54 protein-coding genes, 1 tRNA gene and 1 pseudogene (1 of these 56 running past the window's edge) are annotated in these 56360 nt (G+C 60.2%); 30 read left to right on the top strand and 26 right to left on the bottom strand.

Going from position 1 to position 56360, the window contains the following annotated elements; all coding sequences use genetic code 11:
- Positions 1-1470 carry the 5' portion of a nitrate reductase subunit alpha gene (locus tag OOZ52_RS07230; protein ID WP_274697841.1) on the bottom strand. Its footprint begins 2268 nt before the window's first position, so the window shows 1470 of its 3738 coding nt (coding positions 1-1470); it begins with the start codon at positions 1468-1470; its stop codon lies off the left edge, out of view.
- Positions 1467-4214 (bottom strand): nitrate/nitrite transporter, encoded by a 2748-nt coding sequence (locus OOZ52_RS07225; RefSeq protein ID WP_274697840.1) that lies wholly within the window; start codon positions 4212-4214, stop codon positions 1467-1469. Before OOZ52_RS07225 ends, OOZ52_RS07230 begins: the two co-directional genes overlap by 4 nt.
- 218 nt (positions 4215-4432) lie before the next feature.
- Between OOZ52_RS07225 and OOZ52_RS07220 the strand changes: the two genes are divergently transcribed.
- On the top strand, positions 4433-5128 hold the full coding sequence (locus OOZ52_RS07220; RefSeq protein WP_274697839.1) for a helix-turn-helix domain-containing protein: 696 nt from the start codon (positions 4433-4435) through the stop codon (positions 5126-5128).
- 39 nt (positions 5129-5167) lie between these two features.
- Here OOZ52_RS07220 and OOZ52_RS07215 read toward each other — a convergent pair whose 3' ends face one another.
- On the bottom strand, positions 5168-6382 hold the full coding sequence (locus tag OOZ52_RS07215; protein ID WP_274697838.1) for an alginate export family protein: 1215 nt from the start codon (positions 6380-6382) through the stop codon (positions 5168-5170).
- A 179-nt stretch (positions 6383-6561) separates the two neighbouring features.
- Between OOZ52_RS07215 and OOZ52_RS07210 the strand changes: the two genes are divergently transcribed.
- A complete protein-coding gene (locus OOZ52_RS07210) occupies positions 6562-7809 on the top strand; it encodes an NnrS family protein (RefSeq protein ID WP_342454945.1) in 1248 nt (415 codons plus the stop codon).
- An 86-nt stretch (positions 7810-7895) separates the two neighbouring features.
- Here the strand turns inward: OOZ52_RS07210 and OOZ52_RS07205 are convergent.
- The 4 genes from OOZ52_RS07205 to OOZ52_RS07190 all read right to left on the bottom strand — a co-directional run bounded on the left by OOZ52_RS07205 (position 7896) and on the right by OOZ52_RS07190 (position 10154).
- Positions 7896-7971: transfer RNA gene (locus tag OOZ52_RS07205), tRNA-Lys, on the bottom strand.
- Positions 7972-7984: 13 nt separating this feature from the next.
- On the bottom strand, positions 7985-8485 hold the full coding sequence (gene folK, locus OOZ52_RS07200; RefSeq protein WP_274697836.1) for a 2-amino-4-hydroxy-6-hydroxymethyldihydropteridine diphosphokinase: 501 nt from the start codon (positions 8483-8485) through the stop codon (positions 7985-7987).
- The gene (gene aguB, locus OOZ52_RS07195; RefSeq protein ID WP_274697835.1) at positions 8482-9345 is read right to left on the bottom strand and encodes an N-carbamoylputrescine amidase; all 864 of its coding nucleotides are present in this window, start codon (positions 9343-9345) and stop codon (positions 8482-8484) included. Before aguB ends, folK begins: the two co-directional genes overlap by 4 nt.
- Before the next feature lie 5 nt (positions 9346-9350).
- A complete protein-coding gene (locus OOZ52_RS07190; protein ID WP_274697834.1) occupies positions 9351-10154 on the bottom strand; it encodes a class I SAM-dependent methyltransferase in 804 nt (267 codons plus the stop codon).
- A 92-nt stretch (positions 10155-10246) separates the two neighbouring features.
- Here OOZ52_RS07190 and msrA point away from each other — a divergent pair, with 92 nt between their 5' ends.
- On the top strand, positions 10247-10780 hold the full coding sequence (gene msrA / locus OOZ52_RS07185) for a peptide-methionine (S)-S-oxide reductase MsrA (RefSeq protein ID WP_274697833.1): 534 nt from the start codon (positions 10247-10249) through the stop codon (positions 10778-10780).
- A 173-nt stretch (positions 10781-10953) separates the two neighbouring features.
- Here the strand turns inward: msrA and OOZ52_RS07180 are convergent, their stop codons facing one another.
- Complete coding sequence (locus tag OOZ52_RS07180; RefSeq protein ID WP_274697832.1) at positions 10954-12192, bottom strand: RsmB/NOP family class I SAM-dependent RNA methyltransferase; 1239 nt, start codon at positions 12190-12192, stop codon at positions 10954-10956.
- Positions 12193-12251: 59 nt separating this feature from the next.
- Here OOZ52_RS07180 and OOZ52_RS07175 point away from each other — a divergent pair, with 59 nt between their 5' ends.
- Positions 12252-12407, top strand: a complete 156-nt coding sequence (locus OOZ52_RS07175; RefSeq protein WP_274697831.1) for a DUF1674 domain-containing protein — start codon at positions 12252-12254, stop codon at positions 12405-12407.
- Between the two features lie 3 nt (positions 12408-12410).
- On the opposite strand, the gene hemH is transcribed toward OOZ52_RS07175, so the two are convergent.
- The 3 genes from hemH to OOZ52_RS07160 are packed head-to-tail and all read right to left on the bottom strand — an operon-like array spanning position 12411 to position 16677.
- A complete protein-coding gene (gene hemH / locus OOZ52_RS07170) occupies positions 12411-13445 on the bottom strand; it encodes a ferrochelatase (protein WP_274697830.1) in 1035 nt (344 codons plus the stop codon).
- Complete coding sequence (locus OOZ52_RS07165) at positions 13442-15712, bottom strand: molybdopterin cofactor-binding domain-containing protein (RefSeq protein WP_274697829.1); 2271 nt, start codon at positions 15710-15712, stop codon at positions 13442-13444. The genes hemH and OOZ52_RS07165 overlap by 4 nt, the downstream gene beginning before the upstream one ends.
- Positions 15709-16677 carry an Mrp/NBP35 family ATP-binding protein gene (locus tag OOZ52_RS07160; RefSeq protein WP_274697828.1) on the bottom strand — a complete coding sequence of 323 codons (969 nt, stop codon included), beginning with the start codon at positions 16675-16677 and terminating at the stop codon, positions 15709-15711. Before OOZ52_RS07160 ends, OOZ52_RS07165 begins: the two co-directional genes overlap by 4 nt.
- 95 nt (positions 16678-16772) lie before the next feature.
- Here OOZ52_RS07160 and hflK point away from each other — a divergent pair, with 95 nt between their 5' ends.
- From hflK to OOZ52_RS07145, 3 genes are all read left to right on the top strand, one after another.
- The gene (gene hflK, locus OOZ52_RS07155) at positions 16773-17969 is read left to right on the top strand and encodes a protease modulator HflK (RefSeq protein WP_274697827.1); all 1197 of its coding nucleotides are present in this window, start codon (positions 16773-16775) and stop codon (positions 17967-17969) included.
- A gap of 1 nt (position 17970) precedes the next feature.
- Positions 17971-18840, top strand: coding sequence for a protease modulator HflC (hflC, locus tag OOZ52_RS07150; protein WP_274697826.1), 870 nt, complete (start codon positions 17971-17973; stop codon positions 18838-18840).
- Between the two features lie 162 nt (positions 18841-19002).
- On the top strand, positions 19003-20502 hold the full coding sequence (locus OOZ52_RS07145) for a Do family serine endopeptidase (protein ID WP_274698333.1): 1500 nt from the start codon (positions 19003-19005) through the stop codon (positions 20500-20502).
- A gap of 79 nt (positions 20503-20581) precedes the next feature.
- Here the strand turns inward: OOZ52_RS07145 and OOZ52_RS07140 are convergent, their stop codons facing one another.
- The 5 genes from OOZ52_RS07140 to OOZ52_RS07120 form a co-directional block, all read right to left on the bottom strand.
- Positions 20582-22804 carry a transglycosylase domain-containing protein gene (locus tag OOZ52_RS07140; protein WP_274697825.1) on the bottom strand — a complete coding sequence of 741 codons (2223 nt, stop codon included), beginning with the start codon at positions 22802-22804 and terminating at the stop codon, positions 20582-20584.
- A 95-nt stretch (positions 22805-22899) separates the two neighbouring features.
- Positions 22900-23310 (bottom strand): peptide-methionine (R)-S-oxide reductase MsrB, encoded by a 411-nt coding sequence (gene msrB, locus OOZ52_RS07135; RefSeq protein WP_274697824.1) that lies wholly within the window; start codon positions 23308-23310, stop codon positions 22900-22902.
- 341 nt (positions 23311-23651) lie between these two features.
- Positions 23652-24323, bottom strand: coding sequence for a glutathione S-transferase family protein (locus OOZ52_RS07130; protein WP_274697823.1), 672 nt, complete (start codon positions 24321-24323; stop codon positions 23652-23654).
- A gap of 58 nt (positions 24324-24381) precedes the next feature.
- Positions 24382-24801 (bottom strand): hypothetical protein, encoded by a 420-nt coding sequence (locus OOZ52_RS07125; RefSeq protein ID WP_274697822.1) that lies wholly within the window; start codon positions 24799-24801, stop codon positions 24382-24384.
- A gap of 85 nt (positions 24802-24886) precedes the next feature.
- Positions 24887-25225 carry a hypothetical protein gene (locus tag OOZ52_RS07120; RefSeq protein WP_274697821.1) on the bottom strand — a complete coding sequence of 113 codons (339 nt, stop codon included), beginning with the start codon at positions 25223-25225 and terminating at the stop codon, positions 24887-24889.
- Between the two features lie 97 nt (positions 25226-25322).
- Between OOZ52_RS07120 and OOZ52_RS07115 the strand changes: the two genes are divergently transcribed.
- The 8 genes from OOZ52_RS07115 (at position 25323) to OOZ52_RS07080 (ending at position 31497) form a co-directional block, all read left to right on the top strand.
- Positions 25323-26753: an NAD-dependent succinate-semialdehyde dehydrogenase gene (locus tag OOZ52_RS07115; RefSeq protein WP_274697820.1), complete on the top strand. Its 1431-nt coding sequence runs from the start codon at positions 25323-25325 to the stop codon at positions 26751-26753.
- A gap of 82 nt (positions 26754-26835) precedes the next feature.
- The gene (locus OOZ52_RS07110; protein WP_274697819.1) at positions 26836-27903 is read left to right on the top strand and encodes an alpha/beta hydrolase; all 1068 of its coding nucleotides are present in this window, start codon (positions 26836-26838) and stop codon (positions 27901-27903) included.
- A 73-nt stretch (positions 27904-27976) separates the two neighbouring features.
- Positions 27977-29083 carry an S-(hydroxymethyl)glutathione dehydrogenase/class III alcohol dehydrogenase gene (locus tag OOZ52_RS07105; protein WP_274697818.1) on the top strand — a complete coding sequence of 369 codons (1107 nt, stop codon included), beginning with the start codon at positions 27977-27979 and terminating at the stop codon, positions 29081-29083.
- Positions 29083-29439, top strand: coding sequence for a cupin domain-containing protein (locus tag OOZ52_RS07100; RefSeq protein WP_274697817.1), 357 nt, complete (start codon positions 29083-29085; stop codon positions 29437-29439). Before OOZ52_RS07105 ends, OOZ52_RS07100 begins: the two co-directional genes overlap by 1 nt.
- Before the next feature lie 10 nt (positions 29440-29449).
- The gene (locus OOZ52_RS07095; RefSeq protein WP_274697816.1) at positions 29450-29845 is read left to right on the top strand and encodes a VOC family protein; all 396 of its coding nucleotides are present in this window, start codon (positions 29450-29452) and stop codon (positions 29843-29845) included.
- Positions 29845-30681: an S-formylglutathione hydrolase gene (gene fghA / locus OOZ52_RS07090; RefSeq protein WP_274697815.1), complete on the top strand. Its 837-nt coding sequence runs from the start codon at positions 29845-29847 to the stop codon at positions 30679-30681. Before OOZ52_RS07095 ends, fghA begins: the two co-directional genes overlap by 1 nt.
- Positions 30682-30829: 148 nt before the next feature.
- On the top strand, positions 30830-31273 hold the full coding sequence (locus OOZ52_RS07085; protein WP_274697814.1) for a hypothetical protein: 444 nt from the start codon (positions 30830-30832) through the stop codon (positions 31271-31273).
- Positions 31270-31497 carry a helix-turn-helix transcriptional regulator gene (locus OOZ52_RS07080; protein WP_274697813.1) on the top strand — a complete coding sequence of 76 codons (228 nt, stop codon included), beginning with the start codon at positions 31270-31272 and terminating at the stop codon, positions 31495-31497. Before OOZ52_RS07085 ends, OOZ52_RS07080 begins: the two co-directional genes overlap by 4 nt.
- On the opposite strand, the gene metW is transcribed toward OOZ52_RS07080, so the two are convergent.
- Genes metW through metX form a run of 3 tightly spaced genes read right to left on the bottom strand, consistent with a single transcriptional unit; the run spans position 31473 to position 33609 of the window.
- Positions 31473-32090 (bottom strand): methionine biosynthesis protein MetW, encoded by a 618-nt coding sequence (gene metW / locus OOZ52_RS07075; RefSeq protein ID WP_274697812.1) that lies wholly within the window; start codon positions 32088-32090, stop codon positions 31473-31475. The two genes, OOZ52_RS07080 and metW, sit on opposite strands and share 25 nt — an antisense overlap.
- Positions 32087-32509, bottom strand: coding sequence for a GNAT family N-acetyltransferase (locus OOZ52_RS07070; RefSeq protein WP_274697811.1), 423 nt, complete (start codon positions 32507-32509; stop codon positions 32087-32089). The genes metW and OOZ52_RS07070 overlap by 4 nt, the downstream gene beginning before the upstream one ends.
- On the bottom strand, positions 32509-33609 hold the full coding sequence (metX, locus tag OOZ52_RS07065) for a homoserine O-acetyltransferase MetX (protein WP_274697810.1): 1101 nt from the start codon (positions 33607-33609) through the stop codon (positions 32509-32511). The genes OOZ52_RS07070 and metX overlap by 1 nt, the downstream gene beginning before the upstream one ends.
- A gap of 75 nt (positions 33610-33684) precedes the next feature.
- Between metX and hisC the strand changes: the two genes are divergently transcribed.
- The 3 genes from hisC to OOZ52_RS07050 are packed head-to-tail and all read left to right on the top strand — an operon-like array spanning position 33685 to position 36467.
- Positions 33685-34797: a histidinol-phosphate transaminase gene (gene hisC, locus OOZ52_RS07060; protein WP_274697809.1), complete on the top strand. Its 1113-nt coding sequence runs from the start codon at positions 33685-33687 to the stop codon at positions 34795-34797.
- Positions 34784-35689, top strand: a complete 906-nt coding sequence (locus OOZ52_RS07055; RefSeq protein ID WP_274697808.1) for a prephenate/arogenate dehydrogenase family protein — start codon at positions 34784-34786, stop codon at positions 35687-35689. Before hisC ends, OOZ52_RS07055 begins: the two co-directional genes overlap by 14 nt.
- A 10-nt stretch (positions 35690-35699) precedes the next feature.
- Complete coding sequence (locus OOZ52_RS07050) at positions 35700-36467, top strand: enoyl-CoA hydratase (RefSeq protein ID WP_274697807.1); 768 nt, start codon at positions 35700-35702, stop codon at positions 36465-36467.
- A gap of 4 nt (positions 36468-36471) precedes the next feature.
- Here the strand turns inward: OOZ52_RS07050 and OOZ52_RS07045 are convergent, their stop codons facing one another.
- From OOZ52_RS07045 to OOZ52_RS07035, 3 genes are all read right to left on the bottom strand, one after another.
- On the bottom strand, positions 36472-36930 hold the full coding sequence (locus OOZ52_RS07045) for a MaoC family dehydratase (protein WP_274697806.1): 459 nt from the start codon (positions 36928-36930) through the stop codon (positions 36472-36474).
- A gap of 7 nt (positions 36931-36937) precedes the next feature.
- A complete protein-coding gene (gene trxB, locus OOZ52_RS07040) occupies positions 36938-37909 on the bottom strand; it encodes a thioredoxin-disulfide reductase (RefSeq protein WP_274697805.1) in 972 nt (323 codons plus the stop codon).
- 117 nt (positions 37910-38026) lie between these two features.
- On the bottom strand, positions 38027-38497 hold the full coding sequence (locus OOZ52_RS07035; protein WP_274697804.1) for an Lrp/AsnC family transcriptional regulator: 471 nt from the start codon (positions 38495-38497) through the stop codon (positions 38027-38029).
- Positions 38498-38647: 150 nt separating this feature from the next.
- Here OOZ52_RS07035 and OOZ52_RS07030 point away from each other — a divergent pair, with 150 nt between their 5' ends.
- Genes OOZ52_RS07030 through OOZ52_RS06995 form a run of 8 tightly spaced genes read left to right on the top strand, consistent with a single transcriptional unit; the run spans position 38648 to position 46080 of the window.
- Positions 38648-39490 (top strand): phenylalanine 4-monooxygenase, encoded by an 843-nt coding sequence (locus OOZ52_RS07030; RefSeq protein WP_274697803.1) that lies wholly within the window; start codon positions 38648-38650, stop codon positions 39488-39490.
- Positions 39491-39503: 13 nt separating this feature from the next.
- The gene (locus tag OOZ52_RS07025; RefSeq protein ID WP_274697802.1) at positions 39504-40424 is read left to right on the top strand and encodes a tryptophan 2,3-dioxygenase; all 921 of its coding nucleotides are present in this window, start codon (positions 39504-39506) and stop codon (positions 40422-40424) included.
- On the top strand, positions 40421-41053 hold the full coding sequence (gene kynB / locus OOZ52_RS07020) for an arylformamidase (protein WP_274697801.1): 633 nt from the start codon (positions 40421-40423) through the stop codon (positions 41051-41053). The genes OOZ52_RS07025 and kynB overlap by 4 nt, the downstream gene beginning before the upstream one ends.
- On the top strand, positions 41050-42285 hold the full coding sequence (gene kynU, locus OOZ52_RS07015) for a kynureninase (protein WP_274697800.1): 1236 nt from the start codon (positions 41050-41052) through the stop codon (positions 42283-42285). The genes kynB and kynU overlap by 4 nt, the downstream gene beginning before the upstream one ends.
- Before the next feature lie 10 nt (positions 42286-42295).
- Positions 42296-43288, top strand: coding sequence for a carbon-nitrogen hydrolase family protein (locus OOZ52_RS07010; RefSeq protein ID WP_274697799.1), 993 nt, complete (start codon positions 42296-42298; stop codon positions 43286-43288).
- A complete protein-coding gene (locus tag OOZ52_RS07005) occupies positions 43288-44400 on the top strand; it encodes a cupin domain-containing protein (RefSeq protein ID WP_274697798.1) in 1113 nt (370 codons plus the stop codon). The genes OOZ52_RS07010 and OOZ52_RS07005 overlap by 1 nt, the downstream gene beginning before the upstream one ends.
- Positions 44401-44414: 14 nt before the next feature.
- The gene (locus tag OOZ52_RS07000) at positions 44415-45323 is read left to right on the top strand and encodes a fumarylacetoacetate hydrolase family protein (protein ID WP_274697797.1); all 909 of its coding nucleotides are present in this window, start codon (positions 44415-44417) and stop codon (positions 45321-45323) included.
- 4 nt (positions 45324-45327) lie between these two features.
- On the top strand, positions 45328-46080 hold the full coding sequence (locus OOZ52_RS06995) for a maleate cis-trans isomerase family protein (RefSeq protein ID WP_274697796.1): 753 nt from the start codon (positions 45328-45330) through the stop codon (positions 46078-46080).
- 18 nt (positions 46081-46098) lie between these two features.
- On the opposite strand, the gene OOZ52_RS06990 is transcribed toward OOZ52_RS06995, so the two are convergent.
- Positions 46099-46692: an FMN-dependent NADH-azoreductase gene (locus OOZ52_RS06990; protein ID WP_274697795.1), complete on the bottom strand. Its 594-nt coding sequence runs from the start codon at positions 46690-46692 to the stop codon at positions 46099-46101.
- 67 nt (positions 46693-46759) lie between these two features.
- Positions 46760-47461, bottom strand: coding sequence for a pirin family protein (locus tag OOZ52_RS06985; RefSeq protein WP_274697794.1), 702 nt, complete (start codon positions 47459-47461; stop codon positions 46760-46762).
- A gap of 107 nt (positions 47462-47568) precedes the next feature.
- Between OOZ52_RS06985 and OOZ52_RS06980 the strand changes: the two genes are divergently transcribed.
- Together OOZ52_RS06980 and OOZ52_RS06975 are read left to right on the top strand one after the other, a co-directional pair.
- Positions 47569-48543: a LysR family transcriptional regulator gene (locus tag OOZ52_RS06980; RefSeq protein ID WP_274697793.1), complete on the top strand. Its 975-nt coding sequence runs from the start codon at positions 47569-47571 to the stop codon at positions 48541-48543.
- Entirely contained in the window at positions 48506-48949 is a 444-nt protein-coding gene (locus OOZ52_RS06975) for a hypothetical protein (RefSeq protein ID WP_274697792.1), read from the top strand. Before OOZ52_RS06980 ends, OOZ52_RS06975 begins: the two co-directional genes overlap by 38 nt.
- A gap of 445 nt (positions 48950-49394) precedes the next feature.
- On the opposite strand, the gene OOZ52_RS06970 is transcribed toward OOZ52_RS06975, so the two are convergent.
- Together OOZ52_RS06970 and OOZ52_RS06965 are read right to left on the bottom strand one after the other, a co-directional pair.
- Positions 49395-50831 (bottom strand): amidohydrolase family protein, encoded by a 1437-nt coding sequence (locus tag OOZ52_RS06970; protein WP_274697791.1) that lies wholly within the window; start codon positions 50829-50831, stop codon positions 49395-49397.
- Positions 50832-50906: 75 nt separating this feature from the next.
- The gene (locus OOZ52_RS06965) at positions 50907-51698 is read right to left on the bottom strand and encodes a helix-turn-helix domain-containing protein (RefSeq protein WP_274698332.1); all 792 of its coding nucleotides are present in this window, start codon (positions 51696-51698) and stop codon (positions 50907-50909) included.
- 433 nt (positions 51699-52131) lie between these two features.
- Between OOZ52_RS06965 and OOZ52_RS06960 the strand changes: the two genes are divergently transcribed.
- Complete coding sequence (locus OOZ52_RS06960) at positions 52132-52740, top strand: Ig-like domain-containing protein (RefSeq protein WP_274697790.1); 609 nt, start codon at positions 52132-52134, stop codon at positions 52738-52740.
- Positions 52741-53278: 538 nt separating this feature from the next.
- A pseudogene (locus OOZ52_RS06955) lies at positions 53279-56360 on the top strand (hypothetical protein); the annotation flags it as partial.

Raw genomic sequence — 56360 nt, 5'->3', positions numbered from 1 at the left:
GCCACCGAGACCGCGATCCAGGCCATAGTTGGCACAGAAGAGATCGAAAACGGTGGCGACGAAGGTCTTGCCTTCCTTCAGCTGTAGCTGGCGGACAGGGACCCGCCGATTGAGCACGTCGGGATGATCGGTGCCTTCGAAATGGTCATGTTCCCGATTGCCAAAATAGGGAAAGGATACATCGACGACATCATCGTGGTGCTCCGAGAGAATGGAGGTCAACCGCAGGGTAGTATCTTTGCCGCGCCCGTCCTTTTCCTCCAGATTCCATTTGCCCTTTTCGCCCCACCGGAACCCGGCCGAGCCATTGGGTACCACAACCTCTTCGGTCGCATCGTCGATGGCGACGGTTTTCCATTCGGGATTGTTTGCCTCTTCGAGATCCTCGAGGAAATCCGAAGCCCGGAGCAAGCGCTCCGGAACAAATGCGCCGTCCTTCTCGACCAACCGGACGAGCATCGGCATATCCGAATACTTGCGGCAATAGTCTTCGAAATACTCGGCCTGCCGATCAAGGTGGTATTCGCGCAGGATGACATGACCCATTGCCATCGCAAGCGCCGCGTCGGTGCCCTGCTTGGGATTGAGCCATAGATCGGCGAACTTGGTGGCCTCGGCATAGTCGGGCGAAACCACCGCTGTCTTCGTACCGCGATACCGCGCCTCGGTCATGAAATGAGCGTCCGGCGTGCGCGTTTGCGGAACGTTGGAGCCCCACATCATAAGGAAACCGGCATTGTACCAGTCGGCGCTTTCGGGGACGTCTGTCTGCTCACCCCAGGTCATCGGGCTGGCAGGCGGCAAGTCGCAATACCAGTCATAGAAACTCATGCACGTACCGCCGAGCAATGACAGGTAACGCGAGCCTGCTGCGTAGCTGACCATCGACATGGCCGGGATCGGGCTGAATCCGATCACCCGATCAGGGCCGTAAGTTTTCGCGGTGTAGGCATTGGCCGAGGCGATGATCTCATTGACCTCATCCCAGGTCGAACGGACGAAGCCACCATGGCCGCGGATAGCAGTATAGCTTTTGCGTTTATCCTGATCCTCGACGATTGAGGCCCATGCCGCAACAGGCGTGCGCACCGCCCGCGCTTCGCGCCAGAGCTTGAGCAGTCGCGAGCGCACCATCGGATACTTCAGCCGTTGCGCCGAATAGATATACCAGCTGTAACTCGCTCCGCGCGGACAGCCGCGCGGCTCGTGATTGGGCAGGTCGGGCCGTGTGCGCGGATAGTCGGTCTGCTGCGTTTCCCACGTGATGATCCCGCCCTTCACGTAGATCTTCCACGAGCAAGAGCCGGTGCAGTTCACCCCGTGGGTGGAGCGCACAATCTTGTCGTGCTGCCAGCGCTTGCGATAGCTGTCTTCCCAGTCACGGTTCTGGTTGGTTGTGACCCCGTGGCCGTTTGAAAAAGACTGCTTGGCCTGCTTGAAGAAAGTGAGGCGGTCGAGAAGGTGGCTCATGCGTTAGCTCCTTTGAGCTGAGCTGGTGTTTCTACCGGGCTCGGTGCCCGGCCGCGTTCGATATCGTGCAGCAAGCCGCCACGGCGGGTGTAGGCCCACCATGTCAGCGCAGCGCAGCTTCCGTAGAAGATGAAGAAGCCCCACAGCGCCCACAGCGGCGACCCGGTAGCCTCGATCGAGGTGCCGAAGCTCTTCGGAATGAAGAAGGCCCCGTAAGCGGCAATCGCCGAGGTGAAACCAACGATGGCCGCCGATTCCTTTTCGGCCTGGCGTGTGCGCTGGGCAGCATCGAGGTGCGGCATCAGTCGGGGTACTTCCTGCCGCATGATGATCGGGATCATCTGGAACGTGGAGGCATTGCCCACACCGGTCAGGAAGAACATGGCGATGAACATCCCGAGGAAGCCCCACCAGCTGCCCGCCTCAAGGAAGTAGACGATGCCCACAACGGCCAGCATCATGCCAATGAACACCCAGAAGGTGACACGTCCACCGCCCCAGCGATCAGACAGCCAGCCGGTCGCGGCGCGGCTGAGCGCACCAACCAGTGGGCCGAGGAAGACGTACTTCAGAACTTCGATATCGGGGAACTGGAACTTGGCGAGCAGCGGAAGGCCGGCCGAGAAACCGATGAACGAACCGAAGGTGCCGGTGTAGAGCCAGCACATCAGCCAGTTGTGCTTGCGCTGGAAGATGACCGACTGTTCACGGAAGCTGGCCTTGGCATCCGCAATGTCGTTCATGCCGAGCCACGCCAGCAGCGCCGAGACCATGATGAATGGCACCCAGATGAAGCCGGCATTCTGCAACCAGAGTTGTTCGCCATCAGCAGTCAGTTGGGCTTCGCCGCCCAGTGCGCCAAACACACCGGCTACGATCACCAGCGGGACAACAAACTGCATCACGGAAACGCCCAGGTTGCCCAAGCCGGCATTCAGCGCCAGCGCGTTGCCCTTCTGCGCCTTAGGGAAGAAGAAGCTGATGTTGGACATCGAGGAAGCAAAGTTGCCTCCGCCAAAACCGCACAGAAGCGCCAGAACCAGGAAGATCAGGTAAGGCGTATCCGGGTTCTGGACCGCGTAGCCGATGCCGAAGGCCGGGATCAGTAGCGATGCGGTGGTCAATGTCGTCCAGAGCCGGCCGCCGAAGATCGGCACCATGAAGCTATAGAAAATGCGCAGCGTAGCGCCCGACAGGCCCGGTAGCGCCGCCAGCCAGAAGAGCTGGTTGGTGCTGTAGTCGAAGCCGATGGATGGCAGCTTGGCGACGACCACTGACCACACCATCCACACGCAGAACGCGAGCAGCAGCGCCGGGATCGATATATAGAGATTGCGCCGGGCAATTTTTTCGCCCGTGCTTTCCCAGAAGTCCGGGTCCTCAGGCGCCCATTCGGTCAGCACCTTTGATGGCGTTGCAGCAAGGTTCCTGGTCTCGTCGTGCAAATCAGCCATTTCGGGGAATTCGGGAAGCGAGCGGGTGTCAATACCCGCAGCCTTCTGTTCCATTTGGCGGATTGCGAGGTGCATCCAGCCTAGCGCAATGGCGACAAGCGCGAACAGGACCATAAAGCAGCTGGTCCAGATGCCGGTCAGATCGCTGACAGCACCGAACACAATCGGCAGGATAAAGCCGCCGAGGCCGCCAACCAAGCCAACCAGACCGCCAACCGAACCAACATGGCCAGGGTAATAGACCGGAATGTGCTTGTAGACCGCAGCCTTGCCCAGAGACATAAAGAAGCCGAGCGCGAATATTGTGATCACGAACGGTATGAGGCTCATCGAGGTCGAGAAGACGATATCGCCGTCGATTCCGTGAATGACATAGTCGGTTGCCGGATAGGACAGCATGAACAGCAGGACGAGTGACATGCCGAATGTGGCATACATAACCTTGCGCGCGCCGTAGCGATCCGACAGCACGCCGCCATAGGCACGAAACACGCTGGCGGCGAGCGAGAAGGCAGCCGCGAGCATGCCTGCAATTTTTACATCAAGCCCATAGAGCCCAACCATATATTGCGGCAGCCACAGCGCGAGCGCGACAAAGGCGCCAAACACGAAGAAGTAGTAGAGCGAGAAGCGCCAGACCTGCTCGTTCTTGAGAGGCTCGAGCTGCTGCTTGAGCGTCGCCGGTTTCTCTCCACTGATCTTGCGCGCGGCAAGCTGGGGATCATCCTTGGCAAACAGGTAGAACAGCACCGCGACCACTGCGGCCACGCCGGCCCAGATCTGTGCAACCGCCTGCCATCCAAGCGCGACCATGACCCAGGGGGCCACAAATTTGGTAAGGGCCGCGCCAACGTTACCCATGCCGAAAAAGCCGAGCGCCGAGCCTTGCTTCTCCTGCGGATACCATTTGGACACATAGGCGACGCCAACTGCAAAGGTGCCGCCGGCAACACCCAAGCCAAGCGCAACAAGCAGTAGCATGTAATAGCTGTCGACATACGACAGCAGGAACGTCGACACCGCCGAGGCCAGCATAGTCAGGGGAAAGACGATCCGACCACCGTACTGGTCGGTCCACACACCAAGGAACAGGCGTGTCAGCGAACCAGTCAATATCGGCGTGCCAACCAACAGGCCGAATTGCGTATCACTCAGGCCGAGCTCTGCCTTGATCTCGATCCCGATGATCGCAAAAATCGTCCACACTGCGAAGCAGATTGTGAATGCGAAAGTGCTAAGCCCAAGTGCCCGGTTTTGCTCGGCTGAGCTGGCGATTTCCCCTGTCGGCATGACGTTTTCCTTACGCTAAATGGATTGGCGTATCGGCGGGGTGTCTCATGCTGTGAGATGGCACTTTGATCTCAGTCAAATCGACGCCTTCGCCAGAAGGAAACGCGCGTTCGCCTGACTTTGTCGGTTTGAGCACCCGAGAAAGATCAACTGGGTATTTGATAATTATCAACCGGCGATCTAAACGCTCGGAGTCCTTTCTGTAGGGGAGCTCTCGGATGCGAGCAGGCGAGAAGCCGGAAATTGCCCGGTTACCTTTGTTCAAGGAGATGGCTGAGGAGCAGCGCGAAGAAGTATTCTCTAAATCGTACCTGCAGGTCTTCCCTCCGCAACTCACCTTGTTCGAGGCGGGTCAGGATGCTGATTTCCTTCACGTTCTGGTCGACGGTTTGGTGGAACTTTACGTGAGCGAGCCTGGTCGAGATATCACGATGCGAATCGTGGAACCTGTCTCCAGTTTCATACTTGCCGCTGTCGTCACCGACAGGCCGTTCCTCATGTCGGCCCGAACCATTGCACCTTCGAGAATACTGCTGGTTCCGGCAGGGCTGCTGCGCCAGCAGATCAAGCGCGATGAGGGCTTGATGGACTCGACCATGCACGAGCTCGCGCTTGGTTTTCGCGATCTCGTCCGTGCTCTCACAGACCTGAAGGCTCGCCAATCTACCGAGCGGCTCGGGAACTATATTCTTAATTACAGCGCACGCATGGGAGGTGAGCGGGAATTCGAGCTGAAGGGAGAAAAGCGGGTCCTTGCGTCTCTCCTGGGTATGACGCCGGAAAACCTTTCGCGCGCCTTCGGCAGCCTCAAGCAGCACGGGGTGAGCATCAAAGGGCCAGTGGTCAAAATAGAAGATGTCGACGCTTTGCGCGCTTTTGCCCGCCCTGATCCACCGTCTCTCGGACAGTTCTAGGTGCGCAACAAGCAGGGCACGCCCGCTCGCTCTAATGTCCTAGAATCTGGCTTGTACGGATAGCCAGCCTTTTGTCGTATCGGTTGCGAAACCGTCGGCATCATAGTGGGCAAATTTGACCAGGACTGTGATATTCGATCGGATCGGATAGGATGCCAACAGGTCATACTCGCGGCCATAGGAACCGTCGTTTGCGGTTGCACCGAAATCGTGGAACACGCCCCGCAGGCGCAAGCCATCAAGCGGCGAGTCATCAGCAAAATTGTAGCCCACATCGAGATACAGGTCGCGCAGACCGTCCGCCGGCGTGACCAGAAACTTGTCAGCCCAGCCGTTAAAGGCGTGCAATGTCGCAAGCGGTGTCTGCAGCGCAACTGCTCCGTTGCCTTCCAAGCGATCAATGCCTGCCCGTGCGGTAAAGCCGCTGACCGAAACACCGGATTCCAGGTGCAGGTAATCGAGATCGAAATCGGCTAAATTGGAGCCATAGTCACTCTGCCGAGCGTATTCCGCGTTGTAGAGCAGGTCGACACCGGAAGTTATCTGGGTGCGTCCGGAAAAGCGCAAGCCGAATGTCTGCGAACTTGCGGCAGGCGCATCCGGTATGTCGAGAAGATAGCCGTATGCCGCAACCGTACCGACAGAGGAAATGTCGTAGGCACCTCTGACAGCATGAATATCATTGTCACGCCAAACGCCCTGCGGCGAATCCGAGCCGAATATCCGGTTCACGCGCCAAGCGTGGAGATAGTCGATAGATGCACCATCTACCGGGGTTGCTGTGGCGCGCACCGCGTCCAGAGTCTGGTCGTTCTGGCGCCAGCCTACCGACCCGATCCAGCGTTGATTATCGAAGTTGACCACTTGCCGGCCAGCCGTGACGGAGAACTCATCGACGGGACGCCACCTTACGTAGGCTTGATTGAGCAGAACGTCTGAGGGATCGGCAACGACCGGAAAGTTTGTCCGACCATTGGTCGTGTCATTAAAGTCTTCCGGTCCCACCCGAATGATCGCTTCGCCTTCAACCACTGCGCTGAAGCCATTCCATTCATCGGTTTCCAGCCCCGCCTTAATGCGGACGGTGGAGGCTGTCGCATCTTCAGGGAGGCCATCCTGATCTACAACCTCCAGCCTGTAGCGAATGTCCAGGTAGGGATCGACTGGAAGTGAATCACTAGTCTGCGCCTGCGCAATGGCAGGGATAGTCAGGGCAAGCGCGGACGCGGCGAGCGATAGAGCTGATTTGGTCATAATCATCCCCGATAACGCTCTTCCGAATAGTGTATTTGATTTCGGTCAAAGTAGCCTTGCAAATGTTTGTGCAAATCAGCCCGCATGCCGGAAGATGATTGCAGCCTTGCAAGAATGGTGCACTTCAAAGCCTTCACGGACAGCGCCACGCCTCACCGATCTCGACGTTCTTCGTCTCAATGCGCGCGATGCTTCGCGCTCCAGGCCTAAGGCAGGAAACCGCAGCCATGCAGATAATACGCCTATTTCTTGCAGCTCCACATCGACTGCCATTTCTAACCGGAACGACAGGAATCGCCGGGCTGGCACTATGGTGGACGGCGTATTTGTCGGCTCTATTCTTCGATTCTCCCTTGCCGGCGCAAACCGAATTGCCGGGCACGCTACTTCATGGCCCTGTGATGATCTATGCAGCATTCGCGCCCTTCATCTTTGGCTTCCTGCTAACTGTCTTTCCGCGCTGGATGAGTCAGGCGGATTTGACCGCAATGCAGTTCGGCCCGGTTGCGGGGCCGCTCTTCTTCGGGGTCCTCCTCATCATCGCCGGAATCTGGTCAGGGACCGACAGCGCTATCCTGATGGGCTTTGTCCTGCTTGCGGGAAGCTGGGCGCTGGCGATTGTCGTCCTCGTCGCTGTCTTGCGGCGCCATGGGCGTAGTGAAGCTCCGCCATGCTGGCACGCCTGGTCAGCGTTGCTCGGGGTTGTTGCCGGACTGGTAGGTGCAATTCTGGCTGCCGGTTTCGTTGCCAGCGGAGACGCGCTGCTGATGGTCTACGCCAACCGGCTGGGCATTTCCGGATTTCTCCTGCCCGTGTTCCTTACAGTGGCGCACCGGATGATCCCGTTTTTTGCAGGCAATGTTGTCGAACACTATGTCCGTTGGCGTCCTGACGGGCTGCTGGCGATAATCTGGGTGCTTTTTGTAATACGCATTGCAAGCGAGCTGCTCGGCAACTCTACGGGCACATTCCTCGCCAATGGTGGTTTAGCCTGCGTGACGGCCTTCATGTGCTGGAAGTGGAGGCCGCGTTCACCAGCCCCCGGTTTACTCAAGGTTCTCATCTGGGGCTTTGCCTGGGCTCCGATTGGGTTCACGCTTGCCGCCTTTGACAATGCAACCGGTGTCCTTGGGCGGGGGCCAGACCATGCTTTGCTGGTCGGATTCGCAGGCAGTCTGCTGGTAGCGATGGTAACACGGGTCACACAGGGCCATTCCGGTCGGCAGCTAACTATGCCGTTCGCGGCTTGGCTTGCATTCTGGGCGATACAACTCGCAGCGATCTGCCGAATACTCGCTGCGATCAGATTCGAAGAAGGCACTGCTCTTCTCATCGCAGCTGCGGTCTTCGCGTTCGGATTGCTGCCCTGGTTGCTGCGCAATTTCGCCATCTACCTGCTACCCCGTCGAGACGGAAAACCAGGCTAGCGGACGTGCAAGACAGTCTGCCGCCAAGTCCGGAAGACGCGCTCGAACTCTTGTTCGAGGGGAACCGCTTGTTTGTTTGGAAAAGGTGGTGAGCCGTGCTGGGTTCGAACCAGCGACCTACTGATTAAAAGTCAGTTGCTCTACCGACTGAGCTAACGGCCCGACCACGGAGGCGTCACCTAGGGGCAGGGCGATGTCGGGTCAAGCGTGCATATAGATGCTTGAGCTTCAGACCGCTGACCGGGTCCCTCCATTCGGGTGCAATTGCTGCTGCAGGGCCCAGAACGAAGTCGCGTTCGCGAAAGCGCGGGTGCGGGATAAGGAGTTCGGGTGAGGCAAAAATTCCTCCGCTCCACAGTACGATGTCAAGATCGAGCGCACGTGACCGCCATCTCTGCCCACGGCGGACGCGGCCGAAAGCAGCCTCCGTTTCGTGCAGAACGGTTAGCAGGCTTGGCGGCAGCAACCGTGTCTCGAGCAGCAATGCTGCATTCGCGTAGCGACGCTGCGACGGGCCAACCGGCGCGCTGTCGATAATGCGGGAGTGCGCGGTGACCGCTCCCGCGGTGCCATCGAGCAGTTCCATCGCACTCGCTACAACCTGACGCGGGTTGCCGAATGCCGGGTGGCGCTGGTTACTGCCCAGCGCGATCAGGTAGGTGTGCGCGCCGCTCAAATGTCCTCGGCAATCCGGCCATAAAGCTGCGGGCGCCGATCGCGGAAGAAGCCCCAGCTGGCGCGGTGTTCGCGCGCCGCATCAAGATCGAGCGTTGCGGTGAGTACGCCCGTTTCCTCGCGGCCGTATTCGGCGATCATGTCGCCCCATTCGTCGCAGATGAAGGAGTGGCCGTAGAAGGTCGTGCCGTCTGCTTCACCGCCTTCATGCCCGATGCGGTTGGCGGCGACCACGGGCATGCAATTGCTCACCGCATGGCCAATCATCGCGCGACGCCACATGCGGCTGGTGTCCATATCGGCATCCTTGGGTTCGGACCCGATGGCAGTGGGGTAGAACAACACCTGAGCGCCTTTCAGTGCCAGCACACGCGCACATTCGGGATACCACTGATCCCAGCAGATGCCGATGCCGATGCGCGCGCCAAACACGTCCCAGACCTTGAACCCGTCATTGCCGGGGCGGAAGTAGAACTTCTCTTCATAGCCCGGGCCATCGGGAATGTGGCTCTTGCGATAGGTGCCCATGATCTCGCCATCGGCACCGATCATGGCGAGTGTGTTGTAGTAGTGATGCCCATCCCGCTCGAAGAAGCTTGTCGGGATCGCCACGCCCAGCCCTTTCGCAAGCGCCTGCATGGCCACGACCGAGGGGTGCTCCGCTGTCGGCCGTGCGAGGGCGAAAAAGGCATCCTTCTCCTCGCGGCAGAAGTACGGGCCGGAGAACAACTCTGGCGGGAGCACAACTTGCGCACCTGCATTTGCCGCCGCTTCCACCTGCGCGGAAACGGCGGCGATGTTGTCGGCCTCGTCCTCGCTACCGAGAGCGAGTTGCAGGGCAGAGACGGTAAGCGTGCTCAAGCGCGTCAGTCCCGCTTGCGGAACAGCAGCGTCATGCGGTCGCTTTCGCCGATGGCAGCATAGGTGTCGCGGTTCTCGTCACCCAGAGCGAAGGTCGGCGGGAGCGTCCACACGCCGCGTTCCCAGTTCGAGGGATCGTTCGGGTTGGCGTTGATTTCGGAGGAATCGACCAGCTCGAAGCCGTTGAGTTCGAAGAGGCGCACAACATCAGACTGGCGCAGATAGCCGCGCGAGCCGTTGACGTACTCGAACGGAGCGCCTTCCGAAGCGCGGTGCTGTACAACGCCCACCATGCCATCATCGGCGAGCAGCGTGCGGATGGCGCGCAGCTCTGCATCGGCGCGGTTGCCGCCGATCATGCCGTGCAGCGAGCGGAAGATCAGCACGCGGTCTGCGGTGCCGACGGCGCTTTCGGGGATCTCGTCCAGCTCGAAGGCCGCCACGTTGCCATTGGGAGCAAGGCCGCTGGCAGTGACCGCAGCCGAGAACTGCTCGCCCCAACCCTGCGTGCCTTCTTCAACCGGCCCGCGATCACGGTCGACCGCGATGTAAGAGCCATGCGGCGCGATGTAAGGCACCAGCACACGCGTATACCAACCGCCGCCGGGACCATATTCGACCACGGTCATGCCCGATTCCACGCCGAAGAATGCGAGCGTTTCGGCCGGGTGGCGATACTGGTCTCGCGCCCGGTCATCATCACGGTGCGGCTGCGCCAGCACAGTTTCTACCGAGTGATCCTGTGCAGCGGAGGGGGCAGCAATCGTAATCGCGGCTGCGGCGGCAAACAGAGGGGTGTAACGCATCATATTCTCCCAACGAATGTGTGGGTGCGAGATGGCAGTGCAATGCACGGATGACAAGCACGCCTTTCATCCCCATCTTCCCAGCAAAGGAGTTCATGATGAGTGAGACTGTGATTGTTGCCGGTGGCTGCTTCTGGTGCACCGAAGCAGTGTTCAAGGATGTGATTGGCGTGGAAGCGGTTGAAAGCGGCTATATCGGCGGCGACGTGCCCAACCCCACATACAAGGCGGTCTGTACCGGTACGACTGGCCACGCAGAGGGCGTGAAGGTCACTTTTGATCCCGATCAGGTAACCCTGCCCGAAGTGTACGACATGTTCATGGGCACGCACGATCCCAGCCAATTGAACCGGCAGGGCAACGATGTTGGCACGCAATACCGCTCTGCGATCTTCCCGCTGTCCGACGAGCAGCGCGCAGAGGCAGAAGCGGCGATTGCGCGCTGGAACGATAGCCATGAAGGCCAAAAGGCGGTGACCACGATCGAAACCGGCGAATGGTATCCGGCAGAGGGCTACCACCAGGAATACTGGGAAGGTGAAGGCCAGCGGAACCCCTATTGCATGGCCGTGATCCCGCCCAAACTGATGAAACTGCGCAAGAGCTTTGCCGACAAGGTAAAGGGCTAACGCCGCAGCCGCTCAAGGTGCCGCGAACCGCGAAAGGTTAATTTGCTCAAGCGAGCTTTAGCTTTTTGCGGTTTTCGCGCGGGAATTTCCCTTGAGGCAGCCCGTCAAAGGCGCGGCGGGCGCGCAGGCCGTTAACCATAAGGGCAGCACCGGCGTTAACCTCTGCCGCGGCTTTATTTGGTCCAGCGCGCGATGAAGAAACCATCAAGGCCACCGTTTTCAGGTAGCATGCCCGGATGGGTACGGACCCAGCCTTCTGACGTCGGTTCGAGAGCTTCGGGAAGCTCTGTATTGCCGACAGGCAGTGGGGTCAGGCCGAATTCGCCGTCAATCCAGCGCGCCTGATCTTCACCTTCCCCGGTTTCGAGCGAGCACACCGCGTAGACAAGCGTTCCACCAGGCGCGAGCCACTTCACCGCGCGAGTGATGATGGTTCGCTGAATATCTGCCATCTCGGCAATCTGGCGCGGGCCGATGCGATGGACGACTTCAGGGTGGCGGCGTGCCGTACCCGTAGCGGTGCAGGGTGCGTCAAGCAGGATGACGTCGAACTTTTCATCCGGCTCCCACTCGAGCGCATCGGCGATGACAGTCTTCGCCTCCAGCCGCGTGCGGGCGAGGTTTTCGCGCAGCCGCAACATCCGGCGGGCATTGTTGTCGAGCGCGGTGACCTGCCAACCGGCAGACGCCAGCGCCATGGTCTTGCCACCGGGCGCGGCGCACAGGTCAAGCGCTTGACCCTTCCCCTCGCCGCACAGCCTTGGCGCGATCATCGCCGCGAGATCCTGCACCCACCACGCGCCTTGCTCGTAACCGGGGAGTTTTTCGACAGCCGTGCCTCGCTGCAGGCGCAGATGGCCGGGATAGAGACTCTCGCCTCCCAACTTCTCCGCCCACTCGTCAGTCTTCTCGTGGTCCTTCACCGTCAGGTCGAGCGGCGGCGGGACCGCGAGGCCAGAAGCGATCGCCTCGGCCCACTCGCCCCAGCGCATCATCACGGCATCGGGTAGCGCGGGATTGTCCGGCAGTTTCGCATCCTGCCGCGTCAGCGTCGCGAAGACGCCATGCGCCAGCCGTTTGGGTCCGCCATCGAGCAGCGGCAGCGCGGTCGCCACCACCGCGTGAGGCGGGGTTTCGAGGCGCAGCCATTGTGCCAGCATCATGCGCAGCACCATGCGCGCCTTAGCATCGTCGGGCAGAGTCTTGCTCGTCGCACTATCGATCAGCGCATCGAAATCGACCAGCCAGCGCAGCACTTCCCCTGCAATCGCTCGGGCCAGCGCGCGGTCGCTCGGGTTGCCCAGCCCATTCGCAGCGCCGCCCGCCTGTTCCAGCGTTTCGCCACGCCGCAGTACGGCATCGAGCATCTTCAGGGCCGCACGGCGCGGCTGCAATCCGGGTGTTTTCGCCATTGCCACCGCCCCTAGGCCCCATTGCGAAAAAGCGCCAGAGCGCCCATGTTGTGGAGGTTATGAAACGCGCAACCAAACGGCCTCAAGACTTCAAAAAACCCGCCCACTGGTCGAGCGAACCGCCGCCCAAGCCCGAAAAAGGTGAAGTGGACGAAGAACTCAGCCCCACCCGCTACGGCGACTGGGTAAGCAAGGGCATCGCGATCGATTTTTAGGGCTTAGGCCCACCCCGCCAATTCACGCCGAACGATCACTTCGATCATATCCATGCCCGTAGCGCGCGCGTTGAGGCATTCGATACGGGCAAACTCCTCGCCGCCCGCTTCGAGGAAGGTATCGCGGCCTTCCATGCCCAGTTCTTCGAGCGTTTCGAGGCAGTCTACCGAGAAACCCGGTGCTGCGATGGCCAGGCGCTTGGTGCCCTTGGCCGCTTCCGCCATAATCGTGTCATCAGTCGCGGGTTCGAGCCACTTGGCAGGGCCGAAGCGACTCTGGAAGGTTGTAACCACGCGAATGTCGGGGCGGTTCAGTTCGGCCTGCAACAGGCGCGAGGTCTTCTGGCAGTGGCAGTGGTAGGGATCGCCCAGTTCCAGCGTGCGGAGCGGCATGCCGTGGAAGCTTAGCAGCAGGACTTCGGGGGTGAAGCTGAGCGCGTCCAGCTGCTCGCCAATGTCCTTTGCCAGCGCAGCGATATAGACCGGATCGTCGTGATAGGGGGGCAGCGTGCGCATGGCGGGTTGCCAGCGTTGTTCGCGCAGCCAGTCGCTGACCTTGTCGACCACGGTGGCCGAAGTCGCACCCGAATACTGCGGATACATCGGCGCGAGCAGAATGCGCTCGCAGCCCATCGCTTGCAGCTTGTCGAGTTGGTCGGGAATAGACGGCTTACCGTAACGCATGGCCCAGTCGACCATCACCGCATCGCCCAGCCGCGCCTGCAAGGCTTGGGCCTGATCCTGCGTGATGACCGCGAGCGGTGATCCGCGATCCGACCACACCTTCTTGTATGCCGCCGCACTCTTCTTGGGCCGCGTGTTGAGGATCACGCCGCGCAGGATCGGCTGCCACGCAATCGCAGGGATTTCGATAACCCGCTTGTCGGACAGGAATTCAGCCAGATAGCGCCGCACAGGCCCCGTTTCAGGCGCATCGGGCGTGCCGAGATTGACGAGCAGCACGCCCACTTTGCCGCCTTTTACAGGGGGATGATCGGCAGGTAGATGCTGCGGCGTTCCGGCAAACGATTCGCTCATGCAAGCGCCGATAGCAGCGGCAAGCGGCGAAGGCGAAGGCCTGTTGCGCTGAAGAATGCGTTCGCCACTGCAGGGGCGACCGGCGGGACTCCGATTTCACCCGGATCGAAGGACGGCGCCTCGCTATCGACCAGCTCGACCACGATCTCCGGACAATCGGCAAGTGTAGGCAGACCAAGTGCCGCCAGCCGCTGATGCGTGGGCAGGCCTTCTTCATACTCGGTTGCTCCGCCTAGCGCCTGCGCGAGGCCGAAGACCAGCCCGCCCTCTATCTGCTGAAGCGCGATGTCGCGATTGACCACGCGACCGATGTTCACTGCCGCATAGAGGCTGCGGACGCGCATGCCGCCTTCGCCCGCGCTGGCCTGCGCAACAAGAGCAATCCGCCCCGTCGCCTCACCCAGATCCATGCGATGGCAGGCAAGCCCCTGCCCGCTGCCCTGCGTACCGCCATCCCATTCGGCAAGCCGTCCGGCGCGCTGGAGGAGATCCACCATCGGCGCATCCTGCCCCAGCATCGCCACGCGGTAGGACAGCGGCTCACGCTCGTTGCGCTGCGCCACTTCGTCGATAAAGCTCTCGCGGAAAAAGCAGGTGTAACCGTGCGCACCGCCACGCATCCGCGCAGTCGGCAGCCGCAGCGAGACAGGAACATGCCGGACCGCGACATCGGGAATGGCATAGCTCTGCATCATCCCCTCGACCGCGAAGGGATCGGGCTCATCCGCCGCCTCCTCGATGGCCGCCCAGCTGGTCTTGTTGTCGAACAACCGCTGGCCGAATTCGTGCATGGTCGGCGGCGAAGCAATGCGTGCGCGGAATTGGGCGATAGAGCCTTCCTCGCGCAGCTCCGCGCCCAGCAGCGCCGCCACCGGTGCCCGCGGATAGGAAGCCGCATGTTCCTGCCAGCGGGACCAGGTGAGCTGAACGGGGCGACCCGTCTCGCGCGCAATCAGGGCCACCTCGATTGCCGCCTGGTTGTCCAGCCGCCGATCAAAGCTGCCGCCCGCCGCCACCGGATAGAGCACGACATTGGCTGCCGAAATACCGATTGCTTTTGCCGCCGCTTCGCGCGCCGCCTCGGGCGTTTGGGTCGCCATCCATAGCTCGAGCGTGCCGTCCCTCAGGCGTGCGGTGGCGCTGGTTGTTTCGATTGTCGCGTGGACGCCTGGCGCGACATCATAGCGGAGCGCGAAATCGGGTTCGTAGCCCTCGTCCGCAACGCCGCGGCTCTCGATCAAATAGGACTCGCCACTGCGCACCGCCCTGTCGAGCTCATCCACTATCACCGCGCTTTCCACCGGACGTTCTATCACGAAACGCGGAGCAATGCGGCGCAGGGCTTCTTCTGCTGCCCACCAGTTCTCGGCCACCGCCGCGAGCCAGCGCTTGCCCTGCACCAGCTGGATCAGGCCCTGCTGGCCGGATGCCAACTCCGCTTCGAAAGCGCCCAACTCCGACTGGTCGAGCGGGCCATGTCGGATCGCAGCGTAAACCATGTCGGGTAGACGCACATCACCGGCGAACACGTGGCTGCCGTCGACTTTGCTTGGCAAGTCGAGCCGTGGCCAATTGAGAACGCGATCGCCTTCGCCTTCACCCGGCGGCGCGCGTTCGGCGGGGGCTGCGGATCGCAGCGGTGGCGGATCGGGGGCCGAGAAACGCGCAGCTTCGAGCGCCAGTTCGGCAAAGCTGGCGCGGTTTTCCTCGTGATAGACAAAACCGCCTTCTGCCGCGCATTGCTCCCATTCAACATCCCAGCGCTCGGCCGCAGCCTTGGCCAACATCGCCCGCGCTGAAGCTCCGGCGTGGCGGCAAGCGTCTTCGAATGCGGCTTGCGAAGTCCCCTCTGCGGTAACGGTGAAGCGGTTGTCCTGTGCCCAGCGGCGCAACAGCGCGTCTTCGGGATCGTCCGACCAGCTGCCGAGGAAGGGCTTCCAGATCGGGGACCAGCGTGCGGCGAGCGGAATGTTGGCATAGGCACCGCTGACAGGTGCAGGCTCTACCGCGACCTGACGCCAGTCCGCACCCAGCTCCATCGCCACAATCTGCGGCAACAGCGTCGTCACGCCCTGCCCCATTTCCAGCTGCGGCACCGCGACCGTTACCACGCCATCGTCGGCAACCTTGAGCCAGGCATCGAACGCAATCTCGCCCGGCGAAGGCGACAGCGGATTGTCGAAGTCTCGCGGCACAAAATTCCACGCGACCAGCAAGCCACCGCCCACGGCGGCCCCTGCCAGAACGCCGCGCCGGGTCAGCTTCATTTGGCGGCCTCCAGCCACTGGTGCAGCTGCGCGGCGATGCCGATGAAGGGTTTGCCCAGATCGCTTTCGCCTGATGACGCTGGCGGCTTGCCGGCATCACTTGCCTTGCGGATTTCCATTGCGAGCGGCACGCGACCAAGGAAGGGCAGGCCCAGATCCTTCGCGGCCTGTTCCGCACCGCCCTGCCCGAACGGATGGCTCACATCGCCGCAGCTGGGGCACAGGTATCCAGCCATGTTCTCGACAAGGCCCGCCACCGGAACTTTCGCCTGATGAAACAGGTCAATCGCGCGCGTCGCATCGATCAGTGCCAGATCTTGCGGCGTGGAAACGACTACCGCACCAATCGGCTTAAACTTCTGTAGCATCGTGAGTTGCACGTCGCCCGTGCCCGGCGGAAGATCAACGAGCAACAGGTCAGCCTCGCCCCAGTCGGCTTCCATTAGTTGGCCAAGCGCCTGCCCAACCATCGGCCCGCGCCACGCAATCGCCTTTCCAGCCTCCACCAGTTGCCCCATTGAAACGAATTTGACGCCATGGTCACTCTCGTGCGGGATCAGCACCTTGCCCTCGGCGCGCAATTTGCTCGGCGCATCGGCGAGCAGGGTTGCCTGCGACGGGCCGTAGATATCGGCGTCAACCACGCCGACCTTGTGCCCCATCCCGGCGAGCGCGACCGCGAGATTGGCGGTAAGCGTGCTCTTGCCGACGCCACCTTTGCCCGATCCAACCGCGATAATCCGGCGCTCCACCTTGTCCGCCATCAGCGCGACGCGAACTTCAGACACGCCCTCTACCGCGCCCACCGCCTCTTCCAGCTCGCGTTGCAATTGCGCGGACGCAGAGCGACCAAGGCCGCTCGCTTCGACCACCATCGTCGCCACACCATCGCGCAGTGATACGGAGCGGACCATGCCCGAAAGTTCGGCCGGAATGGCTTGTCGGATAATCGTTTCTGAACTCATCGGCAGCCTTGCTAGCGTGTCAAAACCATGCGGTCAGCAATTTTGCTGCGCGAAACCCCCTGTTTTTTGCCGAACGGCTTCCTATAGAGGGAGGTATGGAACGATTGGGCGGATTACTCGAACGCATCGGCCTCGCAATGGCCGGCAAACGCAACCCCTGGGGCAAGCCCCCCGGCGGAGGTGGAAACGGATCTGACGGAGGCGACGGGTCTGACCTTGGCGATGCGCCGTCGGCAGGCGATGACTCTGCAGGCGGCGGATCTGACGGACCGCGCAACCCGTGGCTGCCCGGCGCAGGCGGTGGAGACAGTGAAGGCCGTCGTTCCGCCAATATCGAAGACATTTTCAAGAACCGCAAAGGCGGCGGCGGCCGCAAGGGCGGTGGCGGCGGCGGGAACGGCTTCCGCCTGCCCGAGCGCCCCGGCGGCAAAAGCTGGTTCCCGGTGGCAATGGTTGCCATCGTCGGCGTCTGGTTCCTGGCGACGGCGGTGCACCAGGTGCAGCCTTCGGAAAAAGGCATCAAGACCTGGTTCGGCGGCCAATATGCGGGTGATCTGGTTGATGGCCTGAACTTCACTGCCCCCTACCCGATCCAGACTGTCGATATCGAAAACACCGACGAAATTCGTCGACTGACCATCGGTGACGGCGGTGGCGAAAACCTGATCCTGACAGGCGACCAGAACCTGGTCGATCTGTCCTATCTCGTCCGCTGGCGCGTGCGCGATCTTGTGCAATACCGTTTCGAACTCGAAGACCCGGAAGACACGCTGCGCGAGGCTGCCGAATCGGCCATGCGCGCGGCCGTGGCGGAAACCACGCTCGACAACATCCTTTCGGGTGAAGGCCGCGCACAGACCCAGCTTCGCGTGCGCCAGCGCATGCAGCAACTGCTCGATTCCTACGGAGCGGGCATCGAGGTCGATGGCGTCGATATCAACCGGACAGAAGCACCCGAGCAGGTGATTGAAGCCTTTAACGACGTGCTTGCTGCACGCCAGAACCGCGAACAGCTGCTCAACCAGGCTCGCCGGTACGAGCAACAATTGCTCGCCCAGGCGCAGGGTGATGCGGCGCAGTTCAACGAGATCTACGAGCAGTATCGCCTCGCTCCCGAGGTTACGCGTCGCCGCCTCTATTACGAAACAATGGAAACCGTGCTGCGCGGCACCGACAAGACGATTGTCGAAGCCGATGGCGTAACGCCGTATCTGCCGCTGCCCGAAATCAACAACCGCCGTCAGGGGGGCACCCCCCCTACGCTGACAGTCACACCGCAGGGAGGCCAGTAAGATGGAAAACATCTGGCAGAACCATAAGTCGTCGGTGATCGCGGTCGGCGTTCTTGTTGCAGCGATTCTCAGCTCGCTGGTCATCGTGCCCGAAACGCAGCAGGGCGTTGTGATCCGCGCCGGTGAACCCGTGCGCGTGATCAACCGTTTCGATCCGCGTCAGGAATTCGGTGAAACCGGCGCAGGCGTGTCGTGGCGCATCCCGCTCTACGAGCGTGTGCAGATGGTCGACCGCCGCATCCTGGACCTCGACATGGAAGGCGAAACCGTCCTGTCGAACGATCAGCAGCGTCTCGAAGTGAACGCCTACGCGCGGTACCGTATTTTCGATCCGGTGCTGTTCGTCGAGCGTGCGCGTTCGGAAGGCAACCTGACCGATCAGCTCGAACCGATCCTCAGCTCCGCATTGCGTCAGGAACTCGGTCGCCGCACCTTTGCCAGCCTGCTGACCGCAGAGCGCGGCAATGCGATGACCAATATCCGCGACACGCTGGATGCCGAGGCACGCGGTTATGGCGCGCAGATCATCGACGTGCGGATCAAACGAGCCGACCTGCCCGAAGGCCGTCCTTTGACTGCCGCGTTCGAGCGTATGCGTTCAGAGCGCGAAGAAGAGGCCGCAACGATCCGTGCCGGCGGTTCCCGCGACGCACAGATCATTCGCGCTGAAGCGGAAGCCAATGCGGCGGAAATCTACGCCAACGCCTATAACCAGGACCCGGGCTTCTACGATTTCTATCGCGCGATGGAGAGCTACCGCAGGACGTTCGGCCCCGCCCGTCAGGGAGAGGATCCGGAGAATGTCGGCGAGAGCTCTGTCATCCTGAGCCCGGACAACGAATACCTGCGCCAGTTCCGCGGCGGCAGGTAATCGTCGCAGCTCATCGGCTGGTAACGCCTCTTTGTCGACTACACTTGTCGTTAAAGGGGCATTCAGCCGTAGTCGGCTGGAAACCGGATACGGGACTCACGCGTTTGATGGCACACACGCCACAAACGGTTTGAACAAAGAGGAACAAAGGACGTGAAGCCAGTGCGCTATTCTTACGGCATCACATCGGCCCTGCTCGTTAGCGGGGCGGCCATTTCACTGATCACCGGCGTACCTGCCGGAGCGCAGGTTGCGCAAAATGATCGGCTACAGATCGAAAACGCGGTGCCCGTGCAGGGTGCGCCAAACAGCTTTGCCGATCTGACCGAAGCCTTGCAGCCCGCCGTGGTGAACATCTCGACTCGCCAGTCGATCACGGTCGAGGCACCGCGCAGCCCGTTCCGCCGCGCACCCGCAAACCCGCAAACCCGCCAGGCAACCTCGCTCGGCTCGGGTTTCCTGGTAAGTGCGGACGGCTACATCGTCACCAACAACCACGTTGTTGCGCCCGATGCGCGCGCTACGCTGGAGGAGGTCACCGTCACCTTCCCAGATGGCAGCGAGTATGAAGCCGAGTTGGTAGGAACCGACCCGCAAAGCGACCTCGCAGTGCTCAAGATCAATCGCGCAGACCCCTTCCCCTTCGTGCGCTTTGGCAATTCCAGCCAGGCTCGTGCGGGTGACTGGGTGATCGCGATCGGCAATCCCTTCGGACTTAGCTCGACGGTGACGAGCGGCATTATCTCCAGCGTGACGCGTAATGTCGGCACCGGCGCCTATGATCGGTTCATCCAGACCGATGCTGCGATCAATCGCGGCAACTCGGGCGGACCGCTGTTTGACATGCAGGGCAATGTCATCGGCATCAACAACCAGATCCTGTCCGCATCGGGAGGCAGCAACGGTATTGGCCTTGCCATTCCGGCCGAGGATGCTGCGCCCATCGTGCAAGCGCTTATCGCGGGCGAAGAAATAACGCGTGGATACTTAGGCGTCCAGCTGCAACCGGTGAATGACGATATCGCCGATGCACTGGGGATCGACGAAGATCGTGGGGAGCTGATCCAGATGATTGTGCCGGATGAAGCTGCCGAGCGCGCCGGGCTTGAAGTCGGTGACGTGGTTCTGAGCGTAAACGGTGAAACGATCACGCCAGAAAATTCGCTCTCGCGAATTGTCGCATTTATCGAGCCGGGCACTACCGTCCCGATCACATACATCCGCGATGGTGAGCGCCGCCGCACGAACGCGACCATCGGCCGCCGCCCGAGCGACGAGGAACTGCGCCAGCAGCAAATGTTCCAGAATGACGGCGAAGAAGACACTGACAGCGCTCCGCCCGAAGAGGCCAGCACAGCCGTTCGTGATGCACTTGGCATCGCCGCTATTGAAATCACCCCGACAATCGCACGTCAGCTCGGCGTATCCACCGACACGCAGGGTCTGGTGATCACCGGTGTAATGCAGGGCTCCGACGCTGCGCAGCGCGGCCTTGGGCGCGGTGTCATGATCCTTAGCGCCAACGGGCGTGCGCTTGAATCGCTGGCTGACCTTGAGGACGTTATCGCCAATGCGCGCTTGGAAGGTCGCGGAGCGATCCTCCTGCGAGTCCAGGCTCGTGGTGGTGCGGCGCGGTCGATCCCCGTTCGCCTGAACGACTAAGGCTGCCCGACCAGGCAAAGAAAAACCCGCCCCTGGCTTTGCTGGGGGCGGGTTTTTCTTTTTTGTCCGATGACCGAAGCTAAAACCGCTGTTCGTTCAGCAATTCGCCCTGTGGCTGGCGTTGGCGCGGTTCATCGCGAGGATCTTCCCGCGGTTCATCGCGCCCGGTCGCGCGGTCGAGGAAATCGTCGCTTGCAGCTTGCGGAGGCTTCTCGTCAGTGCCCGCACCGGCGCCTTCATCCATACCGCGCGGGTCTAACGGGTCGCGAGGTGGCTGGCGTTCACCTTCAGGGTCGAACTGGCCGTTGCCTATCGGCGCACTGCGGCCCGGCTCGACCAGGTTACCCTGCTCGTCGATGTAATAATAATAATCGCCCTCTTCGCCGAAATAATATTCGTCATCGGGCTCCAGCTGCCAGTCGGGCAGTTTCAGATCGGTGTCGAATTCCTCCACCGGCCGATCACGAACGGCATACTGCATGTAGGAGGCGAAGGCGCGCGCAGGTGCTGTGCCACCGCCAAGGCCCGAAACGCGGCCGTTATCATCGCGGCCCATCCATACACCGGTAGTGATCCCGCTCGAAAAGCCGACAAAATAGCCGTCCCGGTTCTCGCTCGTGGTGCCTGTCTTACCTGCCACCGGACGACCGATTTGCGCGGCCCGCCCCGTTCCGGTTGCCACTGCGGTTTGCAGCAGGTCGGTTATGCCGGCAGCCACATAGTCAGGCACCAGCTGATAACTTTGCGCTGACTCGTGCCGATAGAGCTCTTCCCCGTCAGGATTGGTGACGCGCAAAATGCCATAGGGCTCGACAGACCTGCCACCCGCAGACACCGCCGCGAAAGCACGCGTCATATCGAGCAGGCGTACTTCGTTGGAGCCCAGCGTCATCGATGGCACGGTACTGATCGGCGTGGTGATGCCAAAGCGGCGCGCCATACTGGCGACATTGGAAAAGCCCACCTCATTGCCCAGCTGCGCCGCGACCGTGTTGGTCGAATAGGCGAAGGCGCTGCGCACATCGAGCTCGCCCACATTGCGGCCGTTTGAATTGCGCGGGCTCCAGTTCTGGATACGCACCGGCACGTCATTCACGATGTCATCGGGCTGGTACCCGGCTTCCAGTGCGGCGAGATAGACGAACAGTTTGAACGATGATCCCGGCTGCCGCATCGCATCGGTCGCACGGTTAAAATTGCTGGTGACATAGTCCGTGCCCCCGACCAGCGCGAGCACCGCCCCGTCACGGTCCATGCTGACAAGCGCGCCCTGCGTTTCGTTCGGAACGTTGCTCTGGATGGCAGTAGTCGCTGCGCGCTGCATACCGACATCCAGCGTCGTCCAGACCTCAAGCGGCTCGAATGTGTCGCTGGGCAGAAGCAGATCAAGCTGCGGCAGCACCCAGTCGGTGAAGTAGCGGATCGAGTTCTGCCCCACGTCCTCACGCAGGTTGACCGCATCGACATTCACTTCGCGCGCCACCGCAGGGTCGAGCCCGCCGTAGGTGACCATCTGGCTGATCACCACATTCGCACGGCTTACCGCGGCATCGATATCGGCGGTGGGGGAATAACGGCTCGGCGCTTTTACCAGCCCGGCGATGATCGCGGCTTCTTCAAGGCTCAATTCGCGAGCCGAGTGGCTGAAGAACTTCCGGCTCGCGCTGTCGATGCCGTAGGCGCCGCCGCCGAAATAGACCTTGTTGAGATAGAGTTCGAGGATCTGGTCCTTGGTGAAGGTCCATTCGAGCGCCATTGCCAGCACCGCCTCGCGCATCTTGCGGTCGAGCGTGCGGTTGGAATTCAAAAAGACGTTGCGCGCCAGCTGCTGCGTAATGGTGGAGGTACCACCGATGCGGTCATCGCCGGTCATTCCTTCGATGATCGCACCCGTCAGGCGAACGGGATCAAAACCGAAATGCGAATAGAAACGGTGGTCTTCCACGCTCACCATCGCATCTTTCATCACCTGCGGAATCTCGTCCGCATCGAGCCACTGGCCATAGCTCGGCCCGAGCTCCACGATCTGCGAGCCATCGCGTGCACGAACGACAATGGTCTGCCCGTTCTGGCTTTGCTTGAGTTCGGAGAACGTGGGCATGGACTGCGCGGCAAAGTAGACTGCGGTAAACAGCGCAATCGTGCCCAGCACACCCACGACCACGCCGGTGATGGCCAGGCGCTTGGTCCATTTCCAGAGCGCAGGCTTCCAACCGCCCGACTTGCGTTCGCGCGCGGCCGATGCCGCTTTGCGGCTGCGATACCCTCTTTTGCTGGAGCTACTGCCCCGACGTCTGGCCATCAGACACTACATTCCTGTTGCGGGCGCCCGAGGGCTTCCGATGAAATCCGGCCATGCATAGGCGAAATGTAACCGAGCGTGAACGCCTGACGCGCTCAATCGCCCGCTTTATCCTCCGGTTCGAAGTCAAGCGAGGCGCTGTTGATGCAGTATCGAAGGCCTTCCGGGCCAGGACCGTCGGGAAAAACATGCCCCAAATGCCCTTCGCATTTGGCGCAAACGACTTCGGTGCGGACCATGCCGTGTGACATGTCGCGGTTCATCTCGACATTGCCCTGATCGGCGGGCGCGCTGAAGCTGGGCCAACCCGATCCGCTGTCATACTTGGTGTCAGACGGAAACAGCGGCAGTCCGCAACCTGCACATTTGTAGAGGCCCTGCGCCTTGTTCTTTTCGTACTTGCCGGTGAACGCACGCTCGGTCCCTCCTTCGCGCAGGATGGAATACTGCTCCGGCGTCAGCTTCTCGCGCCACTGGGCTTCTGTGAGGTCGAGTTTGTCGGTCATGGGGTGCGATCTCCTTTGGTGGAGAATATGGGATCGAACGCTGGTTGGCGCAATGCCACCTCATCGGACCAAGAACCACGCGGAATGTTTGTTTTTCGAAAGCGCCTACGCGCTTTCGTCCTCGGTGCTATTCGCTCCGCTTCGCTGCGCGGCACCTGCGGTCGCCCGTTCGGGCTCTGTCGTGCGCTAGTCGCGCCCGATTTCAGCACGAGGTAGCCACCTTCTCGCGGAGCTCGCTCGGCGAGAAGCCGAGGGCAAGCGCGAACGCACGCCCGCAGCGGGTGCAGCTTGCCTGCGCATCTAGCGAGGACGCAGTCGCAGAGGCGGCTGCGCAAAACAAATCACGCGTTCACATCCGCATAGTGCCTTGGCGCAGGCAGCCCTTCCATCTTCTGGCGCAGCAATGGCGCGAAGCTGGGGCGGCTCTTCATCACGCGGTACCAGCCGCGAGCGCTCGCATGATCCTTCCAGTCGATATCGCCTAGGTAATCAACCACAGAAATCTGTGCTGCAGCCGCGAAATCGGCAAGGCTCAGCTGCGAACCGGCAATCCAGCGGCGATTGTCGATCAACCAGTCGATGTAATCCAGATGTTCATGCAGCAGCCGCTGCGTTTCGCGCAGGATCCGGCTGTCCGGCGACTGGCGCAGGACAAGCCGCTTCTTCATCTTTTCGTGTAGCAAGGGGCCGGTGATATCACCGTAAAAACTCTCGTCAAACAGGGCGACAAGGCGGCGGATTTCCGCGCGCGCCCTGGCCGAGCCGAGGATCAGCGGGCGGTTGTCTTCGGTCTCTTCCAGATACTCGCAAATCGCCTGGCTATCGATCAACGCGAAGTTCTTCGTCGGATCGTGCAGCACTGGGACGCGACCCGCAGGATTCAGCCGGCGGAAGTTCGGATCGGCATCCCACGGGTAGAGCGTGACCAGCTCATAGCCGAGGCCCTTCTCGCCCAGCGCGAGCTGCACCTTGCGACTGAAGGGACAAAGCGGAAAATGATAGAGATGCCACATATATGACCAGCGCTATTGCCCCAAGCGTGGTTCCCGGTCCAGCATTTCAGGCCGGAAATTATTCGGAGCGCGACAGTTCGCTAGGCAGCCGCTCCGCCGCTTCACGAAGCACGGGCATTGCCTCTTCCAGAACGCCCGCCATCACACCCATCATTTCCATCATCTGCGGCAAGCGTTCTGCCATCTGCCGAGGCATGTCTTCGGCTTCCGGACCCATCATGTCGCGCACGCGGGCATCAGGATCGATATCGGGCGCTTCGCCGTCTATGGCCTCGGCCATACCTTCTGCCATACGACCAATCGGCATTTCCATCATGACGTCCGTCATCACGCCGAGCATGGTGGAGGCCCGCTCTATAGTAGCTGGATCAGCCAGCACTTCTCTCAGCTCGGACGTATCCGGTGCGGTGTCCTGCGCCATCGCCGGAAGGGGCGCAGCAATCGTTGCCAATGCGGCAGCAAGGATAGGTAAGCGCATGAGATGTCTCCATTATGTGTCCGAATTTAACAGCGCTATAGGAGATGCGGTCTGAGCCGGGGCTGAATGCCTTTGTTACAGTGCTTTACGATTGGTCCAGCAGTGAAAGGCACGCGGGCATGACTTCATCCAGTGTGTCATTGTCCCACAGGTCCTGCGCCTCGGCAGACAGCGTGGCGCTGAGCTGTTCGCGGCTCATGCCCGTTTCATCCATCAAGCGCGCGCCCGAGCGCACGAAGAATTCGCGCCCGCTTGTCCGAACATCAGGATAGCGCAGCGCTGCGGCGTTACCGTTCTCCTGCCCGGTGGCGACGAGGGAGAATGCAGCCGAACACCGTGCGAGCATGCGCTGCTCGAGCGAAAGCTGCGGTGGCTCCTGCGATTGTGACGCGGACAGGGCGAAAGCGGCAAGTATTTCGATCATGTTCCTGCCATAGGCGCAGCAGTCTGAACCGCAAGTTCACAAAATCGCTTGAAGCATCGCCTCCCGATGCGGATATGGGCTGCCAAGAGGAGCTTCCATGACCGATTACCCCACTCTCCACCTGCTGATCGATGGCGAACAGCTGTCCACTGATGGCCGCGTCACTGAAGAGGTGACCAACCCTGCCACTGGCGAAGTGCTGGGCACTCTGCCGCATGCCAGCGCCGCGGATCTCGATCACGCTCTTGAGGCGGCGCAACGCGGCTTCCACGAATGGCGCAAGACCGGCGCGGACCAGAGGGCGAGCATCCTGACAAAGGCGGCGGGCCTGTTGCGCGAACGCGCCAGCGATATTGGGACAGCGATCACCAAGGAACAGGGCAAGCCGCTGGCCGAAGGGCGCGGCGAAGTCATGTATTCGGCCAACCTGCTCGAATTCTACGCACAGGAATGCAAGCGCATCTATGGCCGCACGCTTGTCCGGCCCGAAGGCACCCGCGCCGAGGTGCAGTACCACCCCGTTGGCCCCGTGGCCGGTTTCGCGGCGTGGAATTTCCCCGCCATCAACGTGATGCGCAAGATCGGCGGCGCGCTGGCGGCGGGTTGCTCCACCATCGTGAAGCCGAGCGAGGAAACGCCCTATGGCGGTCTGGCGCTGGTGCAGGCACTGCTCGATGCAGGAGTGCCCGGCGGCGCAGTGCAATGCGTGTTCGGTGTACCGAGCGACGTCAGCGAGCACCTGCTGGCGAGCCCTGTGATCCGCAAGGTGACTTTCACCGGATCGACTGCCGTCGGGAAGCACCTCGCCAAGCTCGCCGCCAATGATCTCAAGATCACCACCATGGAACTGGGCGGCCACGCGCCGGTCATGATTTTCGACGACTGCGACATGGACAAGGCGCTCGATGTCATGGCGCCCGGCGCCTTCCGCAATGCCGGACAGGTCTGTGTCAGCCCCACGCGGTTCCTGATCGAAGAGAGCGTGTTCGAGCGGTTCCGTGACGGCTTTGTCGAACGTGCATCGGCGCTGAAAGTCGGCAACGGTCTGGAAAACGGTACGCAGATGGGTCCGATGGCGAATGCCCGCGGTCTCGACAATGTCCAGCGCCTGATCGGTCAGGCCAAAGACGCAGGCGGCAAATTGCTCGCCGGTGGCGAACGCATCGGCAACCAGGGTCTTTTCCACCAGCCGACCGTGCTTAGCGAAGTGCCCACCAGTGCAGACATCATGAACGATGAGCCTTTCGGACCGGTCGCAGTGCTCAACCCGATGGCGGGTGAAGAGGCAATGATCGCCGAAGCCAATCGCTTGCCATATGGCCTTGCTGCCTATGCCTGGACCAATGACAACGCACGCCGCCACCGCCTTGCCGCCGATGTTGAAACCGGGATGCTGGCGATCAACTCTGCCGCGGTCTCAACCGTCGACGCACCGTTTGGCGGAGTGAAATGGTCCGGCTACGGCAGCGAAGATGGCCCCGAAGGTGTGAAAGCCTGTATGGTGATCAAGACTATTCACGAAGGGTGAAATTTGGCGCGTGCGCGTGCAGTTGACCTCCGATTATATCGGTGTACTATTGTAGTATATCACTAATACAATCGGGTGGCCCTTGAAAAAATTTCTCAAATGGTCCGGTCTGGCTATTCTCGCTCTTATCGCTGTCTTGGCGGTAGTTATTGCAATCCCCGTCGCACCAACAATCGAACGCATTCAACCGCGGGAGACAACGCAATACTGGCAGATGGAAAGCGGCTATCGCCTCGCCTACACGCATGTACCAGCCGCAGGTGTCGAGAGATCGAACCCGCCCATCATTTTCCTGCATGGCGGACCGGGTGGCTACATTCATTCCAGCTATATCGAGAGGGCGCAAACTCTCGCCGCCGAAGGATATGACGTGTATCTATACGATCAGATCGGCTCTGGCCTTTCTGATCGCCTTCCCCGCCCGAAGGATTACTCCTTTCAGGGCCATGCCAGGGATCTGGATGAGATTATCTCGCGTCACCTTTCTGCCGACAATGCCATTTTGATCGGTCAGTCCTATGGCGGGATGCTTGTATCCTATTACACTGCCATGCATCCTGACCGAGTACACCGTGCAATCCTGACATCGCCCGGAGATATCGAACCTGGTCTCTTCGACGAGGCTGGAAACTGGATTAACGCCGAACTCTATCCAGTCCCGGACGGGATCGAGTTCCGCGCTCCGTTGGATCGATCGGACGAAATGGGAATCTCGTCCTGGCCCACCCGCGCTGTCGCCTCAATCGCGCTGGCAATGACCTTCGATACGAAGCTGATGGATGACGAGGAGGCCGATAGCGTGCTCAATACCGTTGCCACGCAGATTACCAGCGGCATGGTGTGTGATCCGGCAAATGTGCTGCCCGAAGAAGGTGGTGGTGGTTTCTACTCGCACGGGCACAGTAACTGGTTTGCCGGAGTAGATAACTGGCGGGAAGAGCTGCAACAGGCTGACGTACCGCTGCTCGTCCTGCAGGGGCAGTGTGATTACATCCCTTATGCCGCTTCCTATGAGCATGCTGCTATCGCACCGCAAGGTCGATACGAATTTATCGAAGGGGCCGGACACATAATCTGGTGGGACGAGCCCGATGCCTGGACGGAGGCAGTGCTCGGTTTCCTCGCCGAACCTCACCCTACCAGCGATTAGGCTCTGCCACATCACCGCTTGCCCCCATGCTGCTGGCGCATTAATCGCATGGGACCAGGCAGGAGTCTTACCCATGAAAACCAGAGCCGCCGTCGCTTTCGCCCCCAAGCAACCGCTCGAAATCGTCGAGCTCGACCTCGAGGGGCCTAAGGCGGGCGAGGTGCTCGTGGAGATCATGGCAACGGGTATCTGCCACACCGATGCCTACACTCTGGACGGTTTCGACAGCGAGGGCATCTTCCCGAGCATTCTGGGACATGAAGGGGCGGGCGTGGTGCGCGAAGTCGGCGCTGGCGTGACTTCGGTTGCGCCGGGTGATCACGTGATTCCGCTCTACACGCCCGAATGCCGCCAGTGTAAAATGTGCCTTTCGGGCAAGACCAACCTGTGCAGCGCCATTCGCGAAACGCAAGGCAAGGGGCTGATGCCCGATGGCACCTCGCGTTTCTCCTACAAGGGCGAAACGATCTACCACTACATGGGCTGCTCGACCTTCTCTAACTTCACCGTGCTGCCCGAAATCGCCGTCGCCAAGATTCGCACGGACGCTCCGTTCGAGACCTCGTGCTATATCGGCTGCGGTGTCACCACGGGCGTCGGCGCGGTGACTAATACGGCCAAGGTCCAGCCGGGTGACAATGTCGTCGTGTTCGGACTTGGCGGGATTGGGCTGAATGTGATCCAGGGTGCGAAGATGGCTGGGGCAGACCGCATCGTTGGCGTCGATATCAATCCGTCCAAGAAGGAATGGGGCGAGAAGTTCGGGATGACCGACTTCGTCAATCCCAAGGAAACCTCGGACGTTGTTGCGCACATTGTCGAGATGCTCGATGGCGGTGCAGACTACTCGTTCGATTGCACCGGCAATACCGACGTGATGCGCGATGCTCTGGAGTGCTGTCACAAGGGTTGGGGCACCAGCATTATCATCGGCGTGGCCGAGGCAGGCAAGGAAATCGCCACCCGCCCGTTCCAGCTGGTGACCGGTCGCAACTGGCGCGGCACGGCTTTTGGCGGCGCGAAGGGCCGCACCGATGTGCCCAAAATCGTGGACTGGTACATGAACGGAAAGATCGCCATCGATCCGATGATCACGCACCAGTTGACGCTGGAAGAGATCAACAAGGGTTTCGATCTGATGCACTCTGGCGAAAGCATCCGCAGCGTGGTGGTTTACTGATGCCCGAAAAGGTCAGCCTCGAAGAGAAATTCGGCCTCTTTACCGAACAGTGGTCGCCCAAGATCGTGGCCCGATTCAACGACAATGAAGTGCGGCTGTGCAAGCTTGAAGGCGAGTATCACTGGCATCACCACGCCGATACGGACGAGATGTTTCTTGTCATCGAAGGAGAGTTGGAAATCGACTTCGATGACCGCACCGAAACACTGGCCGCAGGCGAGATGATCATCGTACCACGCGGAACTGAACACCGGCCGCGCGCCGCGCGCGGGGAAGCCAAGGTGTTCGTAATGGACGCCGAAGGCACACCGAATTCCGGAGACGAAGCAACCGCGACCAAGGCGGTTGACCTGTAAGGAGAACGCCATGTTCAGCCATATGATGATCGGCACCAACGATCTCGATAAGTCCGCCGCCTTCTATGAAAAGGTGCTGGCAGTTGTGGGCGCGCCCGCGCCGCGTTTCAACGATGCTCCCACCGGCCATCGCCGCGCGATGTTCGTGCACAATGGCAGCGTCTTCATGCTTTCCGAGCCGATCAATGACGGGCCCGCGACCTGCGCCAACGGCATGACAATCGGCTTTGCATGCAACTCGCCCGAACAGGTCAAGGAACTGCACGATGTTGCAGTCGCCAATGGCGCAACCTCTGTTGAAGACCCGCCGGGCTTGCGCGAAGGCCGCGCCGTGGGCGACATGCACCTGTGCTATTTCCGCGATCTTGACGGACACAAGGTCTGCGGCCTGCACCGCGTGGGCTGATGGAGCAGGTCTCCACCACGAAAAGCTTTGGCGGGGAGCAGCAGGTCTGGACGCACGATAGCGCCAGCACCGGCACGCCGATGACCTTCGCGATCTACGTGCCCGAGCATGAGGAAGGCGCGAAGATGCCCGTCATCTGGTGGCTCTCCGGCCTTACCTGCACGCACGAAAACGCCATGACCAAGGCGCATTACCAGAAGGCCTGCGCAGAACATGGTGTGGTGTTCGTGTGCCCCGATACATCACCGCGCGGGGACGATGTCCCCGATGACGAACGCTATGACTTTGGCAAGGGCGCGGGATTCTATGTCGATGCGACGCAGGAACCGTGGTGTGAGCACTACCGCATGCGCAGCTATGTCGAGGACGAGCTTCCCTCACTCGTGATGCGGCATTTTCCGGTCGATATGGCACGACAGGGCATTTCCGGTCATTCGATGGGCGGCCACGGCGCGCTCACCATCGGTCTGCGCAATCCTGACCGCTTTACATCGATCTCCGCCTTCTCACCCATCGTCGCCCCGACCCAGGTCCCGTGGGGTGAAAAGGCGCTGGCCGGCTATCTGGGAGAGGATCGCGTAGCATGGCGCGAATACGATGCCTGCGCGCTGATCGCAGACGGCGCGCGGCATGGCCATGTGCTCATCGACCAAGGTACGGCGGACAATTTCCTCGAAGAACAGCTGCAGACGCATCGGCTAGCGGAGGAGTGCGAAGCCGCTGAAATGCCCGCCAACATCCGCATGCAAGAGGGGTACGATCACTCGTACTTCTTCATCAGCACATTTATCGAAGACCACGTCCGCTTTCACGCGGAGCAAATGTTCGACAAGTAATCAAGAAGCGACCTCCGCCACCGTTGACCCCGCCAACATTGGCTAACCCCCTGTTCGCGCTCAATCTACCGCAACAGCCGATGTAACCTTGACCTCCCTTTTGTAACGTGTAGGTTACTTGCACGATTACGGATCAAGGATTGTCAGAATGACAGAAGTAGAAAAACTAGCCAGCTATCGAACCCGGATTGTCAGCGCATTCGCTATAGCTTTCGCTGTCTGGCAAGGGGGTGATATCGTCTCGCAAATGGCTGCAGCTGACAGCCCGCTATTCTTCTATGCTGCACTGACGAAAATCATCGGCGCCGTCGGCTTCGCGGCTTCTGCCGGGTTTTTCTTCCTCTTCTACAAGCGCGTGAAAAAAGCCGGTGCCGCAATCGCCCTGAAGGACGAGTGGAATAGATTTACCAGCGGACTGGCGCTGCAATACGGGTTCTTTTTCCTGATCGGTGCAATCGCGCTGATGTACGGAGCTTCGACCTTCTGGACGCTGCCCGCCATGCCGGTCTTGCAAGGACTGCTGACGATAGGTGTAACAGGCACACTCATGGCCTTCGTGGTGCTGCAGAACGAAGGGGGAGTCGAGAATTGAGTCCTCCACGCACACCGTCGCTGAACAATCAGCTTAGACAGTTTCGCGTGGAAGCAGGGCTCACCCAGCAAGAGCTGGCGGAGAAAGTGGGAGTAACCCGGAAAACCATCAATACCGTTGAAAACGCGGTTTTCATTCCCTCAACCGTTCTTGCGCTGAAACTGGCAGCGGCGCTTGGGACCGACGTTCATTCGCTTTTTCAGCTTCCAGACGCTTCCAAATAGGAACCGTCACCAACTTCATACAAGGCATACTCCGCGCGCCAATTCGCCCCGCCGGAACCAATCTCGCGTTTGTCTGTAAAGAACCAGCGATTGACGATACGGATACTCAGAGTTGCGGCGAGTTCCTCGAAATCCTTCACCGTTACATGGTGGATATTCTCGGTCTCGTACCAGCTAACGGGCAAGTGTCGTGTCACCGGCATGCGGCCCCGGCTCAGCAATGCCCAGCGCATGCGCCAATAGGCAAAATTCGGGAAGCTTACGAAAGCCCGACGGCTCACACGCAGTAACTCGGCCAGAATGTGATCAGGCCTCTCCGCAGTCTGTAGTGTCTGGCTGAGGATGGCCACGTCAAAGGCACCGTCAGGGTAGTCCATGATGTCCTTGTTGGCATCGCCCTGGACCACGCTCAGTCCGCGCGCGACGGCCTTTTCGACTTGGCCTGCATCGATCTCGATGCCGCGTGCATCGACATGCTTGGTATCGCGCAGCTCCGCCATCAGCGCACCGTCACCACAGCCCACGTCGAGCACACGCACCCCATCGGGAACGTGCTTGGCGATCTTGGCGAGGTCGATACGCAGCGCGCTCATTCGTAAACATCCGGAAAATGACGCTGCATTATCATCGAAGGATCGGGCAGTCCTGTCCAACCAAGGCTGCGATACAGCGGGTGTGCGTCCAGCGTTGCAAGCATCCAGCGTCGCAGGCCTTGCAGTTCGGAATGGCGATGCAAGGCCTGAACCATAGCGCGTGCAAGCCCCTTACCGCGATGCTCTTCAAGCACGTAGACATCGGCGAGATAGGCAAATGTCGCCTGGTCGGTCACCGCCCGGGCGAACCCTACCTGGGCTCCGGCATACCATGCCGCGACACACATGCTGTTGGCCAATGCCCGTTGCACAGTCTCCAGCGGTATGCCGGCCGCCCAATAGCTTCGCGTAAGGTATTCGTGCGCAGCCGCCGCATCGATCCGGTCGAAGCTCACTTGGTAATCGCTCGAAACACTCATCACCCAAGAAACCCCTTCACCACGCGATCAAGCGCGGGAACATCAAGCAGGAAGCTGTCATGCCCGTATGGCGCGCTGAGTTCGACAAAGCTCACCGGCGCGGCGACCGCGTTCAGAGCATGGACGACTTCGCGCATGTCGGCGGTAGTGTAGAGCCAGTCGGTATCGAAGCTGACGAGGCAGAAGCGCGTGTCGCTCGCCCCGGCAAAGGCATCGGCCAGCTTGCCACCCGCCTCTTCCGCCAGATCGAAATAATCCATCGCACGGGTGATGTAGAGATAGCTGTTGGCATCGAAGCGATCGGTGAAGGTGATGCCTTGGTGGCGCAGGTAGCTTTCGACCTGAAAGTCCGCATCGAAGCCAAAGCTCTTGGCGTCCCGATCCTGCAAGCGCCGCCCGAATTTCTCGGTCAAACCGGCTTCGGAGAGATAGGTAATGTGCGCCGCCATCCGCGCGACGCTGAGGCCTTTGCCCGGCGTTTGGCCGCCGTAGTAGGCGCCGCCTTGCCAGTTCGGATCGGCCATGATCGCCTGCCGCCCGACTTCGTGGAAAGCGATGTTCTGTGCGCTGTGCCGCGCGGTGGTGGCAATGGCGAGGACGCGCTGCGTCCGTTCGGGGAAATTGGCCGCGCAGGAGAGTGCCTGCATTCCACCCATTGATCCGCCTACAATAGCATGCAGCTGCTCGATGCCCAGCACATCGAGCAGCGCCATCTGCGCGCGCACCATGTCGCGAATGGTGATGACCGGGAAGTCCATGCCGTATGGTTTGCCATCCGCATATGTCGCGGGGCCGGTCGATCCCATACAGCTGCCCAGCACATTGGCGCAGATGACGTGATAGCGCGCGGTGTCGATCGGCTTGCCCGGCCCCACCATGCGTTCCCACCAGCCTGGCTTGCCGGTAACGGGATGCTCGCTTGCTACGAACTGGTCGCCCGTCAGCGCGTGGAAGGTGAGGATCGCGTTCGACTTGTCGGCCGCTAGCTCGCCGTAGGTCTCATAGGCGATCTCCACGCCCGCAAGCTCGCGTCCGCTATCGAGCGCGAGCGCGCCGGGCAATGTCACCTTCTGGACGGAGAGATCGGTCTGGCTGGCCATGGTTTTCGAGAAAAGCGACTTGGGCGAGCCTTTCCGCACTGTCAATCAAAGAGGAAGGGCGTTATCGCCGCGCGCATGACTGACACACACCCGCAGATGAAGCCCTATGTGGCCCAGATCCATGCCTATGTTCCCGGCAAAGCCAAGGCCGCTGACGGCAAGCCGCTGATCAAGCTTTCGGCCAACGAGAACCCGCTCGGCACCTCTGCAGCGGCAATGGAAGCGCGTGCAGCGGCGCCTGGCCCCAACGCCTATCCCGATCCGGACTCCCGCGCACTTCGCGAAGCCATCGGCGAGTTGCACGGTATCGACCCGGCGCGGATCGTTTGCGGCACGGGTTCGGACGAACTTCTCAATCTCGCCGCGCAGGCTTACGCCGGCCCCGGCGACGAGGTGGTGTTCAGCCGCTTCAGCTTCGTGGTCTACGATATCGCTGCCAAGCGCTGCGGTGCGACGCCCGTCGAGGTCGAGGACACCGAGTACACCGCCAATGTCGACAAGCTGCTGGCCGCGGTGACAGGCAACACGCGCGTCGTTTTCATCGCCAATCCGAACAATCCGACAGGAACCTACCTGCCTCGCGCCGAGATCGAGCGGCTGCATGCTGGCCTTCCGGCTGACGTGCTGCTTGTAATCGACCAGGCCTACGCCGAATATCTCGAAGTCGGCGAGGATGATGGCGGGTTGGCGCTGGCAGAAGCACACGACAATGTGCTCGTCACGCGAACCTTCTCCAAGATCTATGGCCTTGCGGGCGAACGCGTGGGCTGGGGCACGGGTGCGCCGCATATCATCGATGCGCTCAACCGCATTCGCGGGCCGTTCAACGTAACGCTATCGGGCCAGAGCGCGGCAGTGGCAGCGCTGGCAGATCAGGACTTTGTCGTCCGCAGCCGCGAGCATAACGCGGCGGAACGCGCGCACTTTGCGGACCGGATTTCCCAGCTCGGCAATCACGGTCTCTCTGTCGTGCCGAGCGAAGGCAATTTCGTGCTGGTGCTGTTCGAAGGTGCGGTCACCGCGGAGACGGCGCTTGCCGCCATCGGTGACGCAGGTTTCGCGGTACGCCACCTGCCAGGCCAAGGGCTTGGTCACGCGCTGCGCATCACCATTGGCACGCGCGAGCATATGGATGCCATTGCCGATGTGATCACCGGATTGACGGGCGAGGCCAATGCCGTTTCGTAAAGTCGCCATTATCGGGCTGGGCCTGCTCGGCAGCTCGGTCGGGCTGGCCGTGCGTGAACATCTATCCGATATAAAGACCTGCGGCTACGATGCGGATGCGGATGTGCGGGCAAAGGCGCGCGAACTTGGCCTGTGCGATGACATTGCAGAGAGTGCCGAAACGGCGGCGCACGACGCCGATCTCGTCATTCTCTGCGTTCCAGTGGGTGCGATGCGCAAGGCGGCCGAGGCGATTGCTCCGGGCCTCTCAGAGAATGCGATCATCAGCGATGTCGGCTCTTCCAAGGAGCGGGTCAGCAGGGCGCTGGCTGAAACGCTGCCCGATCACACGATCATCCCTGCGCACCCCGTTGCGGGCACCGAGCAATCGGGGCCGGAAGCCGGGTTCGCCAGCCTCTTCCATGGCCGCTGGTGCATTATTACGCCGCCCGTTGGCGCAGACGAAGCGCGGGTCGAAAAGCTCGCAGACTTCTGGCGCGGCCTCGGCTCGACTGTCGAGATCATGGATGCCGGGCATCATGACATGGTGCTCGCCGTGACCAGCCATATCCCGCACCTGATCGCCTACACTATCGTGGGGACCGCGAGCGATCTTGAGGACGTGACGCGCAGCGAGGTGATCAAGTATTCCGCCGGTGGCTTTCGCGATTTCACCCGCATTGCCGCCAGCGACCCGACCATGTGGCGCGATGTCTTCCTGCACAACAAGGACGCAGTGCTGGAAATGATGGACCGTTTTCTCGGCGATCTGGGCGCCATGCGCGATGCCATCGAAAGCGAAGATGGTGAGGCTATGTTTGACCTGTTCAGCCGAACGCGTGCAATACGTCGCGGAATCCTTGAACAAGGTCAGGACGATGCCCGGCCGGACTTTGGCCGCGAGCATACTTAGGAGAGCTTGAATGACCGAACATGTCACCATTGCGCAAGACGGCGGTGTTCTCACGCTCACCATGAACCGGCCGGACAAAAAGAATGCGCTGACCAATGCCATGTACGGCGCAATGGCCGATGCTATTGAGAGCGCGCAGGATGACAAGGCGGTGCGCGTAATCGTGATCCGCGGCGCGGGCGAGATGTTCTGCGCGGGCAACGATATCGGCGATTTCATGGTCGCGGCGACCAAAGGCAATGTGCATGAGGCCAATGTCTTCCGTTTCATCCGCCTGCTCGGCACGGGTGCAAAACCGCTGATCGCTGGCGTGCAAGGCCGCGCGGTTGGCATCGGCACCACCATGCTGCTGCATTGCGACTATGTCGTGCTGGCAGACGACGCCAAGCTGACGGCGCCGTTCGCGACGCTCGGCCTTGTGCCCGAAGCGGCATCAAGCAGACTGTTGACCGCTCTCATCGGGCACCAGCGTGCCTTTGCGATGATGGCGATGGGAGATCCCATGAGCGCGCATGAGGCTGCTGCGGTGGGCCTCGGCAGCGAGGTTTGCCAGCCTGACGAGCTCGACGAAGCGGTCAATGCAGCCGCCAAACATATCGCGGGCCTGCCTCCGGGCGCAGTGCAAGCGACAAAGGCGCTGATGCGCGACCGTGAAATGATCGCCGCGACGATGGAGACCGAGATCAAGGTATTTGGCGAGAGACTGCAAAGCGCAGAGGCGCGCGAGGCATTTACAGCCTTCATGGAAAAGCGCGCGCCGGACTTCTCGCAGTTCTGAGGCGTCAGCCCTGTGGGTCTACGTCGCGCGACCACACCATCAGGTTAGGCCGGAAGTCCTGCTTGACCTCACCCGCCTGATCCACGGTCTGGCAGTGCACGACCACACGCGCACGACCGGGTTTGGAGCGTGAAGGTACAATTTCTTCAATCCGCGTAAGCACGCGCAAAGCATCGCCCGGATAGACCGGACTGGCCCAAGTCAGCGGCCCGCCCGAGCCGATCACGCCATGCTCGAACGGGAGAGATTCGGTAAGAAGTCGCATGGAAACGGCGCCGGTATGCCAACCGCTCGCCACCAAAGTGCCGAAGAAGCTGTCCTTCGCGGCTACGGGATCGGTGTGAAACGGCTGCGGATCGAATTCGCTTGCAAACGCAATGATGGCGTCTGCCTCCATCACGTGTTCGGCGCTTTCGAATGTGTCGCCGACCGAAAGGTCTTCGAGTGCGAGTTTGCGGGTCATGCGCAGACTATTCCGCCGGCACGGCTTCCTTGGCTGCATGCTCCAGCGTTGCAAGGAAACGTTCGGCATCAAGCGCGGCCATGCAGCCCGTTCCCGCAGCGGTCACTGCCTGGCGATAGGTATGGTCCATCACGTCGCCGCAGGCAAAGACACCGGGAATCTCGGTCTTTGGTGTGCCCGGTTCGACAATCAGATAGCCACCATCGTCCATCGACAGCTTGCCCTTGAACAGCTCGGTTGCAGGCGCGTGACCGATGGCGACGAACGCCCCGTCCACCTCCAGGGTTGAAAGTTCGCCCGTCACCGTATCGCGCAGCTCAAGGTGCCCGAGCTTGCCTTCGCCATTGTCGACGAAACGCTCGACGGTCTTGTTCCACATCGGCGTGATCTTCTCGTTTGCGAACAGCCGATCCTGCAGGATCTTCTCGCTACGCAGCTCGTCACGACGGTGGATCAGGGTGACGTCGTCCGAATGATTGGTGAGGTAGAGCGCCTCTTCAACAGCAGTGTTGCCGCCGCCGATCACCGCGACCTTCTTGCCGCGATAGAAAAAGCCGTCACATGTCGCGCAGGCAGACACGCCCTTGCCGCCAAGCTCCTGTTCGCCCGGAACGCCGAGCCACTTGGCCTGGGCGCCCGTCGCGATCACCAGCACATCGCCCACGTATTCGTCACCGCTGTCGCCAATGGCCTTGAACGGAGAGCCGCCTTCGAGATCAACTTCGACAATCGTGTCCCACATCATGCGCGTGCCGACATGTTCGGCCTGCTTTTGCATCTGCTCCATCAGCCACGGGCCCTGAATCACACCCGCAAAGCCCGGATAGTTCTCGACATCGGTGGTGATGGTCAGCTGGCCGCCGGGCTGCAGGCCCTGCACAACGATGGGCTCCATACCCGCGCGCGCGCCATAAATGGCGGCGGAGTAGCCGGCTGGGCCGGAGCCGATAATGAGCATGCGGGTTTTATGGGTTGCCATGATGTGTCTCGAATCAGTCTTGAATGTGAGGGATTGAGGTAAGGTGCCGTGTCATTCGCTTCAAGCGAGCGCACGGTTTCTCCCCAAGGGTGCCCACAACTCAGTTCAAGGCCGGGACTATACCTGCGTCGCTGTCTTTTCCGCCCAGTCGGCAAGCGAGGCCTGGCTCTTGATAGTCTTCAGGCAGATCGAAGTCGAACTGCTCTTCACACCCGGGAGCTTGGTGATGTCGTGCCGCAGCAGATCGTCTAGATGATCGACCGAACGGGCGAAGACACGCAAAAGGTAATCGCTGTCCCCTGCGGTCGTGTGGCATTCGGCAATCGCGGGATGCTGGTCAACCGCCGCCTCAAACTCTGCATGCCCGTCAAACCCGATGGTGACAGAGATATAGCACTGCACATCGAGACCCAGCGCCTTGGGATCAAGCTGCGCCCCGAAACCGCGTATGGTCCCGTCACTCTGCATCTCTTTGACGCGCGACCAGCATGGCGATTTGGACAGGCCAACCCGCTCCCCCAGCTCGGCAAAGGAAATGCGCGCATCGCGTTCCAGCTCGCGAGCTATCTTCCAGTCTATACGGTCCATACGAACACCCGCTTTTTGACTATCGTTCTGTATTATTCACTTTATACGTATATTTGTGCTGTGAAAAGGATTCAGGACGAGACATTTCGAAACAATGTTCCTGAGCTGCGATGCTAATGTCCCGCACACAGGAAGAAGAGGAAATCACTCGTGGATGCATTGCACGTCTATGACGCGCCGCCTGAAGGCGTGGCGGAAGACTGGACCATGGCGCAGGATTGGGAGCGGTTCACTGCGCTCGATCACGTCCGCTGGAGCAAGATGGTGACGGAGCAGACCGAAGCCTTGCAGGGTCTTGCTTCGGATGAATTTCTGAAAGGCGTAAGCGACATAGGGCTCGACACCGGCGGCGTGCCCGAGTTTGATGCGTTCAACGTCAACTTTCGCAAGCTGACAGGATGGGAAGTGGTCGCCGTGCCCGGCGTCATTCCGAACCTGCCGTTCTTCAAGCTGCTGGCTGACCGGCGCTTTCCTGCCGCCAATTTCCTGCGCCAGGGCGGATCGCAGGAATACAATGACGAACCGGACATGTTCCACGATGTCTATGGTCACCTGCCGATGTTCATCGACCCGGATTTCCGCGAGTTCATGTCTGCCTATGGCCGCGCAGGCCTGCGGGCAGAGAAGCTTGGCATGACCGACTGGCTCGGGCGGCTGTACCTGCACACCGTCGAATTCGGGCTGATCGAGCAGAACGGCGCCCTGCGCGCCTACGGTGCCGGCCTGCTATCCAGCTATGCCGAGACGATCCATGCGCTCACCAGCGACAAGGCGCGGCGACTGCACTTCAACCTGCCCCGGCTGATGCGCACCGAGTGGCCGTTCGACACCTTCCAGCCGACCTATTTCGTGATCGAGAGCTTCGAGGCTTTGCTTGAGGAGATGGAAACGACAAGCTTGCGCGAAGTGTATGAAGAGGTGCACGACTTGCCGCTGATCCCGATTGGCGAGACAGACCTCGCCGACCGTGTCTATGGTGCACAGAGCGCCTGAGCAGGAGATCGCAGTGACCATCAAGCGGACTATCGAGGACGGGGTCGAGACCTTCGAGGCCAAGATCGACGGCGAGACGATCCAGTGGGACAAGGGCCTTTCCTATTCGCGCCACATCCAGACCGAAGCCCTGCTTTCGAGCCAGGTGCCGGTGTCGGACAAACCTGATGAAATGCTCTTCATCATCATGCACCAGACGATGGAGCTGTGGATCAAGCTGGTACTGCATGAAGCGCATGTCACCATCGGCGCGATCCGCGAAGACCGGCTGGACAAGGCAGGCAAGACGCTCGACCGGATCGCCACAGTGCTGCGCCACATGATCAATTCGTGGGAAGTTCTCGCAACGCTCAGCCCGCACGATTTCCTCACATTCCGCGGCTACCTGCGCAAGGCATCGGGTTTCCAATCACACCAGTACCGCGAGATGGAGTTCCGTCTTGGTCTGAAGCGCGCCGAAATGGTGCTGATCCACCAGGATGACGAGGAGAAGCGTACAGCTCTCGAAGCGGCGCTTGCCGCGCCATCACTGTATGACGAATTGCTGCGACTGCTCGATCGTAAGGGCTTTGCCATTCCCGCCGAATTGCTCGATCGCGATTTCACCCAGCCGTATACGCCGAGCGATGCGGTGGAGGATGCATGGCTGGAAATCTACACGAACCCGGAACAGCACTATGACCTCTACCTGCTGGCGGAGAAGGTCACCGCGCTTGAGTACTATTTCCAGGAATGGCGCTTCAAGCACATGAAGACCGTGAGCCGCGTGATCGGGCATAAGCCGGGTACGGGCGGATCTTCGGGCGTCAGCTATCTGGTCAAAGCGCTCGAACTGCGTTTCTTCCCCGAGCTGTGGGCGATGCGCACCCGCATGAGCGCGCCCAAGGAAGGCGGCAATTACGCCGAGGGCTGCCCGATGGGGCACGGTTCATGAGCCGCCTGTGGGACATTTCGCAGCGACTTGGGGCCAAGACCCCGCTCTGGCCGGGAGAGCCCGACCTGCGGCTGGACCGCAATGCCAGCATTTCGGACGAATGCCCGGTGAATGTCGGTGCGATCTTCTTTCCGCTGCACGCCGGCACGCATGCCGACGCCCCGCTGCATTACAGCAATGACGGTGTGGCGAGTGCGGACTCACCGCTCGATGCCTATCTCGGACGTTGCGTGGTGGTCGATGCGCGGGCGAGCGGGGCACGGGTGGAACTGGTGGACTGCGACTGGGACGCCATCGAGGGTGCAGAACGTGTGCTTTTCCGCACCTACGAGAGCTTCCCGCATGATGCTTGGGACGAGAACTTCACTGCCATCGCACCCGAAGTTATCGCGCGCTTACGCGATGCCGGAGCAAAACTGATCGGCACCGACACCCCCTCGCTCGATCCGCAGACTTCGAAGACGATGGACGCGCATCACGAGATCCTACGCGGCGATATGCGTATTCTTGAGGGGCTGGTACTCGACGATGTACCAGCGGGCGAATACGAGCTGATCGCATTGCCGCTCGCTATCGAGGGAGCAGACGCCAGCCCGGTGCGTGCTGTGTTGCGGGAGATCGCTGCATGAGTGACCTGATGACCCGTGCGTGCGAACTCGACGCCGCTGATCCGCTCGCGCACTTCCGCGATGAGTTTCACCTGCGTGATGGCCTGATTTACCTCGACGGTAATTCACTCGGTGCCATGCCCAAGGCGACAGCTGCGCGGATGGACAAGACGTTGCACACCGAATGGCGCGAAGGGCTAATCACCAGCTGGCTCGGCGCTGACTGGGTCAATTCGCCGCGCCGCATCGGCGACAAGATTGCCCGGCTGCTCGGTGCCGAAGCCGGTGAGGTGGTGGTTGCGGACTCAACCTCGATCAACATATTCAAGGCGCTGACAGCGGCTCTGTCCTTGCAGGAAGGCCGCTCGATCCTGCTGACCGAGCAGACCAACTTCCCGACCGATCACTATATGATGCAGGGCATCGAAGGCTTCTCCGGTGGGCGCGTGCAGACCAAATCGGTCCCGCCCGAAGAAGTGCTCGATCACCTGTCGGATGACGTGGCAGTGCTTCTGCTGACACAGGTCCACTACAAGAGCGGCCTCGCGCGCGACATGGCAGCGGTGACCGCCAAGGCGCATGCGCATGGCGTGCTCATCGTCTGGGACCTCAGCCACAGTGCGGGCGCCATTCCGGTTGATCTCAACAGCGCGAATGCCGATTTCGCGGTGGGTTGCGGGTACAAGTTCCTGAACGGTGGCCCGGGTGCGCCGGCCTTCCTGTTCGCCGCCAAGCGCCACCATCACGCCATGCCTGTCCTTTCCGGCTGGTTCGCCCATGCGCGGCCCTTCGCGTTCGAAGAAGACTTTGACGCGGCAGACGGGATCGAGCGGTTCCTGTGCGGCACTCCCGGCGTGCTCGGCATGGCGGCGCTGGAGGAAGGCGTCGACCTGATGCTCCGCGCCGATATGGCAGCGGTTCGCGCGAAGTCGGTGGCACTGGCCAACCTCTTCATCGAAGCGATGGGCCAGCATTGCGGCGACTACGGTTTCACCCTCGTCAGCCCGACCGAGGCTGACAAGCGCGGCAGCCACGTCGCCTATTCGCACGCTGAAGGTTACGCGATCATGCAAGCGTTGAAGGCGCGTGACGTGATCGGCGATTTCCGCACGCCCGACGTAATGCGCTTTGGCCTGACCCCGCTCTATCTGCGCCACACCGATGTGGTCGAAGCGGTGGAGCGCCTCGCCACCATCTGCGAGAATGGCGAATGGGACACGCCAGAATTCAAGACCGTCGCCTCGGTCACATAGAGGGAATGCAATGAGCAGTCTGCCAACATCCCGCGTCGCCGCCGTTCAGGCCGCACCTGTCTTCCTCGACCTTTCGGCAAGCGTCGACAAGGCCTGTTCACTGATCGCCGAGGCCGCGGGCAACGGCGCGAAGTTGGTCGCCTTCCCCGAGGTATTCCTCCCCGGCTATCCCTATTGGAACTGGCTCTTGAACCCCGTGCAGGGCAGCGCGTGGTTCGAAAAGCTGTGGCATGCCTCACCCGAGCTGAAGGGCCGCGAAGTTGCGCAACTCTGCAAGGCCGCGCGCGAGCATGATTGCACCGTCGTGATCGGCATGAACGAGCGCGATCCGCGCCGCGTCGGTACGCTGTTCAACACCAATGTGATCATCGGCAATGACGGCACCCTGCTGGGTCGCCATCGCAAGCTGGTGCCGACCTGGGCCGAGAAGCTCACCTGGGCTGGCGGGGATGGTTCCTCGCTGCGATGCTACGATACGCCGGTAGGGCGGCTGGGCACGCTCGCCTGCGGAGAGAACACCAACACGCTGGCACGCTTTGCCCTGCTTTCCGAAGGCGAAAATGTACATGTGGCGAACTACATCGCCCTGCCCGTTGCGCCTGCCGACTATGACATGGCCGCCGCGATCAAGACCCGCGCCACCGCGCATTCGTTCGAGGGCAAGCTGTTCACGATAGTGGCGTGCTCTGCAGTGAGCGAAGAAATCATCGACGCGATGGCCGAGGTCTATCCCGAGGCGCGCGAACTCATGTCCCGCAAGAGCAGCGCATGGTCGGGCGTGATCGATCCGGCGGGCAATGTCGTCGGCGATCCGCTGATCGACGACGAAGGCATTGTCTATGCCGACATAGACCTCAATAAATGCGTCGCGCCCAAACAGATGCACGACATCATCGGTGGCTATAACCGCTTCGATATCTTCAAGCTGGAGGTGGACCGAAGTCCACGCGATCCGGCTTCGATCATCGATACGCCACCACTGGCAGGCAAGGGAGAGGACTGATGGCAACCGATCCGCGCGATGCCCAACTGGGCCGCTCCAATGTTGAAGACACGCCCGAGCTGGAGGCGTTCTACAAGGAGCTGGCGGGCGTCAATTCCGACGCCTTCTGGAACCGCGCCAACGCCATCGAGCCGTGGGAGCCGGAAACCCGCTACCGCCCGACGATCTGGCGCTACGACCAGATGCGCGATCTGTGCATTCGCGCCATCGATCTTGTCAGCCCCGAAAAGGCCGGACGCCGCGTCATCACGCTGATGAACGATAGCGAGGCAGGCCGCGAGAATACCGCCGTGTGCGGCTGGCTGTTCAGCGGATTGCAGGCGATGAAGCCAGGCGAGATTACCCCCGCACACCGCCATACGGCCTCTGCGCACCGCTTCATCATGGAAGGCGGCGGCGCTTATACGGTGGTCGACGGACACCGGATTACCCTCGGCAAGCACGACTATGTGCTCACCCCGAATGGCTGCTGGCACGATCATGGCGTTGCAGCGGACGGGCAGCTTTCTATCTGGCAGGACGGGCTCGACATCCCGCTGATGAACGTGATGGAGAGCAATTTCTACGCGGTCTATGACAAGCCCGCGCAGACGGCCAAGTACCCCGAAAACGATCTGCCGCTAAGCTATGGCGCAGGGTTGAAACCCGAAACGCGCGGCGAGTGGGATCAGGGCTTTTCGCCGGTCATGGTCTATCGCTGGGATGACGTGCAGGACGCGCTGCACAAGATGGCGAAGGTCAATGATGCATGTCCGCATGACGGGCACATGCTGCGCTATTCCAACCCTTTGACCGGCGGCTGGGCGATGAAGACGATGGGCGCGAACATGCAGATGCTGCCCAAGGGCTTCACCGGCAAGGCGCACCGCCACACGGGCAATGTCGTCTACAATGTCGCAGGCGGATCGGGCTATTCGGTGATCGGCGGCGAGCGGTTCGACTGGGGCGAACACGATATTTTCTGCGTGCCATCATGGATGTGGCACGAACATGTTAACACGGGCGATGAGCCTGCTTACCTGTTCTCTTTCAATGACTTTCCGGTGATGGAAGCCTTTGGCACCCGCATCACGGAAACGAAGGAAGAGGCAGGCGGATACCAGCAAATCTAAAGGACACTGACACGATGCGAATGGTCACTTACCGGCTTGGACAGCACGCTGCGCGGCTTGGCGTGGAGCATGACGGGCTGATCGTCGATGTCGAGAACTTCGGCGCGGCAATGGGTATGGAATTGCCCTCCACCATGCTCGAATTTATCGACCTTGGTGCCGTCGCAAGCGACGCGCTCACGGGCGCCCTGGCGGACTCGCTGCCGGAAGATTTCGTCGGCTGCTCCTTCCCGTCCAGCAATGCCAAGCTGCTCGCGCCGATTCCCCGCCCGCGCAAGAATATCTTCGGCATCGGCCTCAACTACACCGAGCATGTCGCCGAGAGTGCGCGCACGCTCGATACGGACAAGGAACTGCCGCAGGAGCCGGTGATCTTTTCCAAGCCGCCCACCGCAGTCATCGCGTGGGACGAGCCGATCAGGCACAATGCCGACAAAACGCAGCAGCTCGATTGGGAATGCGAGCTCGCCGTGATCATCGGATCGCGCGCGCATCATGTCTCGGAAGACGACGCACTCGATCATGTGTTCGGCTACACTGTCATCAACGATGTCAGCGCGCGCGATTGCCGCCGCCAGGGCCAGTGGATCGTTTCCAAGGGGCAGGACACTTTTGCGCCGATGGGGCCGGCCATTGTCACCGCAGACGAAATCCCCGATCCACAAACGCTGGGTATCCGCACCTGGGTCAACGGTGTGCAGAAGCAGGACGGGAATACCGCATACATGCTGTTCAACGTGCGCCAGCTGATCGCCGATATCTCCACCGTCATGACGCTGGAGCCGGGCGACATCATCGCCACCGGCACCCCGGCGGGCGTGGGTGCTGGCCATGATCCGCAGGAATGGATGTGGCCGGGCGACGTGGTCGAGTGCGAAGTCGAAGGCATCGGTCGCCTGCGCAATCCGATTGTGAAGGCCTGACCTGATGGCTCGCAGCTTCCGCGTCGGGCAGATTGTGCCCTCTTCCAACGTCACGATGGAAACCGAAATCCCGGCGATGTTCCGCGCGCGCGAAGCGGTGGCGGAAGAGCGCTTCACCTTCCATTCCAGCCGCATGCGGATGAAGAAGGTGACGAAGGAAGAGCTCGCCGCGATGGACGCGGATTCGGACCGCTGCGCGCTCGAGCTGTCAGACGCGGCGGTGGATGTGATGGGCTATGCCTGCCTCGTCGCGATCATGAGCATGGGGCACGGCTATCACCGCGTCTCGCAGGAGCGACTGCACGGCCGCACGGTGGAGAATGGACACCCTGCCCCGGTGGTCACAAGCGCGGGCGCGCTGGTCGAAGGGCTTGCGGCGCTGGGCGCGAAACGCGTCTCCGTCGTCACTCCTTACATGAAGCCGCTCACCCAGCTCGTGGTCGACTATATCGAGCACGAAGGTGTGACGGTGCAGGATTCACTGGCGCTGGAAATCCCGGACAATCTGGAAGTCGCGGCACAGGATCCAGCCAATCTGCTCGAGCACTACAAGCGCGTGGACACTTCCGGCATCGATGCACTGGTCCTGTCTGCCTGTGTGCAGATGCCTTCGCTTCCTGCGATTCAGCAAGTGGAGGATGCACTGGGTATTCCCGTTACTTCGGCGGCGGTCTGCACGACTTACCGCATGCTCAAGGAGCTCGAGCTGGAAGCGCATGTGCCCGGCGCGGGAGCCCTGCTCTCGGGCAAGTACTGACCCGCACCGGACGAAGACCTACGCGGCGATGCGTTCGGCTGCCTGCTTGGCCGCAGCGATCTTTTCCTCGCCATCGCGGCCCATGATGCCGTCGGCCGCAACCATTTCGACATCGTGAATCCCAATGAAGCCGAGGAAAAACTTCAGCCACGGAGTCATGTGATCATAGTCACTGCCCACCAGCGTTCCGCCTGATGCGACGGCGATATAGGCCTTCTTGCCTTCGAGCATGCCCTTGGGGCCTTCAGACGTGTACTGGAACGTTGTGCCAGCGCGAGCGACGAGATCCGCCCAGGCCTTTACGGTTGCGGGGACCGAGAAGTTGTAGATCGGCACGCCCAGCACAATCGTATCGGCCTGCTGCAGTTCGTCGATCAGGGTATCGGCGATGGCTGCGAGGTCCTGCTGCTCTGAAGTGCGCTCAGCATGCGGAGCGAGGTTTGCCGCGAAGCGAACAGCGTCGATGAAAGGCAGATCGTTCTTTGACAGATCGCGCGTGATTACCCTGGCATCGCTGCCTTCAGTGAGGCTGGCAACCACACGGTTGCTGAGATCACGGCTGACCGATTCATCGCCGCGAATGCTGGCGGTTATGTGGAGGATAGTGGGCATGGGGAGTTTTCCTTCGTGGAAACAATTGGCCCCTCCCGCTGGTTAGAGCGGAAGAGGCCGTTGGGGTTCAGGCTGCGTCGACGAGGACCAGTTCGCTGTCCTCGAGCGCGGTGATGGTGACGCTGTCCTGCTTGGTAATCGCAAGACCATCGCGCGCCTTGGCTTCGATATCCTCCACCTGGATGCGCCCTGTGGCGGGGACCAGGTAGAGGTGACGCGAAGGATCGCTCGGCGTGTAGGTCACGCTTTCGCCTGCCTTGACCGTCGCGCCGAGCACGCGGGCATCGGTGCGGATGGGCAGCGCGTCATCGTCATTCGCAACACCGCTGGCGAGCGGCACGAAAGAGCCTGCGCGGTCGCCCTTGGGGAACTGCTTGGCACCCCAGCTAGGCTCGCCGCCGCGCTTGTCCGGAATGATCCAGATCTGGAACAAGGTCGTGTCCTCGTCTTCCAGATTGTATTCCGAGTGCTGCACACCAGTACCGGCGCTCATAACCTGTACGTCCCCGGCTTCGGTGCGGCCTTCGTTGCCCATGCTGTCGCGATGGGTGATGGCTCCTGTGCGGACGTAAGTGATGATCTCCATGTCGCTGTGCGGATGGGTGGGAAAGCCTGTTCCGGCGGCGATCTTGTCGTCATTCCAAACCCGCAGCGCGCCCCAGTGAACGCGACTCGGATCATGGTAGTTGGCGAACGAGAAGTGGTGCCGCGCATCGAGCCAACCGTGGTCGGCTGCGCCAAGGCTTTCAAAGGGACGGTGTTCAATCATGTGTCATCTCCTGTTGGAGGTTTGTCTTGGATGACGCCGAGATAGGCCTTGTCCTTTCATCCGAAAAGTGAGATAAAATACGTCAAAATGTTCAGATTATCCGAACAATGAAGATCGGCGAACCCACGCTCGACCAGTTGCGCATCTTCCTTGCGGTGGAGGAGGAAGGCAGCTTTGGCGCGGCGGCGAAACGGATGGGCCGCGCGGTGTCCGCCATCAGCTACGGCATTGCGCAGATGGAAGCGCAGCTTGGCGTGACGCTGTTCGCCCGCGAGGGCTCTCGCAAGCCCGTGCTCACCGATGACGGACGCGGTCTACTGGGCGAAGCAAAAGCCATCATCGACCGCTCTGACGCGCTGCTGGCCAAGACGCGCGGGCTACATGCGGGGCTAGAAAGCGATCTGGGCATGGTCGTCGATGTGATGGTGCCGGGCGAGGTCATCGCCGATGTGCTGCGCGAATTCCGCACGATGTTCCCGACCGTTTCTCTGAACCTGCAAGTGGAAGGTCTCGGCGCGGTCGCTGCATGCCTGCTGGACGAACAATCGCATCTTGCCATCGGCGGCCCGGTGATCGCCGATAACCCGGAGTTTGAACGGCAGGCCATCGGCACCGTCGAGCTTGTGCCGGTAGCCGCGCCCGATCACCTGCTTGCCCGCGAGGGCGTGAAGCCGGGTGAGAGCCGCGAACATCTCCAGCTTATCCTCACCGACCGATCCCCGCTGACCAAGGGGCGCGAGTTCTCGGTGCTCAGCCCACTCGGCTGGCGGCTGGGCGATCTTGGCGCGAAGCATGCACTGCTCAAACAGGGAATCGGCTGGGGTAATATGCCGCGCCCGATGGTCGCTGCCGATCTAGCCAGCGGGGCCTTGGTCGAACTCGACCTGCCCGAAAAGCCGGGAGCCAGCTACACTTTCAGCGCACTCTGGCGGCGCGATAGCAAGCTAGGTCCGGCGGCAAGCTGGATGATCGATGGTTTCCGGGATCGGTTGGAGCAATGCCGTCATCACCCTGGCCACGCTCATACAGAGACGGACAGGCTTGATGGGGCTGCTCAATCACCACTCCTGCCAGTTGCTTGATGAGATGTCGGTTTCCATCGAAATTCCGCACCAGCCTGAGTTGTCGGTTCAGCTCGTTCCGAACGTCCCAATATTCGGCAACCGTATGCTTCCTGTTCCAATCAAATTGGGGCAGCACAAACAGCCCATCATAATCGTATCTGTCGACGAGCGCTTGCTCTTCTTCATCAAGCTCGATCTTTGCCCAAAGTTTGAATTTTACTTTGAGAACGCCTTCGCTCGTTTGCTCGCGCTTAAACAACAACTCCATTTGATTTGCTCCTCTTGTCTCATTGCAATGGAGCGATCTTGTTTTGTTGTCGGCACAGCCAACGAAAATTCTCGCACTTCGTCAAGTGTTTATGCCTGGGGCTTTTACATAACCGCCGTGGTTGGATCACAGTGGGGCGCCGCGGCGAGCCGATAGGTCATGAGCCATATGCAAACAGATTTCCTCACGAAACGGTCAGTTTCGTCATGGGTGAGATGGTCTTAAGGGGTCGTTGCATGGGGCTGGGGCAAGAAAATATGGCCCTAGGGTTTGGGGGTGAGAATAAGGCTACGACTGTTCTGAAGTCGCGGACACCTGGTTGCCGTGAGCGTGTCGCTATGGGCAGCTATCTCGTTCTATGGATGGGGATCGGAAATCTGCCATGATGGGGATAGAGGAAGAGCAGCTTTGCGCCCCAACTCCAGACATTCGAGGCGTACTACTGTTTCTCCGAAAGCAGACCGGCAACTGCTTCTAGGCTCCCGAAAAGCGAAAACGTCCACGATTGGGCGGTAGTGGGCTGGCCGGTTCTGCGCCCTACTACAGAACTTAGACGCTCAAACTCGCTGCGCTCCCCGCAGAGACGTGCGCTACCTAACGACTATCGACCACGAATTCGGTTCCAGTCGTATTGATCCCTGCTTTCAGTATTCCTCTGGGATAGGTCTGCAAGCATGGAATCGAGCGTGGACCGATCTACCCACCGGCCATTGATAAAAACACCTGAAATGAGCCGCGCGTTTCGTATATCCTGAGTTGGATCTGCCTCTAACAAAACGAGATCAGCACGCTTGCCAACATCCACGGTCCCGCGGTCGCTATCAACACCCAGCCAGATGGACGGCAGACGGGTAGCAGATGCAAGCGCCTCTTCGTTCGTAAGTCCGGCGTCCACCATAAGCTCAAGCTCATCATGCAATGAAAATCCGGCAACGACGCCCGAAGTCAGCGTATCGGTCCCAGCGAGCATCGGAACACCTGCCGTCCGGCAGACCCTTACCAAACGTCGATGGAAGTCCACCATGTTTTCAAAATAGGCGGTGCGTTCGGGTGTAGAGTTCTCATTATACTGATTGGCGGTGAGCCATTTGCTCTGGAAAAGCGGATGAACATACTGAAAAGCATGTGATTCACGAATTGAATCGAGCGAGCGAGACTGGCTCGAAATCCGCTCCATAACCATCATAGTAGGCGTTAGCCACGTTCCGCTATCCGCCAATAGTTGGCAAAATCTCTCGGCGTCGTCATCGCTGAAATTCTCGGTGTGTTTCGTAAGTTCTTCGGCGTGAGCGACCATGTCCAGTGGTGTTTCAAAGGCACCTTCCAGTCTCCCTTGAAACGCGTTGGGGATATGCCCGACTGTCCTGAGGCCATGCTGGTGCGCCTCATCGATGATGGCCGCATAAGTTTCGGCGTCTAGTCGCGAATAGAGCTTTATGAATTCGTATCCCTCGGCAATGGCATCCCTAACAGCTTGACGCCCATCGGACGGAGTATTTGCGATTCTTCCCGATTGGCCTCCTCCATCGATCAACGCCGCCAGTGCCATGTGCGGACCAATGACATCGCCGTTTTCAACTGCGTCACGCTGCCCAAAATGTGCAGGGTTCGCGCCGAGGTTGAATATGGTGGTAACGCCATTCGCAATATAAGGCGTCATGATATCCTGTGTGTTGAAATGTACTGTCGGCGGTTGGGTCGGATATTCTTGCGGAGTTAGATAGACGCCGCCCGGAACATGGACATGCATATCAACAAGACCGGGGATTAAGAATCTGCCCGACCCGTCGATACGCTGCGCTCCATCTGGCGCCGGGCCTTCGAGCGAAATGATCCTGTCGCCTTCGATGACAACCGTCGCATCGTGCAGGACAACACCATCTTCCGTCATGGGCAGCACGGTTACATGCTCGATTGCATACAGGACGCTGGCTTGCGCACTCGAAGCGTCCTGAGCCGACGCAGGATGAATTGAACTACTAGCCAGAAACAAGATAAATAGGCATTGCACGGCAATCATACGTATAAATGTCGTCACGAAATTTCCTCTCAGCTTGGGCGGTATTATCGTTATGCCAGAGCCACTGAGAATTTAGCTTGAACGTATGCAACATCATTCAAAGGCACTGCGGAATCTTGCCGGAGTAGTGCTGTAATCACGGCGAAAAGCGCGTGTCATGTGACTTTGGTCAGCGAAGCCAGCATCAACCGCCACTTCTGCGAGCCGCTGATTTTTTGTCATTAATGCAACGGCGTTCGCCAATCGATGTTGGCGCAAAGCGGCCCCTGGACTTAAGCCAAAGTGCGCGCGGTACGTTCTTGCAAAGTGTACGGGATGAACACCGACCGCTTGGGCAATATCTCGGATTTGCAGTCCGCTATCGCTAGCAAGATCTGTCAACGCCTCCGACGCGACCTTGAGCCAAGCCGGAACGGTCCGCGAAGTTGTGGGAGGGCTTTCTAACCCAGCCACGATGGCCAACAATAAATCCTCTATTTCTGCGTTGTCCGCATAGTCCATACTCAAAATTCCGGCAATTCGTGCGGCTGCAAATCGAGCACTGGAAGTCTCAACTACTATTGGATCGCAATGGGCGGTCGTCAGGAGATGGGGTTCCAAATCTATAGATAGGAACCGACTTCCAGTGCTTGAAAAACAATCACGATGAATCATGTTGGACGGATTATAGACGAGCGTCATTGGGCGGCTTCTATTCGCCGCTCCTTTTGCTCTGCTGAGATATCCCTCATCGATTGCGAGCACTAGATGTGCGCTCACATGCTTATGTTCGGGAATTTCTTGAGGAGGTAGGGTTGCTCGTCTCAGCGCCGCAGTGAAGCCGGACCCGGTGCGTTCAATGCAGCAGCTTCCAATGAAGCGCTTCGGCAAAAGTGTATCGACCATGCCGATCAATACGAAATGGCATGGGAATTGTCGACAATTCCAACAGATGTCGTCTTAGTCTTTGCTTGCTGGCACGATGGCAAACGCCAAGCAGATCGCTCATCTGCCACCTCAAAAAAGCCAAACACTCCTGCGCTCGATGACACGTCCCGCATTCTCTCTTAAAACCAACAGTTCACGCTCTAGTGGTGCCCGCTTTCAAGGAAGGTCCCGCGAGTACGGTATGACTGACTTTGGGCGGAAAGCGAAAAGGCGTTGGAGCAGCCTTTCTGTCGTCGCATAAATGGCATCTATTTTCAGTTTCTGACCCCAAAGCCGTTATTCCGCATTCCGCCCAATAGCGGCACCCCTAAAATCATTTGCCAATACTATTGACACCAAGACATTGTCGATGAACGATAAATAGGTTCGAATCGAACTTTGGGGGCACTGGATGAAGCAGCGGAGCTATCGCTTAACGACTTTTGCAGGACTGCTACTTTGCGGGGTCGCGACGACAGCGCTCGCTCAGCAGGATGTGCGAACATATCGCTACGATGTTCATGGGCGTTTGATCGAACAGACGTCCGATGGTGCGCCTAACGATGATGAGGTGCATTCGATCTGCTACGATGAAGCAGGCAACAGGACACAGTACCGCACCAGCACCGATGGTAGCTCTGCCAATTGTGATGAAGGGACGCCTGGCGGAACACCGGCACCTACCCCTACTCCGACACCTACGCCCACTCCGACCCCAAGCAACAGTCCGCCGATAACGACGAATGATAGTGCTTCGGGAGAGTGTTACGGACTGGTCTTTGTCAATCTGACGGCGAACGATAGCGATCCGGAAAGTAACTATCCGCTGAACCTGACTGCGATTTCTCAGAATAGCGGCTCGGCAAGTGCAACGATTGCATCTGCAAGTTCAGTGACCGTCGAGTTTGGCCCACAGTGGGACAATTCGAGCTTCACATATACCGTCGCGGATTCGCTTGGTGCGACTTCCACAGGAACGTTGTCGGTCAGTACCACCAGTTGCGGAGGGCCGCCGCTATGATGCGCTCAACTTCCGTTCCCAAATCTCTCACGCTAGGTTTGGCAGGAGCGATCACACTTGTTCTTGCGGGCACGCTCGCTTCGCCATCAACAAGCGCCCAACCAGCGGCCAGTCAGGGTCCCGATGAAGCCGTTTGCATGGTGAGGGCTACGCCTGATGGCCGCCCGATGCCGATTATACTGCCTGCCGTCAGTGAAAGCGCGATGCAGGCGCAAGGGTTTGTTGTCGCGCCGTGCCAAGAGGTATTCCCCGGAGTCGCCAGCCGCCGTGCCTATCGAAACCAGGTTTGTCGTATGGCCTCACTATGGCGCGAGGAACTGCAACGTCGTTTTGAGGAGGCGCGCGGCGTCCGTCCCGCTGTGCTTTGCGGCATGGCAGAGCAGGTTATCGGTCAATGGGACCGCAGGGGGCGTAGTCAATGATTGGGCTAGGCACACTACAAAAAGCAATCGGCGTTGGTCATAAGAGCCTAACCGTCGGCATAATCGCAGCGGTTGGGCTGCTGTCCGCCCCATCGCTCGCGCAAGAGATCGAGCCATTGGAGGTTGCGCAGGATGCCAATGGCATTGATCTGCTGAGCAACAATGTCAGCACACCGCAGCGCCCGACGCTTTCCATCCCGGCTGCACCGGAGCTGGCGTTCAGCGACATTCTCGACTTCATGCCTGTCATTGAGGTGACCACTGGGGACAATCCGCAAGAAACCGATGAAGTTTATCGCGTGTCTGCTGGCGGAATTGCGTCGGACGGATTTGAATCGCGGCTTTGCACATTTAACGAATGCACTTCGGTAAAAGGGAACGGATCGAGGCTCTTCCTTAACGGAGACGAAGGTCAGTTCGGCGGCGGGCTTGGCGGATACCGCTACATGCAGGGCGGCACGGGTCGCCAGATGACCTTTGACATCGAAACCGAATATTCCAGCGGTGCGCCTGTCAGCCCGGTTCGCAAATTCCTCGCAGAGCGCATTTACAATCCGGGTGGAAGGGATCTCGGCATCGAGTACGAGAGCCTGAACGTCATGGGCATTCTGCGTCACCGCCCGGTCAGAGTGGTCAGCACGTCGGGCTATGCGCTGGAGTTTGAGTACGCATCCGACACTTCATCTTATGAATGGACGATCCTTGCCCGCGCTCAGATCGTGCATGTCGATGCTCCGCTGAATGTTCTGGCATCGTTTGACTACTATGCGGGTGGTGTGACTGACATTGACAATCGCCTTTTCGATTGCGGTTGCACCATCAGGCTCGACCCAACACTGCCCGAGCATCAAGGAAGCCGGATGCGTTTGCCGGGAGAAACGGCGGACGCATTCTCCACCACTCGGGGAAGCGGCTCTAACGTCCGCACGGTTACAACCAATGGTGTAACCTACTCCTACACATCTCTGCCGGACAACACGTGGTCGGGCATTGACGATGCAATCACTCGCTTGACTATTACGGGTCCTGAGAACTTCTATCGCCGTGTCAACGTGACCAACACTTTGGATGTTGGCGCCGACCCTAACAGTAATTCTCCGTCGATCCGCCGCCGGATCGACTCTGTTGTCGATGCGCTCGGAAACACCACTACCTACGAGTATGACACCGCATTCAATCGGCTGGAGAGGATAGTTTATCCTGAAGGCAACGCGATATCGGTAGTTCAAGATCTTTATGGAAATATTGGCGAACGCCGTGTGGAAGCAAAGCCGGGCAGTTCGGAACCCGACATTGTAACCTATGCTTCTTATACCAATGGTCTCTGCGGCATTGGTTATGCATGTTTCCGCCCCGCAACGACGACCGATGCGCTCGGCAACCAGGTCGAATACACGTGGGAGAACAGCCACGGCGGCCTGCTGACCCAGCTCGATCCGGCTGATGAACAGGGTAGACGCCGGAAGACAATCAACACGTGGTCGGGCACTGCGCCGATCAATGGTGAGACCTGTGGCACATTCAATGGGCAGCTCGGGACTCAACCATTCCCGTGTGCGCCGCGCATTACCCGCACAGAGGTTTGCGAGGCCAATGCGGCAGGAAATGAAGTCACCTGCGGCACGGCAAATTCCTTCGTTCAGGAATTCACCTACTACGAAGCGACCAGCCTGCCGCTGACGGTTACGGTCACCGATGGCCTTGGCAACAATCCGCTCACCACCACCTACACTTACGATGATGCTGGCCGCGTCCTGTCGGAAGACGGGCCACTGCCGGGCAGCGACGATGCGGTCTACTATCAGTACGACATTCTGGGCCGCCGCATTTGGGAGGTAGGTCCGAAGAACGAGGCAGGCAGACGTGCGGCCACACGGACAACCTACCGAACCAATGACGATCAGGTGGAAATGGTTGAAAGCGGGCATGTGAACGGCGCAGCCAACATCGGTACATTCACCCTCGTTCGCCGGGTGGAGACTGATTACAACGCAGACAGGCTGCCGACACATGTACGCACATACGAAGGCAATCTGACCACGCCCGAGAATGTCGCGCAGACCAGTTACGACAGTCTCAACCGTGCCGAATGCTCGGCCATCCGCATGAACCCGGCCGCCTTCGGTTCGCTGCCGGCGAGCGCCTGCACGCTCGGCGCTGCGGGCGCGCATGGGGAGGATCGCATCACGCAGACCGTCTATGACAACGAGGGACGCACGACGCAGGTCATCCAGGGCCTCGGCACCACGCTGGAACGCACCTATGCGACCTACGAATACTCCGACAACGGCCAGATGCTCTCGATGACCGATGCGCGCGGGTTTAGGGCCGAGATGACATATGACGGGTTTGACCGGCAGACGCATTGGTACTTCCCCAATCCGGGCGCGACCGGCGTCGCCAATATGGCCGATTATGAGCAGTACACCTACGATGCGAACGGCAACCGTACGCAGCTGCGCCGCCGCGATGGTGTGCTCATCAACTTTGATTATGACGATCTCGGGCGGATGACGCGTAAGTTCTTTCCGGTGGATCGCCCGGGCCTCGATCCAATGTTCCAGCGCGATGTCTACTACCAATACGATATCCGCGGCCTGCAAACGCGTGCGCGGTTTGACAGTATCAATGGCGAAGGCCTCACCACCGCTTACGATACCTTCGGCCGCGTTATCTCCAACACCATGACGATGGACGGACAGACGCGTACGCTCGGCTATGGATACAACGCCGCAGGCAGCCGCACCTCGATCACCTTCCCCGATGCGGTGAGCTTTGACTACCAGTATACCAGTGGCGGGTTTTTCAACGCGCTGCGCATTCCGGGCAGCGTGGTCTTTGCCAACTATAACTACAACCAGCGCGGCGAAGTGGACGAGATCCAGCGCGCCAACTCCGCTCCTGATCAGCAGTTCACTTATGACGACTTCGGGCGACTGGCGAGCACGGGCTGGGGTACCACGGGCACCTACGATGCAACGTGGAGCTTCACCCGCAACCCTGCCTCACAAATCCTGACCGAGAGCAGTACCAACGGGGTGTTTGCATGGAATGCGCATCCCTCCGGCACCACAACCGCGAACTACACCGTCAACGGTCTCAACCAGTATACCCAGATCAACGGCAACGGGTTCTGCCACGATGCCAACGGCAACCTGACTGCCGATGCTACTTACGCCTATCTCTACGATAACGAGA

The sequence above is a fragment of the Aurantiacibacter sp. D1-12 genome, assembly GCF_028858515.1.
GTDB lineage: Bacteria > Pseudomonadota > Alphaproteobacteria > Sphingomonadales > Sphingomonadaceae > Alteraurantiacibacter.
This window is presented reverse-complemented; position numbering and strand designations above follow the sequence as displayed.

What these genes read in the sequence shown, in the direction of transcription:
- OOZ52_RS07225 (WP_274697840.1), bottom strand. Translation starts at nt 4,214, where the DNA reads ATGCCGACAGGGGAAATCGCCAGCTCAGCCGAGCAAAACCGGGCACTT.
- OOZ52_RS07220 (WP_274697839.1), top strand. Translation starts at nt 4,433, where the DNA reads ATGCGAGCAGGCGAGAAGCCGGAAATTGCCCGGTTACCTTTGTTCAAG.
- OOZ52_RS07215 (WP_274697838.1), bottom strand. Translation starts at nt 6,382, where the DNA reads ATGACCAAATCAGCTCTATCGCTCGCCGCGTCCGCGCTTGCCCTGACT.
- OOZ52_RS07210 (WP_342454945.1), top strand. Translation starts at nt 6,562, where the DNA reads ATGCGCGCGATGCTTCGCGCTCCAGGCCTAAGGCAGGAAACCGCAGCC.
- OOZ52_RS07190 (WP_274697834.1), bottom strand. Translation starts at nt 10,154, where the DNA reads ATGATGCGTTACACCCCTCTGTTTGCCGCCGCAGCCGCGATTACGATT.
- msrA (WP_274697833.1), top strand. Translation starts at nt 10,247, where the DNA reads ATGATGAGTGAGACTGTGATTGTTGCCGGTGGCTGCTTCTGGTGCACC.
- OOZ52_RS07180 (WP_274697832.1), bottom strand. Translation starts at nt 12,192, where the DNA reads ATGGCGAAAACACCCGGATTGCAGCCGCGCCGTGCGGCCCTGAAGATG.
- OOZ52_RS07175 (WP_274697831.1), top strand. Translation starts at nt 12,252, where the DNA reads ATGAAACGCGCAACCAAACGGCCTCAAGACTTCAAAAAACCCGCCCAC.
- hemH (WP_274697830.1), bottom strand. Translation starts at nt 13,445, where the DNA reads ATGAGCGAATCGTTTGCCGGAACGCCGCAGCATCTACCTGCCGATCAT.
- OOZ52_RS07165 (WP_274697829.1), bottom strand. Translation starts at nt 15,712, where the DNA reads ATGAAGCTGACCCGGCGCGGCGTTCTGGCAGGGGCCGCCGTGGGCGGT.
- OOZ52_RS07160 (WP_274697828.1), bottom strand. Translation starts at nt 16,677, where the DNA reads ATGAGTTCAGAAACGATTATCCGACAAGCCATTCCGGCCGAACTTTCG.
- hflK (WP_274697827.1), top strand. Translation starts at nt 16,773, where the DNA reads ATGGAACGATTGGGCGGATTACTCGAACGCATCGGCCTCGCAATGGCC.
- hflC (WP_274697826.1), top strand. Translation starts at nt 17,971, where the DNA reads ATGGAAAACATCTGGCAGAACCATAAGTCGTCGGTGATCGCGGTCGGC.
- OOZ52_RS07140 (WP_274697825.1), bottom strand. Translation starts at nt 22,804, where the DNA reads ATGGCCAGACGTCGGGGCAGTAGCTCCAGCAAAAGAGGGTATCGCAGC.
- msrB (WP_274697824.1), bottom strand. Translation starts at nt 23,310, where the DNA reads ATGACCGACAAACTCGACCTCACAGAAGCCCAGTGGCGCGAGAAGCTG.
- OOZ52_RS07130 (WP_274697823.1), bottom strand. Translation starts at nt 24,323, where the DNA reads ATGTGGCATCTCTATCATTTTCCGCTTTGTCCCTTCAGTCGCAAGGTG.
- OOZ52_RS07125 (WP_274697822.1), bottom strand. Translation starts at nt 24,801, where the DNA reads ATGCGCTTACCTATCCTTGCTGCCGCATTGGCAACGATTGCTGCGCCC.
- OOZ52_RS07120 (WP_274697821.1), bottom strand. Translation starts at nt 25,225, where the DNA reads ATGATCGAAATACTTGCCGCTTTCGCCCTGTCCGCGTCACAATCGCAG.
- OOZ52_RS07115 (WP_274697820.1), top strand. Translation starts at nt 25,323, where the DNA reads ATGACCGATTACCCCACTCTCCACCTGCTGATCGATGGCGAACAGCTG.
- OOZ52_RS07105 (WP_274697818.1), top strand. Translation starts at nt 27,977, where the DNA reads ATGAAAACCAGAGCCGCCGTCGCTTTCGCCCCCAAGCAACCGCTCGAA.
- OOZ52_RS07100 (WP_274697817.1), top strand. Translation starts at nt 29,083, where the DNA reads ATGCCCGAAAAGGTCAGCCTCGAAGAGAAATTCGGCCTCTTTACCGAA.
- OOZ52_RS07095 (WP_274697816.1), top strand. Translation starts at nt 29,450, where the DNA reads ATGTTCAGCCATATGATGATCGGCACCAACGATCTCGATAAGTCCGCC.
- fghA (WP_274697815.1), top strand. Translation starts at nt 29,845, where the DNA reads ATGGAGCAGGTCTCCACCACGAAAAGCTTTGGCGGGGAGCAGCAGGTC.
- OOZ52_RS07085 (WP_274697814.1), top strand. Translation starts at nt 30,830, where the DNA reads ATGACAGAAGTAGAAAAACTAGCCAGCTATCGAACCCGGATTGTCAGC.
- metW (WP_274697812.1), bottom strand. Translation starts at nt 32,090, where the DNA reads ATGAGCGCGCTGCGTATCGACCTCGCCAAGATCGCCAAGCACGTTCCC.
- OOZ52_RS07070 (WP_274697811.1), bottom strand. Translation starts at nt 32,509, where the DNA reads ATGAGTGTTTCGAGCGATTACCAAGTGAGCTTCGACCGGATCGATGCG.
- metX (WP_274697810.1), bottom strand. Translation starts at nt 33,609, where the DNA reads ATGGCCAGCCAGACCGATCTCTCCGTCCAGAAGGTGACATTGCCCGGC.
- hisC (WP_274697809.1), top strand. Translation starts at nt 33,685, where the DNA reads ATGACTGACACACACCCGCAGATGAAGCCCTATGTGGCCCAGATCCAT.
- OOZ52_RS07055 (WP_274697808.1), top strand. Translation starts at nt 34,784, where the DNA reads ATGCCGTTTCGTAAAGTCGCCATTATCGGGCTGGGCCTGCTCGGCAGC.
- OOZ52_RS07050 (WP_274697807.1), top strand. Translation starts at nt 35,700, where the DNA reads ATGACCGAACATGTCACCATTGCGCAAGACGGCGGTGTTCTCACGCTC.
- OOZ52_RS07045 (WP_274697806.1), bottom strand. Translation starts at nt 36,930, where the DNA reads ATGACCCGCAAACTCGCACTCGAAGACCTTTCGGTCGGCGACACATTC.
- trxB (WP_274697805.1), bottom strand. Translation starts at nt 37,909, where the DNA reads ATGGCAACCCATAAAACCCGCATGCTCATTATCGGCTCCGGCCCAGCC.
- OOZ52_RS07035 (WP_274697804.1), bottom strand. Translation starts at nt 38,497, where the DNA reads ATGGACCGTATAGACTGGAAGATAGCTCGCGAGCTGGAACGCGATGCG.
- kynB (WP_274697801.1), top strand. Translation starts at nt 40,421, where the DNA reads ATGAGCCGCCTGTGGGACATTTCGCAGCGACTTGGGGCCAAGACCCCG.
- kynU (WP_274697800.1), top strand. Translation starts at nt 41,050, where the DNA reads ATGAGTGACCTGATGACCCGTGCGTGCGAACTCGACGCCGCTGATCCG.
- OOZ52_RS07010 (WP_274697799.1), top strand. Translation starts at nt 42,296, where the DNA reads ATGAGCAGTCTGCCAACATCCCGCGTCGCCGCCGTTCAGGCCGCACCT.
- OOZ52_RS07005 (WP_274697798.1), top strand. Translation starts at nt 43,288, where the DNA reads ATGGCAACCGATCCGCGCGATGCCCAACTGGGCCGCTCCAATGTTGAA.
- OOZ52_RS07000 (WP_274697797.1), top strand. Translation starts at nt 44,415, where the DNA reads ATGCGAATGGTCACTTACCGGCTTGGACAGCACGCTGCGCGGCTTGGC.
- OOZ52_RS06995 (WP_274697796.1), top strand. Translation starts at nt 45,328, where the DNA reads ATGGCTCGCAGCTTCCGCGTCGGGCAGATTGTGCCCTCTTCCAACGTC.
- OOZ52_RS06990 (WP_274697795.1), bottom strand. Translation starts at nt 46,692, where the DNA reads ATGCCCACTATCCTCCACATAACCGCCAGCATTCGCGGCGATGAATCG.
- OOZ52_RS06985 (WP_274697794.1), bottom strand. Translation starts at nt 47,461, where the DNA reads ATGATTGAACACCGTCCCTTTGAAAGCCTTGGCGCAGCCGACCACGGT.
- OOZ52_RS06980 (WP_274697793.1), top strand. Translation starts at nt 47,569, where the DNA reads ATGAAGATCGGCGAACCCACGCTCGACCAGTTGCGCATCTTCCTTGCG.
- OOZ52_RS06975 (WP_274697792.1), top strand. Translation starts at nt 48,506, where the DNA reads ATGGGGCTGCTCAATCACCACTCCTGCCAGTTGCTTGATGAGATGTCG.
- OOZ52_RS06965 (WP_274698332.1), bottom strand. Translation starts at nt 51,698, where the DNA reads ATGGTCGATACACTTTTGCCGAAGCGCTTCATTGGAAGCTGCTGCATT.
- OOZ52_RS06960 (WP_274697790.1), top strand. Translation starts at nt 52,132, where the DNA reads ATGAAGCAGCGGAGCTATCGCTTAACGACTTTTGCAGGACTGCTACTT.